The organism is Limnohabitans sp., from assembly GCF_031539175.1.
In the GTDB taxonomy this organism is placed as follows: domain Bacteria; phylum Pseudomonadota; class Gammaproteobacteria; order Burkholderiales; family Burkholderiaceae_C; genus Limnohabitans.
The window spans coordinates 1-56,200 of record NZ_JAVKLQ010000074.1; the positions used below are offsets into that span (position 1 = coordinate 1).

The window sequence follows — 56,200 nt, forward strand, 5'->3', positions numbered from 1 at the left end:
CAAACGTGGCACAAATTCTTTGCCGTTCCACACGGGTTCCATGGTGCTCTTGCACACACCGAGGATGGCCACTTCGGGCGCGTTGATGATGGGCGTGAAGTACTTGCCACCAATGCCGCCGAGGCTAGAGATGGTGAAAGTAGCGCCTGTCATTTCTGCGGGGCCGAGTTTGCCGTCGCGGGCTTTCTTGGCCAGCTCGCCCATTTCTTGGCTGATTTGCAACACGCCTTTTTTGTCGCAATCGCGGATGACCGGAACCATCAAGCCATTGGGCGTGTCAGCGGCAAAGCCGATGTGCCAGTAGTTTTTGTAGACCAGCGCGTCGCCACCATTCGAACTATCTAGCGAGCTGTTGAACTCGGGGTATTTCTTGAGCGCAGCCACGCAAGCCTTGATCAAGAACGCCAGCATCGTGACTTTGACGCCCGACTTTTCGTTCTCTTTGTTGGTCGAGACGCGGAAGGCTTCGAGGTCGGTGATGTCAGCATCGTCGTGGTTAGTGACGGCTGGAATCATGATGGCGTTGCGCAACAAATTCGCACCGCTGATCTTCTTGATGCGGCCCATTTCTTTGCGCTCGATGGGGCCGAACTTGGCGAAGTCGACCTTTGGCCAAGGGATGAGGCCCAAGGCTGCACCATCACCACCCGAAGCCGCAGGGGCTTTGGCCGCTTGCGCTTTGGTTTGGGCAGCACCCGACATGACGGCCTTGGTGAAGGTTTGCACGTCGTCTTGGGTAATGCGCCCCTTGGGGCCATTGCCTTTGACTTCGTCCAAAGGCACACCGAGTTCGCGGGCGAACTTGCGCACCGAAGGCGATGCGTGGGGCAACCCCAGCGTCGACGCACCTGGCGCATGGGCAGGTGCGGCCACAGCAGCCACTGCGGCAGCAACCGCCGTAGGTGCAGCCACAGCAGCCGGTGCCGAAGCAACAGCGGCAACCGCAGCGGCGGCAGGTGCAGCCACGGCAGCAGCGCCAGCAGACACCGCGCCTTCCAAAATGGCCAACAAATCGCCAATGTTGACGGTGTCGCCCACTTTGACTTTGAGATCTTTGAGCACGCCGGCATGTGACGACGGAATTTCCATCGACGCTTTGTCGGACTCCACCGTGATCAACGATTGCTCGACCTTGATGGTGTCGCCAGGCTTGACCATCACCTCAATGACAGCCACGTCTTTGAAATCACCAATGTCTGGCACGCGAATTTCAATGGGGCCCGATGCGGCGGCAGCTGGGGCCGCGGCCACAGGGGCAGGTGCAGCGGCCACAGGTGCGGCAACTGCAGGGGCAGACGCGCTGGCAGCCGCAGGGGCTGCGGCGACGCCCGCGGCTTCCACCACCAACACCACAGAGCCTTCTTTGACCTTGTCACCCAAGTTCACGCGCAGTTCTTTGACCACGCCGGCTGTGCTCGATGGAATTTCCATCGAGGCTTTGTCTGATTCGACGGTGATCAGGGACTGGTCCGCTTTCACGGTGTCGCCCACTTTGACCATCAACTCAATGACGGTCACTTCATCGAAATCCCCGATGTCCGGGACTTTTACTTCTAGCAATGCCATGTTGTGTCTCCCAGATTAAGCGTACAGCGGGTTGATCTTGTCGACTTTGATGCCGTACTTTTTGATGGCTTCAGCCACTTGTGCCACGGGCACGGTGCCTTCTTCGCTGAGGGCTTTGAGTGCCGCAATCACGATGTAGTGGCGGTTGATTTCAAAGTGCTCACGCAGCTTGCTGCGGAAGTCTGAACGACCGAAACCGTCGGTGCCCAACACTTTGTAAGTACGGCCTTTGGGGATGAACGGACGAATCTGTTCAGCATAGGCTTTCATGTAGTCAGTCGAGGCGACCACGGGGCCGACGTAAGGGTCCAACTGGGCAGTCACAAACGGCACTTTGGGTGCGTCGGTGGGGTGCAACAGGTTGTAACGCTCAGCGTCTTGGCCGTCGCGGGTCAGCTCGTTAAAGCTTGGGCAGCTCCACACGTTGGCAGCGATGCCCCAGTCTTTGGCGAGCAAGTCGCGTGCGGCGATGGACTCGCGCAAGATGGTGCCCGAGCCCAACAAGTTCACGCGAGGTGACTTCTTGTCACCCTCACCTTGTTGCAGCAAGTACATGCCTTTGATGATTTGCTCTTCGGTGCCGGCTTTGAGGCCAGGCATGGCGTAGTTTTCATTCAACAAAGTCAGGTAGTAGAAGACGTTGTCTTGCTTCTCGACCATGCGCTTCAAACCGTGGTGCAAGATGACGCCGACTTCGTGTGCGAAGGTGGGGTCATAAGACACGCAGTTCGGGATGGTGTTGGCCATGATGTGGCTGTGACCGTCTTCGTGCTGCAAGCCTTCGCCGTTCAAAGTGGTACGGCCTGAGGTGCCGCCCAACAAGAAGCCGCGTGCTTGCATATCGCCCGCCGCCCAAGCCAAGTCGCCAATGCGCTGGAAGCCGAACATCGAGTAGTACACGTAGAACGGCACCATGATGCGGTTGCTGGTGGAGTAGCTGGTGGCTGCCGCAATCCAGCTCGACATGCCGCCGGCTTCGTTGATGCCTTCTTGCAAGATTTGACCGGCTTTGTCTTCGCGGTAGTACATCACTTGGTCTTTGTCGACCGGTGTGTAGTTTTGACCCGCGGGGTTGTAAATACCGATTTGACGGAACAAACCTTCCATACCAAAGGTACGGGCCTCGTCCACCAAAATGGGCACCACGCGTGGGCCCAAGGCTTGGTCGCGCAAGAGTTGCGTGAGGAAGCGCACGTAGGCTTGGGTGGTCGAAATTTCACGGCCTTCGGCCGTAGGCTCCATCACCGATTTGAAGATGTCCAACGCAGGCACGGTGAAGTGCTCTTCCGCTTTCGTGCGACGGTGTGGCAAGTAGCCGCCCAAGGCCTTGCGGCGCTCGTGCAGGTATTGCATTTCTGGGGTGTCATCCGCAGGCTTGTAGAACGGCACGTTGGCCAATTCGCTGTCAGGCACAGGAATGTTGAAGCGGTCACGCATGTACTTGATGTCTTCATCCGTGAGCTTCTTGGTTTGGTGAACGTTGTTCTTGCCTTCACCGGCCTTGCCCATGCCAAAACCTTTGACGGTTTTGATCAACAACACCGTGGGTTGGTCTTTGTGCTTCACCGCAGCGTCGTAAGCGGCGTAGACCTTTTGTGGGTCGTGGCCGCCGCGCTTCAAGTTCCAAATTTCGTCGTCGCTCATGTGCGAGACCATTTCGAGCGTGCGTGGATCGCGACCGAAGAAATGCTTGCGCACATAGGCGCCGTCGTTGGCTTTGAACGCTTGGAAGTCGCCGTCCAAGGTTTCCATCATGATCTTGCGCAAGGCGCCGTCTTTGTCGCGGGCCAAGAGCTTGTCCCACTCGCTGCCCCACAAGAGCTTGATGACGTTCCAGCCTGAGCCACGGAATTCGCCCTCTAACTCTTGCACGATCTTGCCGTTGCCACGCACGGGGCCGTCCAAACGTTGCAAGTTGCAGTTGACCACGAAGATCAAGTTGTCGAGTTTTTCGCGAGCCGCCAAACCGATAGCGCCCAAGGATTCAACCTCGTCCATCTCGCCGTCGCCGCAGAACACCCAGACCTTGCGGTTTTCGGTGTTGGCAATGCCGCGTGCGTGCAAGTACTTCAAGAAGCGCGCTTGGTAAATGGCCATCAAGGGGCCCAAGCCCATTGACACGGTGGGGAACTGCCAGAACTCAGGCATGAGTTTGGGGTGTGGGTAACTGGACAGGCCTTTGCCATCGACTTCTTGACGGAAGTTGAGCAACTGCTCTTCGGTCAAGCGGCCTTCCAGGTAGGCACGGGCATAAACGCCGGGCGACACGTGACCTTGGATGTACAAGCAGTCGCCGCCGTGGTTTTCGCTCTCGGCATGCCAGAAATGGTTAAAGCCCGCACCAAACATGTGGGCCAAAGATGCGAACGAGCCAATGTGGCCGCCCAAGTCGCCACCGTCTTCTGGGTTGTGGCGGTTGGCTTTGACCACCATCGCCATCGCGTTCCAACGCATGTAGGCGCGCAGGCGTTCTTCAATTTCGATGTTGCCAGGGCAATGGGCTTCTTGATCGGGTTCGATCGTGTTCACATAGCCAGTGTTGGCAGAGAACGGCATGTCGATGCTGCTCTCGCGCGCGTGTTCGAGCAGTTGCTCCAACAAAAAGTGGGCGCGCTCAGGGCCCTCGGCATTGATGACGGCCGACAAAGCGTCCATCCATTCACGGGTTTCTTGGGTGTCTGCATCGTTTGTGACGAATGTGCGCAGATCTGTCGGTTGTGCTGACATGCTTGTCTCCTATATGTGGCACGTGTATTGGCTTTTGACTCCAGGCAGAAGTTTCTCACATTTTTTGCAAATTTCAAATAGCGCCACTCCATTTCTTATTATGAAATTCATTTAGGGTTTTTACCAAATTGGCAAAAAAGCCGCCTCTAAACTAGACACCATGCGAAAGCCACACCCCTTCACATTTGTCAAACCTTTGGCCATCCGCTGGAACACTTGGTGGCGCCAACAAACACCGAGCCGCCAAGACCGTTACGCCTTCATGGCGCCGCTGGCAGCGGTGGTGTTGTTTTTGGCCGCCATCACGACTGCGTTTTGGTATTTGAAATTTGAAGAAATCGACCGCGAGCAAGAAACTGTACGCCGTGACGTGGAATATGCACAACAGCGTTTGCGCTTACGTTTGCTCGACAAGCAAGAGCAGCTTTTGCGCATGGCCCGCGAGGTGGCCAACCGTGAAACCAGCGTGGCAGAGTTCCCCACAGAAGCGCAAGCGCTGTTGACCCAAAGCCCTGAAATCACGGGTCTCTCATGGCTAGACGGACGAAGCCGCGTACGCGCCACCTACGCCAGCGTGGGGGCAGCGGTGGTGCATTGGCAAGGCGAAAACCTCAACCACAGCGCCACCAAAGCCACCTTAGAGCTGAGCCGTGACTTGCTGCAACCGGTGTACTCGCAGCCCATCACTTACAGACATGCCAATGCCGAAACGATGACTCAACTTGAACTCCAAGTGCCCATCGTCAACCACGGCAAATTTGAAGGCGTGATCTTGGCTGAATACAGCCTAGACGGCTTGCTGCGTTTTGCGGTGCCGACCGAAATCAGCAACAAATACGCGGTGTCTTTGCGCGATGCCGACAACAACGTGCTGGCGGGTCAGGCCAACAAGTCCCGCCCCCGCGTTACCGAGGTATTGCCGTGGTTGCTCAAAACCAACGACTACGAAGTGCCCATCACGCCCGTCGGCTACGCCTTGTCCTTGCACGCACAGGCTTACCGCACCTCCCAAGGTCTGATTGGCAACGGGGTGTTTTGGCTGGTCGCCGTGCTCAGCGCCATGACGGCGTGGATGTTGATTGGCACGTGGCGCCACACCCGCCGACGCGTGCAAGCCCAACAAGCCCTCGTCGCAGAAACCAACTTCCGCCGCGCGATGGAAAACTCCATCCTGACCGGCATGCGGGCCATGGACATGAAAGGCCGCATCACGTACGTGAACACGGCGTTTTGCCAAATGACGGGCTGGCGTGAAGACGAGTTGGTGGGCTGCGAAGCGCCCTTCCCCTATTGGCCCGATGACGACATTGCTGGCCTTCAACTCAAGCTCAACCAAGAGTTGCAAGGCGACACCACGTCCAGCGGCTTTCAGGTGCGCGTCAAGCGCAAAGACGGCTTGGTGTTTGACGCCCGCCTCTACGTGTCACCTTTGGTGGATGCCCGTGGCCAACAAACCGGCTGGATGACCTCGATGACCGATATCACCGAGCCCAACCGCATTCGAGAACAGCTTTCCGCCGCACACGACCGCTTCACCACCGTGTTGGAAGGCTTGGACGCTTCGGTGTCTGTGGCGCCCTTGGGCAGCAAAGAACTGCTGTTTGCCAACAAGCTCTACCGCCAATGGTTTGCGCCCAACACCGTGGGGCACTTGAATTTGGTGGCAGAGGCTGGCTTGCTGCGCCAAATGCAAATGGACACATCGTCAGAAGCCTCCAACGACGATGCCTTGGATGAAGACGATGGCATGGCCGGCTTCCCCACCGACGGGCTGACCGAAGTGCGCAGTGAAAACGCTGAAATCTTTGTGCCCGAATTGGGCAAATGGCTGGAGGTGCGCTCGCGCTATCTGAACTGGGTGGACGGTCGCTTGGCGCAAATGGTGATTGCCACCGACATCACCCCACGCCGTAACGCCGAAGAACAGTCGCAAGTGCAGGCCGAGCGGGCCCAAGCCGCCAGCCGTCTAATCACGATGGGTGAAATGGCCTCCAGCGTGGCGCATGAGTTGAACCAACCACTAACCGCCATCAACAACTATTGCAGCGGCATGGTTTCGCGCATCAAAGCCAACAACCTGAGCGAAGAAGAGTTGCTCAAAGCCTTAGAGAAAACCGCGCATCAAGCGCAGCGGGCAGGCCAAATCATTCAACGCATCCGCAGTTTTGTGAAGCGCAGCGAGCCCAACCGAGCCCCCTCAGACATCGCGACCATGGTGGGTGAAGCCGTCGAATTGGCAGGCATTGAGATGCGCAGGCGACAAGTGCGCCTGACCCAAGTGATGGCCGATCGCATGCCGCCCGTCAATGTGGACCCGATTTTGATCGAGCAAGTACTTGTCAACTTGATGAAGAACGCCGCTGAATCCATCGACTTTGCAGAGCGCCCGATGCAACAACGCGCCGTCGAACTGAAGGTGTTGCCACGCCGCGAAGAAGGTCAACCCGTGATTGAATTCACCGTGACAGACACAGGGCGCGGTGTCGCGCCTGAAGTGATCGAACGGGTGTTTGAAGCGTTCTACTCCACCAAGCCTGAAGGCATGGGGATTGGCTTGAATTTATGCCGCAGCATCGTCGAATCGCACCAAGGCAGACTCAAAGCTGAGAACCTTTACAATGACAAAGAGATAACGGGCTGCCGCTTTTCCTTTTGGATACCCGCCCGATAAGGTTGGAGTTTTTTTTGATGAGTTTGATTCCCAAAAAAGGTACGGTCTATGTTGTCGACGACGACGAGGCTGTACGCGATTCCTTGCAGTGGTTGCTTGAAGGTAAAGATTACCGCGTGCGCTGCTTTGACTCCGCTGAAAGCTTCCTCAGCCGTTACGACGCCCGTGAAGTCGCCTGCTTGATCGTGGACATCCGCATGGGTGGCATGACGGGCTTGGCACTGCAAGACAAGCTGGTCGAACGCAAATCCCCCCTGCCCATCGTGTTCATCACCGGTCACGGCGACGTGCCCATGGCCGTGGACACCATGAAAAAAGGCGCGATGGACTTCATCCAAAAGCCTTTTGACGAAGCTGCTCTGGTGAGTTTGGTCGAGCGCATGCTGACCCAAGCCAACGAGTCGTTTGCCGAATCGCAACAAGCGGCCAGCCGCGACGCTTTGATGGCCAAGCTCACAGGCCGCGAAGCTCAAGTGCTGGAACGCATCGTGGCGGGTCGCTTAAACAAGCAAATCGCCGACGATTTGGGCATCAGCATCAAAACCGTGGAAGCGCACCGCGCCAACATCATGGAAAAGCTCAACGCCAACACCGTGGCCGACCTGCTCAAAACGGCCCTCGGACAAAACGCCCCCAAGGCGTAAACCGCACACAGTTCGCGCTGAGCACCTCACCGCGACAAGCGCCAAAGCCAACGCCCGTTCATCACGGGCGTTTTCAATTTCAAGCCCCATTTGTATACACCATGACTGCACAACTCATCGACGGCAACGCCCTCTCCAAACAACTCCGCGCCCAAGTCGCTGCCGACACGGCGGCCCTCAAAGCCAAAGGCCTGACCCCGGGTTTGGCCGTGGTGTTGGTGGGCGAAAACCCAGCCAGCCAGGTGTATGTGCGCAACAAAGTGAAAGCGTGCGAAGACGCAGGCTTGCATTCGGTGCTCGAAAAGTACGACGCCAACATGACCGAAGCTGACTTGCTGGCCCGCGTGGAAGCCCTCAACAACGACCCCGCCATTCACGGCATCTTGGTGCAACTGCCCTTGCCTGCGCACATCGATGCACAAAAGGTGATCGAAGCCATCAGCCCCGCCAAAGACGTGGACGGTTTCCACATTGCCAGCGCGGGTGCGCTCATGACCGGCATGCCAGGTTTCTGGCCTTGCACGCCCTACGGTTGCATGAAGATGTTGGAGAGCATTGGCTACGACCTCAAAGGCAAACACGCGGTGGTGATTGGCCGCAGCAACATTGTGGGCAAACCCATGGCCTTGATGCTTTTGCAAAAAGATGCCACCGTGACGGTGGCGCATTCGCGCACCCAAAACCTCAAAACCCTCACCCTGCAGGCCGACGTGATCGTGGCTGCCGTCGGCAAGCGCAATGTACTGACGGCAGACATGGTCAAACCCGGCGCCGTGGTGTTGGACGTGGGCATGAACCGCAACGATGAAGGCAAGCTCTGCGGCGATGTGGACTTTGACGGCGTGAAAGAAGTCGCCGGCTACATCACCCCCGTGCCAGGCGGCGTGGGACCGATGACCATCACCATGTTGTTGGTCAACACCTTGGAATCGGCGCAACGTGCCTTATCTGAGAAGCAACCCGCTTAACGAGTCCAGACGATGACATCCAACACCACACACGCCAACCCCCTTCTCGACTTCAGCGATCACCCGCTGTTCGATGTCATCCAACCCACACACATCGCGCCAGCGCTTGACCAACTCTTGCCTGCAGCCGATGCGGCCTTAGAGCAAGTCACCGCCGCCGACTTCCCTGCCGAGTGGCGTGCGATTGCCGCGGTGCTGGACGTGGCCACCGAAAAGTTGAGCCGTGCTTGGGGCGCGATCAGCCATTTGCATTCGGTGGCCGACACCCCAGAACTTCGCGCCGCCTACACCGAGGCACTGCCGCGCGTGACCGAGTTTTACACGCGCTTAGGCGCCGATGAGCGCTTGTATGCCAAGTACAAAGCCATTGCGTTGGCCAGCTTGAACGCCGAGCAGCGCCAAGCCCATGACAATGCCATGCGCAACTTCGTGCTCTCTGGCGCCGAACTGGTCGGCGCCGCCAAAGAACGCTTTGCAGCCATTCAAGAGCGCATGGCCGACGTGAGCCAAAAATTCAGCGAAAACGTGCTGGACGCCACCGACCAGTGGTCGGCCATCGTCACGGCTGACGAATTGGCCGGCGTGCCTGAAGACGTGCTGCACGCCACACGCGCCGCAGCCGAAAAAGACGGCGTGGCAGGCCACAAACTCAACCTCAAAATGCCGTGCTACTTGCCCATCATGCAGTTCGCCCACAGCTCGGCCTTGCGAGAAAAACTCTACCGCGCCTACGCCACACGCGCCTCCGACCAATCAGAAGCGGTGCAAGCGGGCAAAACTGAGCAAGACAACACGCCTTGGGTGAAAGAAATCTTGGCGCTGCGTCAAGAAGAAGCGCAGTTGTTGGGCTACGCCAACTACGCCGAGGTCTCGCTCGCCACCAAGATGGCCCAGTCGCCGGCCGAGGTGATGGCCTTTTTGCGTGACTTGGGCCAGCGCGCCCGCCCCTACGCTGAAAAAGACGTGGCCGAAATGCGCGCCTTCGCGGCCGAACACTTGAACGTGCAAGACCCACAGCCTTGGGATTGGCCGTACATCGGCGAGAAGCTCAAAGAAGCGCGCTACGCCTTCAGCGAACAAGAAGTCAAACCCTACTTCACGGCGCCCAAAGTCTTGGCTGGTTTGTTCAAGATTGTGGAAACCTTGTTCGAGGTGAGCATTCGCCGCGATCAAGCGCCCGTGTGGCATCCCGCCGTGGAGTTCTACCGGATTGAGCGCCACACCGAAGAAACCCGCGGACGTGGCCTGCCACCGGTGCTGGTCGGCCAGTTCTACCTCGACCCCGGTGCGCGCTCGGGCAAACGCGGCGGCGCTTGGATGGACGATGTACGCGCCCGTTGGCTGCGCCCCGACACAGGTGCATTGCAAACCCCCGTGGCGCACCTTGTGTGCAACTTCGCGGAAAGCGTGGGCAACAAGCCACCGCTGCTGACGCACGACGACGTCATCACCCTCTTCCACGAGTGCGGCCATGGCTTGCACCACATGCTCACGCAAGTGAACGAGCGCGACGTGTCGGGCATCAGCGGCGTGGAATGGGACGCCGTTGAGCTACCCAGCCAATTCATGGAAAACTTCTGCTGGGAGTGGTCCGCGCTGCGCCACATGACCGCGCACGTCGACACCGGCGAGCCGCTGCCACGCGCGTTGTTCGACAAAATGCTGGCCGCCAAAAACTTCCAAAGCGGCTTGCAAACGCTGCGCCAAATTGAGTTCTCGCTCGTCGATATGCGCTTGCACACCGAAGGCGACAAGGCACAAGACTTCATGCAAGTGCTGCGCGATGTGCGCGCCGAAGTGGCCGTGTTGCAAAGCCCTGCATGGGGCCGCACGCTGCACACCTTCAGCCACATCTTTGCAGGCGGCTATGCCGCGGGCTACTACAGCTACAAGTGGGCCGAGGTGCTGAGCGCTGACGCCTACGCTGCGTTTGAAGAAACCGCAGGTGCCGATGGCGAACCCAGCATTGAAACGGGCCGCCGCTACCGCGAAGCGATTTTGGAAGTCGGTGGCAGCCGCCCTGCGATGGCATCGTTCAAAGCCTTCCGTGGCCGCGAACCCAAACTCGACGCGCTGCTGCGCCACCAAGGCATGGCCTAAGCACCATGTCTGCTGCCGAGCTGTCAGCCCTGCTGATGTTGCTGACGGCCACCAGCTTCACGCCGGGCCCCAACACCACGCTCTCCACCGCTTTGGCGGCCAACCGAGGGCTGCGACATGCTTTGCCGTTTGTGGTGTCAGTCCCCGTGGGCTGGGGCTTGATGCTCAGCCTGTGTGCCGCAGGCGTGGGCGCGTTGATCCAAGCGCAACCGGCATTACGTATCGGCATCCAAGTGGTGGGCGTCGCTTATTTGCTGTGGCTGGCGTTCAAATTGGCGCGTGCAGGCGCGCTAGCCAACGCCCACATGGAACGGCTAGACGTGACGTTCATGCAAGGCGTGATGCTGCAGTTCGTCAACATCAAAGCGTGGATGCTGGCCTTGACCCTCGTTTCTGGCTGGCTCGCCGGTCGCGAACACCTGTGGCAGCGCTTGAGTTGGCTCTTGCCCGCCATGGTCGCTTTTGGTTTTGCCAGCAACTTGACCTACGCCCTCATCGGCTCACTGTTGCGGGCTTGGCTCAACGGCCCCAACCACACCGGTCTGCGGCGACGCTGGTTCAACCGTGGCATGGCGGCGATCTTGGTCATGACCGCCGCTTGGATGGCCACGTTTTAACGGGCCCGTCGCGCACAAAATGTGGCGACAGCGCGTGCTAAAGTCCTTGCGTTATTGGCTATAGGCGCTTACTTTTTCTATGTCTCACCTCCACGAACCGACGCACTTGCCCGTTGAGATCCATGATCCAGCCGCGCAAGACGAAGTCACCGTTGTTCCCCTCAAGATTGAAGACTGGCTCACAGTCATCGTGATGGGCTTGCTCTCGCTCATCACGTTTGCCAACGTGTTGGTGCGCTACTTCACCGACCAGTCGTTTGCATGGACCGAAGAGTTTTCGGTGTTCTTGATGATTGTGTTGTCGCTGGTGGCGGGCTCTGCGTCTGTGGCGCGCAACCGCCAAATTCGCATCGAGTACTTTGCCGACAGTGGCTCGCCTGAGCGACAACGTGCCCTCGCCCGTTTTGGCGCCATCATGGTGTTTGTGTTGTTTGCGCTCATCGCCGTGCTGAGTTCGCGCGTGGTGTGGGACGACATTCGCTTTGAAGAAACCTCGCCCGGCATTGGCGTTCCGCAGTGGTGGTATACCATTTGGCTGCCCATCATGTCGGTGGCCATTGCAGGCCGCGCCTTGGGGCTCTTCATCCGTCGGGGGCGTCGCGCATGATCCCCACGCTCCTCTTTGTTGCTTTCCTCGCCATGATGTTGGCTGGCGTGCCCATCGGCGCGTCCCTCGGTTTGGCGGGTGCTGCTTGCATTGCCTTGGCCAACTCCGATGCGCAGTGGTTTGGTTTGCTGGCTGTGCCGCAAAACTTCTATGCGGGCTTGGGCAAGTACCCCTTGCTGGCCATTCCCATGTTTGTGTTGGTCGGGTCTATCTTTGACCGTTCCGGCGTGGCTTTGCGTTTGGTGAACTTTGCCGTGGCCATCGTCGGCCGTGGCCCTGGCATGTTGCCCTTGGTCGCCATCATGGTGGCGATGTTCTTGGGCGGTATTTCGGGCTCTGGCCCAGCCAACGCGGCCGCAGTGGGCGCGGTGATGATTTCGGCCATGTCACGCGCCGGCTATCCACCCGCGTTCTCGGCCAGCGTGGTGGGCGCGGCCGCAGCGACTGATATTTTGATTCCCCCGTCTGTGGCCTTCATCGTGTATTCGGTGTTGGTCCCCGGTGCGTCGGTGCCTGCGCTGTTTGCGGCAGGCATGATTCCTGGCGTGTTGGCAGGCGTCGCCCTCATCGTGCCTGCGGTGTGGATGGCGCGCAAACACAAAATGGGCGCGCTCGAAGCCAGCTTGCCACGCCCAGCGTTTTGGCAAAGCTTGCGCGAAGCCACTTGGGGCTTGGCTGCACCGATTTTGATTTTAGGCGGCATGCGTGCCGGTTGGTTCACACCCACCGAAGCGGCTGTGGTGGCGGTGTTCTATGGTTTGTTCGTGGGCATGGTGATTCACCGCACGATCAAGGTGAAAGACTTGTTCACCATCCTGCAAGAGTCAGGCGAGCTGTCGGCCATCATTTTGTTGGTGGTGTCGCTCGCGGGCATCTTCGCGTTCTCGCTGTCCACCCTCGGTGTGATTGACCCCATCACCAACGCCATCGTCAACTCAGGGTTGGGTGAGTACGGCGTGTTGGCGCTGCTGATTTTGATGCTCATCACCGTGGGCATGTTTCTCGACGGCGTGTCGATCTTCTTGATTTTTGTGCCACTGCTGTGGCCCATCGTACAGTTCTACAAATGGGACCCTGTGTGGTTTGGCGTCATCCTGACGCTGAAGGTTGCGCTGGGTCAGTTCACGCCACCGCTGGCCGTGAACTTGATGGTGTCTAGCCGCATCGCCGGTGTGCGCATGGAAGAAACCGTGCCGTGGGTGGGCTGGATGTTGTTTGGCATGTTTTTGGTGATGGTGGCGGTCATCGCTTGGCCTGAGTTGGCTTTGTGGCTGCCGCGTTACATGGGCTATTGACAAATAGGCCCAAGATTTCGAGTTCGTTTTAATAAGGAGATAGAGACCATGAAACTTCGCAGAACCCTTTTGAGCTTGGTGGCCGCTGCCGCCGTGATGGGCACCTTCGCAGGCACCGCCTCGGCACAACAGGCCTACAAAGCGGAATACCGCATGTCGTTGGTGCTCAACGTGCCCACCCCTTGGGGCCAAGCTGGCAAGCTGTGGGCCGACATGGTGAAAGAGCGCACGCAAGGCCGCATCAACATCAAGATGTACCCAGGCGTGTCGCTGATTCAAGGTGACCAAACCCGTGAATTCAGTGCCTTGCGCCAAGGTGTGATTGACATGGCCGTGGGCTCGACCATCAACTGGTCACCCCAAGTGAAAGAACTCAACTTGTTCTCGCTGCCCTTCTTGATGCCCGACTACGCCGCCGTAGACGCGCTCACCCAAGGCCAAGTGGGCCAACACATTTTCAAAACGCTCGAGAAATCTGGCGTGGTGCCATTGGCATGGGGCGAGAACGGCTACCGTGAACTCACCAACTCCAAGCGCGCCGTCAAGTCGCCTGAAGACTTGAAGGGCATGAAGATTCGCATCGTCGGCTCACCCATCTTCTCGGACATGTTCAGCACTTTGGGCGCCAACCCCACACAAATGAGCTGGGCTGACGCACAACCGGCCCTCACCAGCGGCGCGGTGGACGGCCAAGAGAACCCCTTGTTCTTGTTCAACTTGCTCAAAATGCACACCGTGGGCCAAAAGTACATCACCACCTGGGGTTACATGGCTGACCCGCTCGTGTTCGTGGTGAACAAAGAAATTTGGAACTCATGGACACCGGCTGACCAAGCCATCGTGCGTCAAGCAGCTTTGGACGCTGGTCAGCAAGAAATTGCGATTGCCCGCAAAGGTTTGATCGAAGCCGACAAGCCCGTCATCAAAGGCATCGAAGCGTTGGGCGTGACCGTGACCCAACTCACCCCCGCACAACGCGACGAGTTTGTGAAAGCCACACGCCCCGTGTACAACAAGTGGAAAGCCACCATCGGTGCTGACTTGGTGAACACCGCTGAAGCGGCGATTGCCGCGCGTAAGAAGTAACGTCTGCTGCGCCCAAACAAAAACCCGCTTCGGCGGGTTTTTGTTTGCTCAAAATGCGCGTGATTTCTGAACGCGTTAGCCCTTCATCACCAAGCAATCGCTTCAGCTTTGTAATCGACGAAATGTGCAGCGGCTTGCGCAGGTAAGGCATCCAAAGCGCTGAGCAAACCTGCCGCCGATTGCGCGGGCGTGAGGCAGTCTTTCGCAGGCACAAACGGGGCTGACAAGCGCGATGCCACCGTGCCCGGCTGCATGGCAGCCACCACCAACTGCGGGCGTTTACGCGCAGCTTCGATGGCGGCCGTTTGCAACACCATGTTCAACGCCGCCTTCGCGGCACGGTAGGCATACCAACCGCCCTTGCGGTTATCGCTGATGCTGCCCACACGGGCTGAGAGCTTGGCGTAAATGCTGCGCTGCTCGGTGGCCAACAAAGGCACAAAGTGTTTGAGCAGCAACGCAGGACCGATGGTGTTGACCTCAAATGCGCGAGCCAGCTGCAAGGCATTGAGCGCGCCCATGTGTTTTTCTGGCCCCTGCCCATCGATGGTCAGCGCACCCGTGGCGTCGATGATGAGGTGAAAAGGCCCTTGAGCTTCAGCAACGAGCGCAGCCGCTGCAGCGGCCATGCTGGCTTCGTCTTCCAAACGAAAGGCAGGCTGTGAGCTGCGCGACAAGCCCGCCACTTGGGCGCAAGCCGTGTCGGCCTGCAAGGCCTGAACAAAGGCACTGCCTAACGCGCCCGATGCACCCAGCACCAAAGCACGATACGACGTGCCTAGGCTTTTCAAAACTTCAGCGTTTTCACGCCGGTGGATGTGCCCAGCAAACAGACCTGCGCTTTTTGATGCGCAAACACACCCACCGTCACCACGCCCGGCCATTGGCTGACCTCGGTTTCAAACTGCAGGGGGTCGCTGATTTTCAAGCCCGTCACGTCCACAATGTGTTGGCCGTTGTCGGTGACCAATGGCTGGCCATCTTTCAAACGCACTTTGGCGCTACCACCCATCGCGGCGAACTGGCGCATCACGCGTGCAGTGGCCATGGGGATGACTTCAACGGGCAAGGGGAACGCGCCCAGCGCATCGACCAATTTGCTCTCATCCGCAATGCACACAAACCTTTTGGACTGTGCGGCCACAATTTTTTCGCGGGTCAACGCAGCACCGCCGCCTTTGACCATGTGGCCTTGGTGGTCGATCTCGTCTGCACCGTCGATGTAGACCGACAGGCTTTCCACCTCAGCAGCTTCAAACACGCGGATGCCCAAGGCTTGCAAGCGTTCGGTGGAAGCCACCGAGCTCGACACCGCACCTTTGATTTGGTCTTTCATGGTGGCCAGCGCATCGATGAACTTGTTCACCGTGGAGCCCGTGCCCACGCCCACCACCTCGCCGGGCACCACGTATTGCAAGGCGGCTTGACCCACCAAAGTTTTCAATTCATCTTGTGTCAGGGAGGCTGCGTTTTGTGGGGTGCTCATGGGCGAAAATCCGAGGTTGATTGACCAAAGCTTGAGATTATCCATGTCGTTGTTGCCTTATTCACTTGCCCGCCCTTTTCTGTTTGCCATGGATGCCGAAACTGCCCATGAGCACACGCTGGCCATGCTGGCCCGCACGCAAAACACGCCGCTGGCTTGGGCTTACTGCCAAACCCGCGTGCAAGACCCCGTGCAACTGGCTGGCTTGACCTTCCCTAACCGTGTGGGCTTGGCCGCTGGTTTGGACAAAAACGCGCACTGCATCGACGGCTTGGCCGCGATGGGCTTTGGCTTTGTCGAAGTGGGCACCGTCACACCCAAAGGCCAACCCGGCAACCCCAAGCCGCGCATGTTCCGATTGCCGCAAGCCAATGCCCTGATCAACCGCCTTGGCTTTAACAACGAAGGCTTGGATGCTTTCTTGGCGAACGTGAAGCTGGCGAAGTTCCGCAGCAACGCAACCCAGCAAGGCGGCACGCCCATGCTGCTGGGCCTGAACATCGGCAAGAACGCTGCCACCCCCATTGAAAACGCGGCAGACGACTACCTGATTTGCCTCGACGGTGTGTACCCGCACGCCGACTACGTGACGGTGAACATCTCCAGCCCCAACACCAAAAACCTGCGCGAGCTGCAAAGCGACGAAGCGCTGGACGCACTGATCGGCACACTCGCCAAGCGCCGTGCTGAGTTGGCCCAAAAGCACAACAAACAAGTGCCGGTGTTCATCAAAATTGCGCCAGATTTGGACAGCGATCAAATTGCGGTGATTGCAGCCACCTTGAAGCGTCACTGCGTGCACGAGGGCACGCCATCGTGGGGCGTGATTGCCACCAACACCACCATCGCACGCGATGCGGTCAAAGGCATGGCGCACGCCGAAGAAACCGGCGGTCTCTCAGGCGCCCCCGTGTTCGAAAAAAGCAATGAAGTGATTCGCCAGCTGCGTGCGGCGATGGGCCCCAACTTCCCCATCATCGGCGTAGGCGGCATTTTGAGTGGCGACGATGCCGTGGCCAAAATCAAAGCGGGTGCGGACGTGGTGCAGATCTACACCGGTCTGATTTACAAAGGCCCCGCGTTGGTGAAAGAGGCCGCTCTGGCCATTCGCGATCAAGCAAAAACGGTGCGATAACCTTCGAACCGCTTGGACCAATACACATGGTTCAAGCGCTCTGTTTTCACACCTGTTCGCTCATTGGCCGCATGCACAAATTTGCCAGAGCCGATGTAGATGCCCACATGCGAGAAAGCGCTACCCAGCGTGTTGAAAAATACCAAATCGCCGGGGTGGGCCTGCGCCGGCTCAATGGGTTTCGCCACCTCGGCCATTTGTGCCGCGCTGCCTTTGAGCGGGATGCCTGCTGACTCTTTGTAAACAAAACTCACCAAGCCCGAACAGTCGAACCCCGTGTGCAGTTTTTTACCGCCATAGGTGTAGCCACGGTCCAACATGGCCATGGCTTGCATGACGATGTCTTGGCGCTTGGCGGGGTTATTGGGATAACTGGATGACGTTGCTGTCGACGCCCCTTTGCTTGGCGCCGTCGAACACCCAAACAACCCAGGTGTGAGGCAAGCGGCCAGAAAGAGACGTTTGTTCATCGCCGACATCGCCCTTATTGCAGCGCCTGTCGCACAGCCTCGCCAATGGCGAGGGAACTGGTCAAGCCCGGCGACTCAATGCCGAACAAATTCACCAACCCCTTCACGCCATGCACGGCGGGGCCTTGGATGCAAAAGTCAGCCGACGCCTCTTGGGGGCCAGAGATTTTGGGGCGAATGCCGGCATAGCCCGCTTGCAGTGCGCCATCAGCCAAGGCTGGCCAATATTTGCGCACCTCGGTGTAGAACAGTTGCTCGTGCGCGGGCGACACCACCAAGTCGTCGGGACGGTCGACCCACTGCACATCGGGGCCAAATTTGGCTTGACCGCCCAAGTCGAGGGTCAAATGCACGCCCAAACCTGCGGCTTCAGGCACGGGGTAAATCAAGCGTGAAAACGGCGATTTGCCCGAGAGCGTGAAGTAATTGCCCTTGGCAAAGTAAGCCTGCGGCACATGCTGCGCGGCCAAGCCCTGAAAATTGCGCGCCAGCCAAGGCGCGGTCAAACCCGCCGCATTGACCACCGTTTGCGCCATCAACTCCGAGCCATCGGCCATGCGTAAAACGATGCCTTCTGGTGTGCAAAGACCATGGGTTACCGCCGAATTGAACGCGACGATGCCACCTGCATTTTCAAAATCGCCTTGCAACGTGAGCATCAAACCGTGGCTGTCCACGATGCCTGTGCTGGGCGAATGCACAGCAGCGACACACGACAAGGCGGGCTCCATCGCTTGGGCCGCTGCGGCGTCGAGCAACACCAAATCGGTCACGCCATTGGCATGGGCTTTTTGAACGATGGCCTCCAAGGCCGGCACTTGACTGGCGTGCGTCGCCACGATCAACTTGCCGCAGCGCTGGTGGCCAATGCCACGTTCGGCCGCATAGGCATACAACATCTCCCGACCTTGCACACACAGCTGCGCTTTGAGTGAACCTTGTGGGTAATAAATACCGGCATGGATCACTTCGCTGTTGCGCGAACTGGTTCCTGTGCCAATTGCATCGGCGGCTTCGAGCACCAACCAATCGCGTGCGTTGTCTGACGCTGCCTGCGTCAACGCACGTGCAACGGCCAAGCCCACGACCCCCGCGCCTATGACGACGCCATCTACTTTGTCCAAAGCGACACTCCTTGTTCGACAGGCTCTTATTAGAACCAAAAAAAACGGCACCCGAAGGTGCCGTTTCAAGGTCTTGGAAAACCTGAAAGAGTCAACGTTGGATCAACGCTTTTTAGCCGCTGTTTTGCCAGCGTTCAAAGCGGTGGCGGTGATGGATTTCATGTTGGCTTCGGCCACTTCAGTCGCTTGTTTCACCGCTTTTTGAACGGTCTCCAAAGCATTGTTGCCAGCGGAAACAGCCGTTTTGAAAGCAGCCACAGCGGCTTCAGAACCGGCGGGTGCATTTTTGGTGGCGTTGTCGATCATGGCGTGGAAAGCTTTTTGAGCTTCAGCCACTTTGCCTTCGACATGGCCTTGGAATTCAGAGCCAGAACCGGTTGCGATTTCGTACAAGTGGCGGTTGTAAGCCACGGCTTTTTCAGCCAAAGGCTGAAACAGGCTGGCTTGCAAAGCCAACAACTCTTGGGCGTCTTTCACGCTCAAAGCAGCTTGGCTTTGTTGTTGCGAATCAGCCAAAGCAGATTTCGCAGCCGCCAAATTCAACTCGATGAGTTGTTCCACGCCGGAGAAAGCTTTGCTGGTCAAACCCATCAGAGTTTCCAAATTGGCTTTGTTGGCAGCGATGATTTGTTCAGGTGTCAGGTTCATGTGGAATCTCCAAAATTAATAAAAGATGAGAACTGCTCAGAACTTGCCCACCTGGGCTGCTTTTTGTTGCAGTGCAGCATGGGTTGAATTCTAAAGAAAATGTCAGCATTGACAAGTGATTAGCCTTGCTCAACAAGGTCTTTAGAGCTGGCAGACTAAATCTGGTCGAGAAGCGTCAGTCTCGCCCATGTGCCCAATGTTGTGCCCATTGGACCTTGTAAGTGTGCGCCAAAGGCAGGGATTTAAGAATCAACACATTCTCGGCATTTCGCGTTTCTGCCGAATTGGTAAAATTGAAGCTACCGGTAATCACCACGGCCTCGTCAATCACCATCACTTTGTTGTGTGCAATGGCATGCTGACCGTCTTCACGCACAGGCACATGAGCGGCTTGCAGCAGATGGGCCACATCGCGGTTGGATGGGCTTGTTTTCAAATCCAACAAGACTTGCACCGTCACCCCGCGCTGTTGCGCCCTCACCAAGGCTTGGGCGATGGCGTGGTGTGTGAACCCGTAAGCCTGCACCAGCACCTCGTGCTCACTGGCATCGATGGCTTTGACAATGGCAGCCGCCGCGCCAGCAGGGGGTGTGAAATAAACGCCCAGCACCTCGGCCATAGGCCCGCTGGGCGCGGGTGCCACGAGCGGTGCGTCGACGGACGAGCAACCCACCGCAGTAAGCCCGAGCAGGCACGCGCCCAACATTCCACAAAAAACACGCCTGTATAACATCGGCAAATGTTAGCAATGCAATGACAAAAATACAGAATTAATTAATTTAATAATAAATTCATCAAATAGACAGTTGCATCAATTCGTGCACCCGTGCGACGCGTGCCTAGCGCTGCACGTAGTAAAGTGGCGGCGCTTTGAAATCTCACCCACATCCCCCCTCCCACGACCTGTCGCCCACCACCCGTCGGGCGATTTTTCTGTTGTCCTTGGCCACGTTTTCGAGCATGGCGGTGCAGCGCATTTGCGACCCCATGCTGCCGGAACTGTCGCGCGAATTCAGCGCACCGATCAGCGAAGTGGCTCAAGTTATTTCTGTGTTTGCCATCGTTTATGGCTTGATGCAGTTGTTTTACGGCCCCGTGGGCGACCGTTTGGGCAAGTACCGCGTGGTGATGCTGGCCACCTTGGTCTGCACCGTGGGATGCGTGTTGTCGGCATTGAGCGGTGATTTGCAATTTCTCGTTGCGGCGCGGGTGGTCACAGCGCTGGCAGCCGCGGCCATCATTCCACTGACCATGGCGTGGGTGGGCGACATGGTGCACTACGAAATGCGCCAAGAAACATTGGCCCGCGTGGGGCTGGGCACCATGCTGGGTATCACCGCTGGCCAGCTGTTTGGCGGTTTGCTGACAGACACATTGGGCTGGCGTTGGGCGTTTGCATTAATGGCTGCATTTTTTTGCACCGTCACGTGGTTGCTGTGGCGCCATAGCGCTCGCCTCGACCACACGCCCCCTGCCGACCACGCGCCAGCCGGTTTTTTCAAACAACTCGCCCAAGTCGCGCACAACCCGTGGGCGCGAACGTTATTGGGCACGGCGCTACTGGAAGGTGCCACGGTGTTTGGCTTGTTGGCTGTGACGGCTTCTCACTTGCACCACACACATGGCATTTCTTTGACCTTGGCTGGTGCCACCACCGCGCTTTTTGGATTGGGTGGCATGGCCTACATGGCCTCCGCCAAAGTGACGATTCGGCGCTTTGGCGAAGTGGGCTTGGCCCGCTACGGCGGCTGGGCTTTGGGCTCGGCCTTTGGCGTGATCGCCCTCACCCCTTGGTGGCCCTTGGCCATTCCGGCGTGTTTTGTGGCGGGCTTTGGATTTGCCATGTTTCACAACACCATGCAGGCCAAAGCCACGCAAATGGTGCCCACTGCCCGCGCCACGGGCGTGACCTTGTTTGCGGGCTTTTTGTTTCTGGGCCAATCCTTGGGGGTGCTGGCGTTGGCCGCGTTGATGGGCCACTTTTCATCCAGCGCGGTGATGGCTTGTGATGCGGTGGTGGTGGTGGCCTTGGGCTTGTTCTTTTCGCGTGCCACAGCGCAGCGCAACGCCACCGAGGCGGATCGCACTTAAACTTTTTTCATTTCACCGTATTCTTTTTGTATGACCGACTCGCTCTCTTCTCACGCCCTCGAACAGCTCGCCCAACAGCTGGAGCAACACCCTGACTACCGCGTGCTGCGCCGCTTGGTGCCGCGCCACACGATGAACGAGGCACTGCCCGGTCAACGTCTGTGCAAAGGCGTGGTGCTCGACACCGAAACCACAGGGCTTGATGCCACCAACGACCGCGTGATCGAGCTGGGCATGCTGGTGTTTGAGTTCGATCCGCAAACCGGTGTGGTCTACAAAGTGCTGAATGTGTTTGACGAGCTGGAAGACCCAGGCTTTGCCATCCCCCCAGCCACCACCGCGGTGCACCACATCACCGACGAGATGGTGCAAGGCAAACGCATCGATGACGCCCAAGTGGCCGCACTCATGAAAGACGTGCAAGTGGTGATTGCCCACAATGCCAAATTTGACCGTCCGTTTGTAGAGGCGCGCTGGCCCCTGTTTCAACACTTGAACTGGGCCTGCAGCATCAACGACATCAACTGGCGTGATGAAGGGTTTGGCTCGGCGAAGCTGGAGTATTTGGTCGGCACACAAGGCTATTTTTACGAGGCCCACCGTGCCGAAGCCGATTGCTGGGCTTTGCTGGAGTTGCTCAATCAGGTGCTGCCGCAAAGCCAACAAACCGCCATGCTGGCCTTGCTAGAGACGCTGAACAAGCCGCAAGAAAAAATCTATGCCATCAACTCGCCGTTTGAAACCAAGGACATGCTCAAAGCGCGTGGCTACCGTTGGTCAGCCGAGTTGCGCTGCTGGAGCCGTGTGGTGGCTGGCCCGCAAGAGAGACAGCAAGAGTTGGACTGGCTCAAGAGCCGTGTTTACGGCCAACGCAGCGCACGGGTTGAAATCGAGACCATGGGCGGCCAAGTGCGCTACTCCAGCCGCGAAGGTCACAAAGAAATGGTGACGCTTTAATAGTTCACCACTTGCCAAGGCACTTGGCAGGTGGGCACTTGGGGGTAATAAGCCTGCGCTGTGCTGCAAAAGTACGCCACACGAGGTCCCACGGCATAGGGCTGAGGAGCCACCACGATTTGCGGTTGCACGGCATAGCTGGGCGTACTGGCGGCGTAAATGGCGCCGCCCAACAGGGCTGCGCCCACCACGGGCCCCACCCAATTGTTGCCCCAGCCACCTCGGTAGCCATAGCCGCCACCGCCGTGATGCCCCCCGTTGTAGTGGCCCACATAGCCACCGCCGCCGTGCCAGCCACCGTGACCACGGCCATCGGCCATCGCGGGAACAGCACTCACACATGCCAACAAACACAGCAAGAGTTGGGGAAGACGTTTCATGGGGAACTCACTTTGCAAAAGTTGCGATCAAAGACCTTGCGGTCTCGCTCACAACGCGCCTTACCTGCTCGCGGATGACAGCCGAGCAACCCTGACTCAAAAAAGCCTGGATGCCCAGATCAACGCGGAGTCACCACCAACCAAGGACTGACGCAGGTGGGCACCTGAGGGTAGTACTGACGCGTTTCTTGGCAGTAATAGGCTTCCGCGGGTGCGGGCATGCCGCCAGCTTGCATGCCATAGGCAGGCTGAGGCGTGGTCACTACCACGGCCGGTGGATGGGTGATGATGACGGTCGAAGGCTGTACATCAGGATAGGGCCGCGACAAATACACAGCCGTTCCCACCATGGCGCCACCGACCAGCGCAGGGGCCCACCAGCCGCCGTAACCCCAACCACCGCCGTGACGGTAGCCGCCCCCGCGGTAGGGACCATGCGCTTGGGCTGCACTGAAACACAGCATCAAAACCAAACCAAGGCCAATGGTGCGTCGATTGAACTTCATGTGGGCGTTCTCCTCTATAGACCGTTATTGTCTACCGCCAATTCACCGCTGTGTCGACCCGCTGTGTAAAGGCAAAGCAAACGCACGTTAAGCGGCCGCCAGCAAAGGCTCCAAGGCCAAAGCAATGGCCGCCAAGCGGGCGTCATGACCGCGCAGCGACGACACCATCAAGCCCACGGGTAATTCCCCGTCGGCTTGGCAAGGCAGACTGAAAGCACAGCCATCCAGATAGTTGATCGCCGACGGATTGCGCAGCAACAGGCGGTTGGCCTTGAAAAATGCGGTGTCATCTGCCACCAATGGCGCCAGCTCTGGCGCGACCAGTGCCACCGTCGGGCTGAGCATGGCATCAAAGCCTTGCAGCTCGGCCTCGATGTGGCTGATCCATTCGTGGCGACGGTTGTGCAGGCTCAAATAATCCACCGCGCTGACCCCTTCGCCCAACGCCATGCGCGCCGCCACACGCGGGTCAATACGCTCAGGGGCTCGCGCCAAACGCGCATGGTGCGCGGCAAATCCTTCAACGGGCGAAAAACCACCCGGCTGGCTGCGCGCTGCAATGTCGCTCAACGCCGACAAAGGCAGCTCCACCACCTGCGCACCCGCCGCCGAGATGCGGGTCAGTGCCCGCGCAAACGCTTGGGCCACCGCAGGGTCGAGTTCATCCAAGAACAAGGTTTGTGGCACCGCAAAACGCACACCGCGCAAATCAGCCGCCTCTGCCAACAACGGCTGCTGCGACAAAACACCCTCCACCACCAAGCTGTCACGCACCGTGCGGGTGATGGCACCCACCGTATCAAGCGTGCGCGACAACTCCATCACCCCTTGCAAAGGAATGCGCGACTGCGTGCTCTTGAACCCGACCAAGCCACACAACGCAGCCGGGATGCGGATGGACCCTCCCGTGTCTGAGCCCAAACCTGCCACCGCCAACCCCAAAGCCACCGACACCGCAGCACCCGATGACGAGCCCCCCGGCACGCGCGCAACCACAGCATCACACGGGTTGCGTGGCGTGCCGTAGTGCGGGTTGATGCCCACGCCTGAGAACGCGAACTCGCTCATATTGGTTTTACCCACAATCACGGCACCGGCTTGGCGCAAGCGCGTCACGGCCACCGCGTCGCGTGCCGCGGGGGGCTCACCCTCGCACACCACGGTGCCCGCCATCGTGGTGTGCCCTGCCAAGTCGTAGTTGTCTTTGAGCGTGATGGGCAGGCCATGCAAAGCCCCCAAAGGGCCGCCCGCTTGACGTGCGGCATCGGCCGCACGGGCTTGCGCCAAGGCTTGCTCCGTGAACAGATGGGTGAACACATGCTGCGCCGCCTCGCTGTGGGCCAGTTGCAAGCTGCGCGTGACCCAAGCTTCGGACGTGGTGTGAGAAAACGTGTCAGACATCGGGAATTCCTCGTGTGATAGCCTCATTGACTTCAATTATTGATGCTTTTACCAAACGCCCCTGTCATGCCCAGCGCACCCGAACTCACGCTCTATTACGACGGCCAATGCCCTTTGTGCGTGGCTGAGATTGAGTTTTTGCAAACCCGTAACGCCGAGGAAAAGTTGGGGTTTGTGGATGTGGCGCACAGCAGCTTTGACGCCAATGCCCACGCCATCTCCTGCGAACTGGCCATGGCCCAAATTCACGGCCGGACCGCCCGAGGCGAGGTGTTGGTCGGCGTACCTGTGTTTGCCATGGCCTACCAACTGGCGCAACTCCCGCTTTTGGCCTGGATTTTGTCGCGTCCTTGGCTACAACCCCTGCTGCAGCCCGCCTACGTGTGGTTTGCCAAGCACCGACAAGCCATCTCAAGGCGCATTGGACCCAGCGTTTTGAAGCTGTCAAAACGTTTTTTAAGGTGATTTTTGAGCTTTTTGAGCATTGGTCGTCTGATCGGTTGAAAATTTGCGAAAATACGTTCTTTGCCCCGAGAAGTCCATCGAATGTCACGCCCAGAAAAAACAGAAATCTCCAACGACGGTTTGCGCTACAAGTCAAAAAAGGGCGGTTCCCCATTTGAAGGCCTCGGCCGCACTGGCGACACCATGAGCTGCATCAAATGCGGCGTTCACAAACCCCGCAACAACGGCTCGTTCAAACGCATCTTGGGCTCTTCCATGTTTGTGTGCTTCGACTGCAGCCCACCCAAGAAAGAAGCGGAACCTGCGCCCGCAGCCAAAGAAGAAACCAAAGCTTAAAGGCCTGTGGTTCGGCACAAAAAAGCGACTCGATGAGTCGCTTTTTTTATGATTTTTGGCATCTCAACCCTCACCCCATCAGCGTTTGAGTTCCTCGTGCTCGGTCTTGGCGTGCTGAATAAACCGTTCCACCAAGCGGTTGCTCGATTGACGCACCGTGGCCAAAGCAATGCCAATGTTGAGTTTTTCAGGGTTGTCCGACAAGCTTAAGAAGCGTACGCCGTTGTTGCTGTAACGCCGAGCCACGCCTGGCACCAACGCCACGCCCAAACCACTTTCGACCAAACTGACGATGGTTTGCACCTGCACCGCATCTTGGGCAATGCGAGGGGTGAAGCCCGATTGTTGGCAGCGCAACATGGCCACCGCAAACAAGTTGGGCACCGAGGCCTCGGTGTACATCACGAATGGCTCGTGTGCGAACTCCGACAAAGCCACACGTTCTTGATTCTGCCAAGGGCTGTCAGCCGCCACAGCGAGCACAAACTCATCGTTCTCGACTGGGGTGAGCTCAAAGTCACCGGGGTGCAGCACCGGAAAACGCACCAGCCCCAAGTCCAGCGTGTTGGCTTCGAGCCGCGTCAAGATATTGGCCGTGGTTGACTCGTCCAGTGCCAACTCCACTTTTGGAAAACGCTGCCTGAAGCTCGGAATCAATCGCGGCAGCAACGAGTACGTGGCCGAACCAATGAAGCCCACCCGCAGCACGCCGCCCTCCCCCTGCAGCGCGGTACTCACCGCTTGCTGGCATTGCTGGGCGTGAAATATGGCCTGCCGTGCATCGGCCAGCATGGCTTGGCCAGCGAGGGTCAATTGCACCCCCGTGGGCAATCGCAGAAACAGCGGGCCGCCCAGCTCCTCTTCGAGTTTTTTGATCGACACCGACAGTGGCGGCTGTGCCATGTGCATGCGCTCAGCGGCTTTGTGAAAGTTACCGGTCTCGGCCAGCGCGACGAATTGTTGAAGTTGCCGTAGGTTCACACTGATACCGTTTGAGTATTGGTTTGCAAATTATTAATATTGGACTCAATTATGACGGCACACTAAATTCAGGCTCACCACAGATTCCAACAAGGAGACCCACCCATGAGCCAGTTGCCGCTTCAAGGCATTCGCATCGTCGACGCCAGCGTCGTGGTGATGGGGCCCTACGCCAGCCAGTGGTTGGCAGATTTAGGGGCCGAAGTCATCAAGGTGGAATCGCCCGAGGGCGACTCCACGCGCTACACCGGACCCGGCCACGAAAACGGCATGTCCGCTTTGTTTTTGGGCGTGAACCGCAACAAAAAAAGTGTGGTGATTGACCTGAAAAAACCCGAAGGTCCAACGGCCTTGCGCCAGCTCATTGCCACCGCTGATGTGTTCATGCACAGCATGCGGCCGCAAAAACTGGGCGCGGTCGGCTTGGAGCCCGATGCGTTGATGGCGGCCTTTCCGCGTCTGGTCTTTGCCGGCCTGCACGGTTTCACAGCGTCGGGCCCCTACGGCGGCAAGCCGGCGTATGACGACATCATCCAAGGCCTGTCTGGCAGCGCTGCACTGATGGAACAACAAAGCGGCGTGGCGCGCTACTTCCCCTGCATCGCGGCCGACAAAACCAGCGGCTTGGTCGCCGCCATGGCCATCATGGCCGCCTTGATGAAACGCCAAGCCACAGGCGTGGGCGGCATGGTGGAAGTGCCTATGTTTGAAACCATGGTGGCCTTCAACTTGGTCGAGAACTTTTATGGCGAACACTTTGAGCCACCCTTGTCGGCCCCCGGCTATCCACGCGTGCTGGCCGATTGGCGCAGGCCCTACCGCACGAGTGACGGCTACGTCTGCATGATGCCGTACACCAACGCGCACTGGCAGAAGTTCTTTCAAGGCGTCGACCAACCCGAATTGGCGAGCGATGTGCGCTTCACCAGCATGGCCGCACGCACGCAGCACATCGAAGCCTTGTATGAAATCACCGGTCAGATCGTGGCGCAACATGACACCGCGCATTGGTTGGCTTTGTGTGAGCGCTTGGAAATTCCAGCCGCGCGCATGAACACCTTGGCCGACCTCAAAACCGATCCGCATTTGCAAGCCACCCAGTTCTTTGCCGAGCTCGATGACCCCACCATGGGCGCTTTGCGCTTTCCGGGCGTGCCCGTGTTGTTTGACGGCGAACGTCCCCCCGTGAATTCGGTACCGCGCTTGGGTGAGCACACCCATGATGTGTTTGCGCAAGCGGGCGTGTCTGCCGACACCGTCTCGACTTGGTTGGCCAGCGGTGCGGTGCAGACCCATGAAGCGCATGGAACACAGAAAGCGCCCGCCCCTTGATTCAGTCCTTCAACCCACACGCCTGTAAACGCACATTTTGGAATCGCACATGACAGCCCCCTCACCCAAACGCCTAGGCCAAGGCTTTTATTGGCAAGACATTTCGGTTGGCCAGCAGTTCGACACGTTCAAACGCACGATCACTGAAACCGACTTGGTCAACTTCATTTCGTGCACAGGCATGCTGGAAGCCATCTTCATTGAAGAAGGCTACGAAGGCGGCGCCATCCAAGGCCGCCCCGTGCCCGGCGCGCTGACCTACACCTTGATTGAAGGTTTCATTTTGCAAACCATGATCCAAGGCACGGGCTTGGCCATGTTGGAGTTGACGCAAAAAATCTTAGCGCCCGTGGTGGTGGGCGACACCATCCACGCCGACATCGAAGTCACGGGGGTTCGCCCCACATCGACCAAGAACCGCGCCGTCGTCAGCTCGGACATCCGCGTGTTCAACCAACGTGGTGTGTTGGTGATGACCTACACCGCCACGCGATTGCTCGCCGGTCGCCCCATGTGATGCGCCCCATTCAGCCAAGCCCACACACACATTAAAAACAGGAGACACCCATGACGCACATCACACGCCGAACCGTTTTAGCCACCACAGTGGCCTTGGCCACCCTCACCGCTGGCGGCGCGATGGCGCAAGCCAACTACCCTGACAAGCCGATTCGCCTGGTGATTGCCTTCCCACCGGGCGGCCCCACCGATTTGGTGGCGCGTGTGTTGGCGCAAAAGCTCACCGAGCAAATGGGTCAGCCCGTGGTGGTCGACAACAAACCCGGCGCCAACGGCAACATCGCGGCTGAGCTGGTGACCAAAGCCCCGTCAGACGGCTACACCTTGTTCTACAACACCTCAGCCGTGGCCTTGAGTCCAGCGCTTTATAAAAAAATGAGCTACGACGTGCGGGCCGACTTTGCGCCGGTGGCGTTGACGGCGGTCATTCCGTTGGTACTAGCGGTGCATCCCTCGCTGCCCGTGAACACCGTGCAAGAGTTTGTGCAATACGCCAAAAACAACCCCGACAAATTGAGCTATGGCTCGGCGGGTAACGGCAACATCACCCACCTCGGTGCGTATTTGATCCTGCAAGACAAAGGCCTCACCGCCGTGCACGCCCCCTACAAAGGCAGTGCCCCTGCCTTGACCGATTTGGTGGCAGGACAAACCCAGTTCACCACCGACACCATCAACTCGGCGCTGCCCTTCATCAAAGAAAAGCGCCTCAAGGCCTTGGCGGTGACCAGCCTCAAACGCACCAGCGTGTTGCCCGATGTGCCTACCCTGAGCGAAACCATCATGCCGGGCTTTGAAGTAGGCGCTTGGCAAGGCGTGTTGGTGCCGGCCAAAACATCGCCCGAGATCATCAAACGCTTGAACGCCGAAGTCATCAAAGCACTGGCCTCGCCCGACGTGCGTGCCAAGTTGGCGGTGCAAGGTGCGGAGCCCTTGGGCTCAACGCCCGTCGAATACGGCAACTACATCAAATCAGAGTTGGACCGTTGGAGCCGTGTGGTCAAACAGACCGGCGCATCTTTAGATTGACCCCACAGACAGGAGACTTCGCATGAACCGTTCTTTCTTTTTCAAAACCGTCGTGGCGGCCTGTGTGTCGTTGGTGGGCGCCTTGCACGCCACCTCAGCCTTGGCGCAAGCGAGCGACTTTCCTTCCAAGCCCGTCAAGTTTGTGGTGCCGTTTCCACCGGGCAGTGGCACCGACACCTCGGCCCGTTATTTCGCCAAAAAGTTCACCGAGCTCACGGGGCAAACCGTGGTGGTGGACAACAAACCGGGGGCCAATGGGTTCATCGCCGTGCGCAACGTCTTGGGCGCACCGGCCGATGGCTACACCGTGTTTGTGGGCAGCAACTCGACCTTGGCGGTCAACGTGGCTTTGTTCAAAAGTTTGCCTTATGACCCTGTCACCGATTTCGCGCCGCTGTCGATGATGATGCGTGCGCCTGCGTTGTTGGTCGTGCCTTCGCAATCGAGCTACCAAACCGTCTCAGACGTGGTGACGGCCGCCAAAGCACAACCCGGCAAGCTGGACTACGGCTCGGGTTCCGCCGGCTACCAGTTGATGGCGGAGTTGTTCAACGACGTGGCGGGTGTGCAGCTCTTCCATGTGCCCTTCAAGGGCGCATCCGAAGCCATGACCGCCGTCGCCTCGGGCACGGTACAGATGGCATTTGCCGACATCACAGGCGCGTCCGAGCTGGTCAAAGGTGGCAAGCTGCGGGCCTTGGCGGTGGCCAGCGATCGCCGCGTGCCTGCGGTACCCAACGTGCCCACCGCCATCGAAGCGGGCTTGCCTGGGTTCACCGCCTACACCTGGGTGGGGGCGATGGTGTCAGCCAAAACACCGAAAGCCGAAACTGACAAATTGGCAACCATCATGGGCAAGATCGAAGCCATGCCTGAGACCCGTGAGTTCTATGAAAAGTTAGGCGCGGAAACCATGCGCGGTGGTGCTGAAGAAATGCGGGCTTTTCAAAACGCTGAAATTCAGTTGTGGAAACGCATCGTCACCAAAGCCAAGGTGGAGCAGCAATGAACGTCAACAGCGCATCACCACTTGACGCATCGCAAGCTCAGCAAGTTCCTGATGCCACCACCACGCCGCGAGGCGCGTTGTCGCATGTGCGTGTGCTCGACCTCTCGCGCGTGTTGGCCGGTCCGTGGGCTGGGCAAACCTTGGGGGACCTCGGCGCGCATGTGATCAAGGTGGAGCGCCCTGGCACGGGTGACGACACGCGGCTGTGGGGCCCGCCGTTTCTGAAAGATGAAGACGGCCAGGCCACACGCGACTCGGCCTATTACCTGTGCACCAACCGCAACAAACAATCCATCGCGGTGGACTTCACCCAAGCCGCCGGACAAAAGCTGTTGCAGGAGTTGGTCAAAAGCTGCGACATCGTGATTGAAAACTTCAAGGTCGGCAGCTTGGCGCATTACGGCTTGGACTACGCCTCGCTGCAAGCCATCAACCCCCGTTTGATTTATTGCTCGATCACCGGCTTTGGACAAACTGGCCCGTATGCGCACCGTGCGGGCTATGACTTTTTGATCCAAGGCATGGGTGGCTTGATGAGCATCACCGGTCGTCCGGACGGCCAACCCGGCGAAGGCCCCATGAAAGTCGGCGTGGCGTTGACCGACATCTTGACCGGCCTCTATGCCAGCACCGCCATCTTGGCCGCCTTGGCCGCACGCGAACAAACAGGACGCGGGCAACACATCGATTTGGCCTTGCTGGACGTGGGCGTGGCCTGCTTGGCCAACCAAGGCATGAACTACCTCTACAGCGGCAAATCGCCCACGCGCATGGGCAATGCTCATCCCAACACCGTGCCGTACCAAGACTTTCCCACCGCCGATGGCTACATGATTTTGGCCATTGGCAACGACGGCCAATTCGCCAAGTTTTGCCATGCCGTGGGCAAGTCGGAATGGGCCACGGACGAACGTTTTGTGTCCAACCAAGCACGTGTCATTCACCGAGATGTGCTGATTCCGTTGATGCGACAAACCACCGTCATGCGCACCACACGTGAATGGATTGCCTTGTTCGAACAAGTGGGTGTGCCCTGTGGCCCGATCAACACCTTGGCCGATGTGTTTGCCGATCCGCAGGTGCAATCGCGTGGCTTGCAGTTCACCATGCCGCACCCCGCGGCGGGCGACATTCCCTTGGTGGCCAGCCCCATTCGCATGTCGGACACCCCCGTGCAATACCGCACCACGCCGCCGCAGTTGGGCCAGCACACGCGTGCGGTGCTGAGCGAGATGCTGGGGTTGTCTGAACAGACGATGAACGAATTACAACAACAAGGTGTTTTGGGAGACCTACCGGCATGAGCACTCTGGATTCACTGAACCTCACCCGCATTCCTGCGGACGATGAGGCCTTGCGCGCCGAGGTGCGTGCCTTTTTGAGCGAGGCCATGCGCGACGTGCCTGCGCACATCCGCGCCAAGTCGTGGTCGGGCTACGACCCTGCGTTCAGCCGCGAGCTGGGCCGACGCGGTTGGTTGGGCATCACCCTGCCCGAGGCGTATGGCGGTGGTGGGCGCAATGCGTTCACACGCTTTGTGCTGGTGGAAGAGTTTTTGAACTTTGGCGCGCCCGTGGGCTCGCACTGGATTGCCGACCGGCAAAGCGGGCCGCTGATTTTGAAATACGGCACCGAAGCCCAAAAGCAGTTTTACCTGCCGCCGATTTGTCGAGGCGAGTCGTTCTTTTGCATTGGCATGAGCGAGCCCAACTCCGGTTCTGACTTGGCCAGCGTGAAGACACGCGCCACCAAAACCGACACGGGCTGGTCGCTCAGTGGCCAAAAAATTTGGACCACCAACGCCCACCATTGCCATTACATGATCGCCTTGGTGCGCACCTCGGGTGACGCACAAGACCGTCACAAAGGCTTGTCGCAAGTGATCGTGGATTTGTCGTTACCCGGCGTGACCATACGGCCCATCACCGACTTGTCGGGCGACAGCCATTTTTGCGAAGTGTTCTTCGACAACGTGCCACTCAAAGACGATGCCTTGATTGGCGCCGAGGGCCAAGGCTGGGAACAAGTGACCGCTGAACTCGCCTTTGAGCGCAGCGGGCCCGAGCGTTTGTACTCGAGCATTGTGTTGTTTGACCAATGGCTGGCGTTCATCCGAACCCCACAAGGTCGCACGCCCGAGGCCGTGCGCTTGGCCGGAAAAATTGCCAGCCAACTCACGCCCTTGCGTGCCATGTCGGTGGCCATCACCGAAAAGCTGACACGCGGCGAAAGCCCCGTGGTGGAAGCCGCCTTGGTGAAAGACTTGGGCACCGGCGTGGAGCAACTCATTCCGGCAGCGATTGCCGACGACTTGTTCTCCCGCGAATCGCAAGACATCCCCTTAGAGCTGCTGCAAACCCTCAACTACGTGACGCAAGTGGCGCCCTCGTATTCACTGCGCGGTGGCACGCGTGACATCTTGCGCGGCATGATCGCGCGCGGCTTAGGCCTCCGTTGAAAGACATGTGATGGACGATCTTTTTTCAGACGCCTTGCGTCAACTCCTCGATGACCAATGCACCCCTGCCGTAGTGCGCCAAATCGAAGCATCGGGCGATGGTGCTGCGCTATGGGCACACCTCGACAGCTCGGGGTTTGCCGACGCTTTGGTGGCAGAGGCCCAAGGTGGCGCAGGCCTGTCCTTGCGTGAAGCACAAGGTGTGATGGCCATGTGTGGCCGCTACACCGTGCCCGTGCCTTTGGCCGAAACCATGATGGCGCGCAGTGTGTTGGCGCAAGCGGGTTTGTCAGAGACGGAGCTGGTTGATTCAGCATGGGCGAATGCCGCCAAGGGCAGCATCACGCTCGCGCAAGGCCAATTGGCAGAGGACGGCAGCTTGGTCTGTGCCAACGTGCAACTGGGCCGTGTGGCCGATGCCGTTCTGGTCAGCGATGCACAACACACGTGGTTGCTGTCTACCCAACACGCGCAAAGCTCCCCCGCCAGTTTTGTGCTCGATACCGACTTGCGTTGGTCAGCCCCACAGGTCGCAGCCGCTTTACGCGTGCCCAAGTACCAAGATGTGCGCTTGCTGCTGGGCTGCATCAATGCCGCGCAGTTGTCTGGCGCGCTGCTGGCCGTGTTCAACAACACCTTGCAGTACGCCAACGACCGCGTGCAGTTTGGCAAAGCCATTGGCAAGTTCCAAGCCATTCAGCACCAACTCAGCGTCATGGCCGAGCACAGTTTTGCCGCCCACATGGCGGCCCAGTTAGGCTGTGCCAGCGACACCGCGAGCCCTGACCGTGTGCGTGTGGCTGTGGCCAAAGCACGCACCAGCGAAGCCGCGCTCGAAGTGGCGGGCTTGAGCCATTCCATCCATGGCGCGATCGGCTTTACCCACGAGTTTGATTTGCAACTGTTTACCCGCCGCTTGCATGCATGGCGTCAATCGGGTGGCGCTGAGTCTTATTGGCACACCGTGTTGGGCACTGAATTGGTCGATCACCGCAACGGCTTGGCGCTCGACTTGATCCGCAGCGCCACCGATGTGACCGTTTGAAAACCCAAAGGAAATTCACGATGACTTCATTTTTAAAAACCGAGCGCGAAGGCGCTGTCTTGATCTTGACCATGAACCAGCCCGAGACGCGCAATGCGCTCACAGGCAACACGGCCGTACAAGAGTTTGTCGACGCGTGCGATGCGATTCGCTTGGACACCACCATCCGTTGTGTGATCTTGACGGGCACAGGTCCCGTGTTCAGCTCGGGCGGCAACGTCAAAGACATGCAGCGCTATTTCAAAGAAAGCCTGACGCCCGACACCATCCGCGAGGAATACCGCAACGGCATTCAGCGCTTGCCCAAAGCGCTTTACAACTTGGACGTGCCCGTGATCGCCGCCATCAACGGGCCAGCCATTGGCGCGGGCTTGGACCTGACTTGCATGTGCGACATGCGCATTGCCTCCGACAAAGCCACCTTTGCCGAGAGTTTTGTCAAAGTAGGCATCGTGCCCGGCGACGGCGGCGCTTGGTTGCTGCCACGCGTGGTGGGCATTTCCAAAGCCAGCGAAATGGCGTTCACGGGCGAGGCCTTGACCGCACAAGAAGCCTTGTCTTGTGGCTTGGTATCCCGCGTGATCGCCCACGAGACCTTGCTGGACGAAGCCCGCAAACTGGCCGCCAAAATTGTGGCCAACCCCGGCGGCGTGCTGCGCATGACCAAACGCTTGCTGCGCGAGGGGGAGCGCAGCTCCTTGGAGTCGTTGCTGGAGCTGTCTGCGGGCTACCAAGCCATTGCGCACATGACGACGGATCACCATGAGGCTGTGCGGGCGTTTGTGGAAAAGAGAGCGCCGCAGTTTGGCAACTGAGGAACGCATCAATTCAAAGAGGTGACCCAGTTCTCCAACATCAAGCCCGGCACCCTAGCAAACTCTGACACATTGTTGGTCACCACCACCAAGCCCTCGCTGCGTGCGTGGGCAGCAATGTGCAAATCGTTCACCCCAATGGGCTGACCCGCTTTCTCTAAAGAGCTACGAATGGAGCCGTAATGCGCCGATGCCTTGCCCGTGTAGGGCAACACCTCTAACAAGCTGCTGAACTCTTCAATCGCCTCAAGGTTTTGCGACACCTTGGCGCTCTTCTCGGCCCCGTGATACAGCTCAGACAATGTAATGGCCGACATGGCCATGCGCCCCGCGTGTTCGTTGAACAAGCCCAACACCTCAATGGGGCGGCGCTTGATGACATAGATGACGATGTTGGTATCCAGCAGATACTTCAACATCACAGCCCCTCGCGCTCGGGCTGCACTTGGCTGGCACGCTCGGCCATGAAGTCGTCAGATGCTTGTGGCCCCTGTTGAAAAAACTCATCCCAACGCTGGCCCACGGGCGAAATGACGCGCTCGACCCCACGCGCACGCACCTCGACCTTCTTCACGCCATCGGGTAAACGCACATCGGCTGGCAAGCGCACGGCTTGGGTTCGGTTGTTCGTGAAAACGGTGGTGATGCTCACGGGGCACTCCTGTATATAGCAAAAGTATATAGCGCAAGTCAAAAGAAATCAAATGGCCCGCATTAATATCAATGAGCACAAATTAGTTAACAGAAGTAAGGTACATGGACAGCAACAATTCTCCTGAAGTCATCCAAGCCCTCTGGGCAGACACACAAGCCGCGGGCTTCACCATGCCCTCAGAGCCGCAAACCTGCTCGCTGCTGCGCACATTAGCAGCCAACAAAACAGGTGGACGTTTTTTAGAACTGGGTTCAGGCACTGGCCTTTCAACCGCATGGCTGTTAGACGGCATGGATGCCACATCAACCCTCACCACGGTCGACAACGATGCCTCACTGCTGAACATCCTGCAACACCACCTCGGCCATGACTCGCGCCTGCATGTGGTGTGTGCTGATGGCGATGAATTTTTACGCCAACAGATCGGCCAAGCCTACGACTTTGTATTTGCAGACACATGGTCTGGCAAATACCGCTTGTTAGATGAAGCTCTGGCCTTGGTCAAACCTGGAGGCATGTATGTAATTGACGACATGCTGCCGCAACCGAACTGGCCCAAAGGCCACGCCGAAAAAGTTGAGGCATTGATACAAACTTTGCATGCCAAGCCTGATTGGCATGTCACTCAATTAGATTGGGCGAGCGGTGTTGTGATTGCAGTCAAGAAATAACTGGGTAGGCTAAACATTTTTTGAAATAGAAACGGCCCTTGCATGCAAGGGCCGTTTCGGTTTGGCGCAGCAAGTGCGTTACTCCACCCGCACCACCGCATTCGGCTTAAAGCCCAAGTCAGCCACTTTGCCCTTTTTGGCGCGTGCGGCTTTGGCGTTGTTCAAGCTGCGAATCTCAAGTGTTTCTTCGCGCACTTTGCCGCCTCGGCCAATGCCTTCGATGCGCACGCTGCGTGTGTACGCAGCCGCACCGGCCAGGGTGTCTTTGGCTTCGAGGTCAATCAACATCAAGCCACGACCGCCCTTTTCCATGGCTTTGAGTTCAGACAATTCGAAGGTCAAGAAGCGGCCACCCGTTGAGGCGCAAGCGACATGCGTGGCAGGTGCCACAGGTTGTGCGCCCGAACCACCGCTGGCAGGGGATGGGCGGCACACGGTTTCGCCCTCGCCCACGGTGATGAAGGCTTTGCCGCTTTTATTGCGCGAGATCATGTGCTCGATGTTGGCCATAAAACCATAGCCGCCCGAGCTGCTGAGCAAGTACGTGGCACCTGCAGGGCCAGCCACGTAATGCAACAACTGAGTACCTGCTTCTAAGTCAATCAACGTGGTTACGGGTTGGCCGTCGCCCCGTGCGCCTGGCAAGGCCGACACGGGCACCGAGTAGATGCGACCGTTCGAGCCAAACGCGATGAAGGTGTCCACCGTGCGGCACTCGAACGTGCCGTACAAGCCGTCGCCCGACTTGAAGGCAAAGGCGCTGGCTTCGTGGCCGTGGCCGGTGCGTGCGCGCACCCAGCCTTTTTCAGAGACCACCACCGTCACAGGCTCGTCAATGACCTTGACTTCAGCCACGGCTTTTTTCTCTTCTTGAATGAGCGTGCGGCGTGGGTCGGCAAAGGTCTTGGCGTCGGCTTCAATTTCTTTGACCATCAAGCGGCGCAGCGCCGAGGGGTTACCCACGATGTCTTCGAGCTTGGTTTGTTCGTCGCGCAGCTCTTTGAGCTCTTGCTCAATCTTGATGGCTTCCAAACGCGCCAGCTGACGCAGGCGAATTTCTAAGATGTCTTCAGCTTGTCGCTCGCTGAGTTTGAAGCGCTCCATCAGCGCCTGCTTGGGCTCGTCGCTCTGACGGATGATGGCAATCACCTCGTCAATGTTGAGCAACACCAACTGGCGGCCTTCCAAGATATGAATGCGGTCCAGCACTTTGTTCAGGCGGTGCTGCGAGCGTCTTAGAACAGTGGCCGAGCGGAATTCAATCCACTCGGTCAACATGTCACGCAAGGACTTAGGCACGGGTCGACCATCAATACCCACCATGGTGAGGTTGATGGACGACGAAGTTTCTAAGCTGGTGTGCGCCAGCAAAGTGGTGATGAGTTCTTGTTGCTCAATGGTGCGGGTCTTGGGCTCGAACACCAAACGTACAGGGGCGTCTTTGCTTGACTCATCGCGCACCACGTCCAACACGGCCAGCACAGTGGCTTTGAGTTGGGTTTGATCGGCGCTGAGCGCCTTCTTGCCTGTTTTGACCTTGGGGTTGGTGAGCTCTTCAATCTCTTCCAACACGCGTTGGCTGCTCACACCGGGTGGCAGTTCGTTGACCACCAATTGCCATTGGCCACGGGCCAAGTCTTCAATCACCCAACGTGCGCGCACTTTGAGCGAGCCACGGCCCGTGCGGTATGCATCGGCAATGTCAGATGCGCTGCTGATGATTTGGCCGCCACCGGGGTAATCGGGGCCGGGCAAGATTTGCAACAGCTCTTCATCGCTGAGTTTGGGCGACTTGATGAGTGCCACGCACGCATCAGCCACTTCGCGCAGGTTGTGGCTTGGAATTTCGGTGGCCATACCCACCGCAATGCCGCTTGCGCCGTTGAGCAAGGCAAACGGCAAACGGGCTGGCAATTGCTTGGGCTCTTCGGTGGAGCCGTCGTAGTTGGGTTGAAAGTCAACCGTGCCTTCGTCGATTTCATCCAAAAGCAGCGTGGTGATTTTGGCCAAGCGGGCTTCGGTGTAGCGCATGGCCGCTGCGCCGTCGCCGTCGCGTGAACCAAAGTTGCCTTGGCCGTCGATCAGCGGGTAGCGTTGCGCAAAGTCTTGTGCCATGCGCACGAGGGCTTCGTAGGCAGCGCTGTCGCCGTGGGGGTGGTAGCGGCCCAGCACGTCACCGACCACGCGGGCGCACTTGACGGGCTTGGCGCCCGTGTTGTTGTTGGGGCCGCTGAAGCCAAGGCCCATGCGAGACATGGAATACAAGATGCGGCGCTGCACCGGCTTTTGGCCATCGCACACGTCAGGCAAGGCGCGGCCTTTGACCACGCTGAGTGCGTATTCAAGGTAGGCGCGTTGGGCGTAGCGGCCCAAGCTTTGGTCGTCGTCGGCCTCGGGGGCAGCGGTCAACTCGGGGGTGAACAAATCGGTCATACGTCAATCTCAATCGAATCGCCATGCAGTTCCATCAACTCGCGGCGTGCGGCGGCTTCGCCTTTGCCCATGAGTTGCGTGATCAAACCTTCGGTGGTTGCAAAGTCCAGCAAGCCCAGTTGCACGGGCATGAGGCGACGGGTGTCGGGGTTGAGAGTGGTGTCCCACAGCTGCTCGGCGCTCATTTCGCCCAAGCCTTTGAAGCGGCTGATGCTCCACGAGCCTTCACGCACGCCGTCTTTGCGCAACTTGTCGAGGATGGATGTGAGTTCACCTTCGTCCAAGGCATACACCTTCGAGGCTGGCTTTTTGCCACGCGCAGGCGCGTCCACACGGAACAGCGGTGGGCGCGCCACAAACACATGGCCAGCTTCGATGAGCTTGGGGAAGTGACGGAAAAACAGCGTGAGCAGCAGCACTTGGATGTGCGAACCGTCCACGTCCGCATCCGACAAGATGCACACCTTGCCGTAGCGCAGGCCGCTCATGTCGGGGCTGTCGTTCGGGCCGTGTGGGTCAACGCCCACGGCCACCGAAATGTCGTGAATTTCGTTGTTGGCAAACAAGCGGTCGCGCTCGACTTCCCATGTGTTCAACACCTTGCCCCGCAAGGGCAGGATGGCTTGGTTTTCTCTGTTGCGGCCCATCTTGGCGCTACCGCCCGCAGAGTCGCCCTCGACCAAAAACACTTCGTTGTGCGCAATGTCTTTGCTTTCGCAGTCGGTCAGCTTGCCTGGCAACACCGCCACGCCCGAGCCTTTGCGCTTCTCGACTTTTTGGCCCGCTTTTTGGCGGGTTTGTGCCGCTTTGATGGCGAGTTCGGCCAGTTTTTTACCGTACTCCACATGCTCGTTGAGCCACAACTCCAGCGTAGGGCGCACATAGCTCGACACCAAACGCACGGCGTCACGTGAGTTCAAGCGCTCTTTAATTTGGCCTTGGAATTGTGGGTCGAGCACCTTGGCGCTCAACACATAGCTGGCACGCGCAAACACGTCTTCGGGCATGAGCTTGACGCCCTTGGGCAACAAGGCATGCAACTCGATGAAGCTTTTCACCGCGGTGAACAAGCCATCACGCAAGCCGCTGTCGTGGGTGCCACCTGCGCTGGTCGGAATCAGGTTGACATAGCTCTCGCGCACGGGGGCGCCGTCTTCGGTGAAGGCCACGGCCCATGCTGCGCCCTCGCCTTCGGCGAAGCTGTCGTGGTTGCTGTCGGCGTAACCATCGCCCTCAAACAAAGGAATGACGGGCTCGCCGTGCAAGGTCTGCATCAAGTAATCGCGCAGGCCGCCTTTGTAGAGCCAGTTTTGTGTTTCTTTGGTTTTCTCGTTGATGAGCGTCACGCTCACGCCGGGCATGAGCACGGCTTTGCTGCGCAGCAAATGCACCAGCTCGTTCATCGGCAAGGCCGACGACTCAAAGTATTTGGCATCCGGCCACACGCGCACCGACGTGCCCTGTTTGCGGTCGCCAGTGGCTTGCGGGCGCGTCACCAAGGGCTCAATCACATCGCCCCCTGAGAACACCAAACGGGCCACTTGACCTTCGCGGTGTGAGGTGGCTTCCATGCGTTTGGCCAAGGCGTTGGTCACGCTCACGCCCACGCCGTGCAAACCGCCCGAGAAGCTGTACGCGCCGCCCTTGCCCTTGTCGAACTTGCCGCCCGCATGCAAGCGGGTGAACACCAGCTCAATCACAGGCGCTTTTTCTTCGGGGTGCATGCCAAAGGGAATGCCGCGTCCGTCGTCATCGATGCTGATCGACGCGTCGGCGTGCAAGGTCACGCTGATTTTTTTACCGTAGCCCGCCAACGCTTCGTCTGCCGCGTTGTCGAGCACTTCTTGAATGATGTGCAACGGGTTGTCGGTGCGGGTGTACATGCCCGGACGCTGCTTGACGGGTTCGAGTCCTTTGAGGACGCGAATCGAGCCTTCGGAGTATTCGGGAGGGGTATTGGTTTGCTTGGTCGCCATGGGCGCGAATTGTAGACAGAACAAAACGCGCAACTGGATAAAACAACAGCCAAGTCACTTTGACTACTTTTCACCGACAGCGTGAGCCAGAGCGACACCTAGGGACTTGCAGGCTTGGTTAAAGTCGAGGGATGACTCAACACAACAAAACTTTACCCATGTGGCAAGTGCTGCTCTGCGGCGCCGCCATCGTGACTTTGTCGATGGGCGTGCGCCACGGCTTTGGCCTGTGGCTGCAACCCATCACGCAAGCGCAAAACTGGACGCGTGAAAACTTTGCCATGGCGATTGCCATTCAAAACTTGACGTGGGGCTTTGCAGGCATCTTCTCGGGCATGTTGGCCGACCGTTTTGGCGCATTTCGCGTGATCGTGACCTGCGCGGTGATGTACGCACTGGGCTTGACGGGCATGGCCTATTCAGACACCCCCGCCCTGTTCACCGCCACCGCAGGCGTGGTGATTGGCATTGCCCAAGCGGGCACCACTTACGCGGTCATTTATGGCGTGATTGGCCGCAACGTGAGCGCCGAAAAGCGTTCGTGGGCCATGGGCGTGGCCGCAGCAGCAGGCTCGTTTGGTCAGTTTTTGATGGTGCCCACCGAAGGCTTTTTGATCAGTACCTTGGGTTGGCAACAGGCCTTGGTCTGGCTGGGCTTGGCCACATTGATGATCATTCCCTTGGCTTATGGCTTGCGCGAGCCTGGGTTTGCGGGGGGCGCAACACCTCACCGTGACCAATCGATCTTGCATGCGCTGCGTGAGGCCTTTGCCTACCGCAGCTTTCAGTTGCTGATGGCGGGCTACTTTGTGTGCGGCTTTCAGGTGGTGTTCATCGGCGTGCACATGCCCAGCTATTTGAAAGACCACGGCTTGTCGCCTGAAGTGGCCAGCATTGCTTTGGCGTTGATTGGTTTGTTCAATGTGTTTGGCACGTACATCGCGGGCAGTTTGGGCCAACGCTTGGCTAAGCGCAAAATTTTGGCGTTCATTTACTTTTCGCGATCGGTGGCGATCACTGTGTTTTTGCTGGTGCCACTCACGCCTTGGAGCGTGTACATCTTCTCCGCCGTGATGGGCTTGCTGTGGCTCTCCACCGTGCCCCCGACCAATGCGGTGGTGGCACAAATTTTTGGCGTGGCGCATTTGTCAATGCTGGGCGGCTTTGTGTTCTTCAGCCACCAAATTGGCAGCTTCATGGGGGTGTGGTTGGGTGGGTACTTGTATGACAAAACAGGCAGCTACGACGTGGTTTGGTACATCTCGATTGCGCTGGGCGTCTTTGCAGCACTCGTCAATCTGCCCGTGCGTGAAAACGCCATTGCACGCGGCCACGCAGCGGTTGCAGCATGAGCTTCATGGCGCAGCACCCCATTTGGCGGCACGTGTTGGCGGGCTTGGCCTGCACACTGGTGCTGCTGGGGGTGCTGTCGCTGTATTTACAGCCTGATTTTTTGCTGACCTTGGCCAACCAAATGTGGGGGTGTTTCTGACATGACAACCATCATCATCACCGGGGCTTCTGACGGAATTGGCGCCGAAATCGCGCAGCAGTTGGCCCAACAATGGGGCCCTGCCGTGAATCTGGTGCTGGCCGCACGTCGGATCGAAAAGCTGCGCGAAATCGAGGCGTTCTGCCAAGCCCATGGCGCACACACCTTGCTGGTACCCACCGATGTGTCCAACAAAGTGCAGTGCAAGCAGCTCATTGATGAAACCGTGCGCTGCTTTGGTGGCATCGACACCTTGATCAACAACGCAGGTATCTCGGCCCATGCCGTGCTCGACGAGGTGCGCTTTGATGACCTCGCTTGGTACGAGAACGTGATGCGCATCAACCTGTGGGGCAGTGTGTGGTGCACGCACGCGGCCTTGCCTTTCCTCAAGCAAAGCCGCGGTCGTGTGGTGGCGGTGTCGTCGCTGGCTGGATTGGTGGGGGTGCCTGGGCGCACAGCCTACAGCGCCAGCAAATTTGCCATGACAGGTTTTTTTGAAGCCCTGCGCACCGAGGTTCAAGCAGCGGGCGTCAGCGTGACGACCGCCTACCCCGGCGTGGTGGACACCCAAATTCGCCACAACGGGTTCAACGCCCAAGGCCAAAAAGCGGGCGTGAGCGGACTCAAAGAAGACAAGGCCATGCCCGTGGCCACGTGTGCGGCGCTGATCATTGAGGGCATGCAAAAACGCCAACGCGACGTGGTGATGACGGCACAAGGCAAACTCAGCCGTTGGCTCAAGCTGATCACCCCCAAATTGCTGGACCGCATGGTGTGGTCCGCACTCAACCGATAAGCCACATGACCATTCCCGCTCTTCTTCATGGCAACGAAGCGCCCTCTGCGTGGGTACAGCGCTGGTCGCACCTTGTACCAGCGCACGCCACCGTGTTGGACATCGCGTGTGGCCATGGTCGCCACATGCGGCATTTCGCTAAATTGGGCCATGACGTGGTCGGCGTGGACCGCAACGCAGAAGCCATCACGGCGGTGGCTGGATTGGGCGAAACTTGGTGTGCCGACATTGAAAACGGGCCTTGGCCGTTGTCAGGTCGCACGTTTGGTGCAGTCGTGGTGACCCACTATTTGTGGCGCCCCTTGTGGCCCGACATCCTCGCCAGCTTGGACGCAGGCGGTGTGTTGTTGTACGAAACCTTTGCGGCGGGCAACGAAACCGTGGGCAAGCCCTCTCGGCCTGACTTTTTGCTGCAGCCCGGCGAGCTGTTGAACGTGTGCAAAGACCTGCGCGTGGTGGCCTTTGAAGAAGGTTTTCTGACTGCGCCAGATCGTTTTGTCCAACGCATCGTGGCTGTGAAGCCTGTCAACGAGACGACCCGACCTGCGCGTTACTCCTTATGAACGGGCAAGCTCTCGGCAAAACCCGTTGAAGCACTGGCTAGAATGACCCTTTTACCCCGACCGAACTTGCGGACATGACACCTATCACCGGCAGCATCGTGGCACTGGCCACCCCCATGCACACAGACGGCAGCGTTGACTACCCCACTCTGCGCAAACTCATCGACTGGCACATTGCAGAAGGCACCGATTGCATCGGCGTCGTGGGCACGACCGGCGAGTCGCCCACCGTGAATGTGGAAGAACACTGCGAAATCATCCGCGTGTCGGTCGAACAAGCCGCCAAACACACCGAACGTCATGTCCCCATCATGGCGGGCTGCGGCGCCAACTCAACAGCCGAAGCGATTGAGCTGGCTAAGTTTGCTAAAAAAGTAGGCGCACATTGCCAATTGCAAGTGGTGCCCTACTACAACAAGCCCACCCAAGAAGGTCAGTACCAACACTTCAAAGCCATTGCAGAAGCCGTGGATTTGCCCGTCATTTTGTACAACGTCCCCGGTCGCAGCGTGGCCGATATGGCGCACGACACGGTGTTGCGTTTGGCCCAAGTGCCAGGCATCGTTGGCATGAAAGAAGCCACCGGCAACATCGAACGTGCTCAGTGGCTGATTCGCGATGTGCCCAAAGGCTTTGCGGTTTATTCGGGTGACGATCCCACGGCTGTGGCGTTGATGCTCTGTGGCGGCCAAGGCAATATCAGCGTCACCGCCAACGTGGCGCCGCGCTTGATGCACGAGTTGTGCGTGGCCGCAATGGCTGGCGACGTCAAACGTGCCATGGAGATTCAGTTCAAGCTGATGCCTGTGCACAAGCACCTGTTTGTGGAAGCCAACCCAATTCCCGTGAAATGGGCGATGACACGCATGGGCCTGTGCGGCCCCACCTTGCGTTTGCCCATGACCGAACTCACCCCATCTAACGAACCCGTGGTTGAAGGCGCTCTGCGCGCTGCTGGTTTGATTTGACACACACAAAGGCTTTCGCTGTGACGCTTATCTCTTCTTTGACGCGTACTGGCGTCATCTGGTTGGCCTTGGGTTTGTTGAGCGCATGCAGCTCACTGATGGACACCGACAAGGTGAACTACAAATCCGACGGCACGGCCAAAATCGTGCCGCTGGACATCCCACCGGACTTGACACAACTGGCCCGCGACACGCGTTATACCGTCCCCGGCGGCTCGGTCCTGGCCAGCAACATGTCCGCACCTCAAGCTGCGGCATTGCCGACCACCGCGGTCAAACAAATCAACGATGTGAGTTTGGAGCGTGATGGCCGCCAGCGCTGGCTCGTGGTCAACCGCCCAGCAGAAGCGGTGTGGCCGATTGCACAAGCATTTTGGAAAGAAAACGGTTTCACCTACACCGTCGAGCAAGAACAACTGGGCTTGCTGGAAACTGAGTGGGCTGAAAACCGCGCCAAGATTCCACAAGACTTCATCCGACGCACCTTGGGCAAAGTTTTCAACGGGCTGTACTCGTCGGGTACGCGCGACAAATTTCGCACACGCTTAGAGCGCAACAACGCGGGTGGCGTTGAAATTTATGTGACCCACCGCGGCATGAGCGAAGAGTACACCGACGCCTCGAAAACACGCACCATGTGGCAAGCCACCCCCAGCGATCCCGAACTGGAAGCTGAGTTTTTGAGCCGCTTGATGGTCAAGCTGGGTGTTTCTGCAGAGCAAACCAAATCGATCTTGGCCAGCAAAACAACCACAACGGCCTCCATGGCGATCGTCAACAGCGGTGGCACCAGCACATTGACCTTGCCCGATTCGTTTGACGTGGCATGGCGTCGTGTGGGCTTGGCACTGGACCGCACAGGCTTCACCGTAGAAGACCGCGACCGCGCCAAAGGCATTTACTTTGTGCGTTACGTGGATACGGCGGAAAAAGAGGAAAAAGGCTTCCTCACCAAGTTGTTCAGTGCCTCGACGCCTGAAGCGGGTCCGGTGAAATATCAGATTCGCGTCGCATCCAATCAGGCACAAACTCAGGTGACCGTTCACACCGCCACAGGTGAAACCACGGGCAATGCGCCCATTGCGGCACGCATCCTGAAATTGTTGTCTGACGATCTGCGCTGAGCACCTAGCTCAGATGACCCCGCGTCATGCTGCGCTTTAAAAGCCTGGGCAGCGGCAGCTCAGGCAATGCCACCTTGGTCGAGGCCAAGAGTGGCGCTCAGACCACCCGCTTATTGATTGACTGCGGCCTGCGCCTGCGTGATCTAGAGACGCGCCTTGAAGAGGCAGGCACGCGGATTGAAGCCTTAGATGCCATCTTCATCACCCACGAGCACGGCGATCACATTGGCTGTGCGCGCAGCTTGGTCAAACGTCACAACACCCCCATCTGGATGAGCCGAGGCACTTGGCTGGCAATTCAAGACCCACACTGGCTGCCCTTGCAGACGTGGGTCAAAGAAGTACGTGATGGACAAACCTTGGTATGCGGGGAATTGCAAATTTCGCCCTTCACCGTGCCCCACGATGCCCGCGAGCCTTTGCAGTTGCGGTGCACCAATGGTGATCGTCAATTGGGCGTGGTCACCGATTTGGGGCACGTGACACCGCATGTGGTCGCGGCCTTACAAGGCTGTCATGCGTTATTGCTCGAAAGCAACCACGACCCCGACATGCTCCAGCGATCAAGCTACCCCAACTTTCTCAAACAGCGCGTGGGCGGCGCGTGGGGGCATTTGGCCAACCATGCAGCCGCAGACTTGCTCCAACAAATCAAACACAGCGCCCTCAACCACGTACTCGCCGCCCACCTGAGTGAGCGCAACAACACACCAGAACTGGCCCGTGCCTGTTTGTCTGAGGTCATGGGTTGTATGCCACTAGACATTGATGTGGCAAATCCCATTGGTGGCAGCGGATGGATTGACGTTTGATTTTCAATCGCCCATGAAAAAAGCCACCCGAGGGTGGCTTTTGCATTCATCCGAAGACGAATTACTTGCTGGCGGCTTCAGCAGCAGGAGCGGCAGCAGATGCGTCAGCAGCAGGAGCCGAAGCTTCAGCAGCAGGAGCAGCAACTGGAGCAGCAGGAGCGGCTTCAACAGCAGGGGCTTCTTTTTTACCGCAAGCAACGAGAGCAGCAGCAGCCAGGAGGGTCGCCAACAGGAGCGATTTTTTCATGTCAATTTTCCTTAAAGGGAGGGGGATAAAACAATTTTCGAAAATTGCCATGGCTTTCACCATGACCGAGCTGATGGACTCGAGCCCTTCTAACTCAGCCTTCAATTATAGGGGTAAATCCTGAGCTGGTGCAGAAAGCGCGTCAGCTCTGCGTCATCTTGGGGCATCCTGCGCATTCGCGTGCAGCCAGCCATCGTCGCACCAGTCATTGAGCAAAGACAAAGCATCGGCACTGGCGGTCGCGAGCGATGCTTCGTTCAAACAACGTTCGTCCGCTAATTTACGCATCAATGTGGCATCTTTGCCTGCAGCGCGCCAACTTTCACCATTGAGAAAAATATGATGACTGTCGTACATCATGCGGCTTCGTCTGTCTAAATGCACAGTTTTGAGCTTTTTTGGCGGCAAACCTGCCTCGAACCACACATTGGCTTTGGGCTCGGTCAGGAACTCGCCCAAGGCACGGGGCAACGCCAGCGGATCGTTGACCGCGCGTTGCAGCGCTGATTTGGCAAAGTCGACCAAACCTTCTGGAATGGCCGCAGGCTTGGTCACCCCGGCTTGATCGGCGTCTTTGTAAAGTTCACAACCGACGGCATCTTCAGCCTCTTCGCTCACTCGGATCAGCAGCTCACGCGCTAAGCCACCCATTTGTGGCGTTCTGAAACCGACCGAATAGGTCATGCATTCCCCGACTGCCACGCCATCGTGGGCGTAGCGCGGTGGCAAATACAACATGTCGCCAGGGTTGAGCACCCATTCTTGTTCTGGCTTGAAATTGGCCAAAATCTTCAGGGGCATGTCGGGCACCAAAGACAAGTCTTTTTGGCGACCAATGCGCCAACGACGCTGACCATGCGCTTGCAACAAAAAGACGTCGTAGCTGTCAAAGTGTGGCCCCACGCCGCCGCCGTCGGTGGCGTAACTGATCATCACGTCATCCAAACGGGCATCAGGCACAAACCGAAATTGCTGCATCAACGCGGCCACACGGTCATCGTGCAGATCCACGCCTTGCACCAACAAAGTCCAATCGCGCTCGGTGAGCTTGGGAATGGCTCGGCGCTTGAACGGACCGCGCTGCATGTCCCATGCGCGTTGCCCATCGTTGTCACCGATCACCAAGCGTGATTCAACCTCCGCGTGTTCTGCCAAGTCAAACAACTCGGGACGGCTCAACAAAGCCTTGAATTCGGGAAAAGCTTGGCGCACCAGCAACGGCTTGCGTTGCCAATAGGTGTTCATGAACTCGGTTGGGCTGATGCCACCAAGAAGAGTTAGGGGTTTGTTCACATTCATCGTGCGACAATTTTGCCCTATGGAAATTACCCAACACTGCGTGGTCGGCTTAACTTGGACCTTGAAAGACACCTTAGGCGAGGTGCTCGACGAATTAGACGAACCGATTGAGTTCTTGCTCGGCGGGGATGACTTGCTGCAAAAAATCGAAGAAGCCCTGCACGGTCATGACGTGGGCGCACAAATCGACCTGCATCTCGAACCCGAAGAAGCGTTTGGCGATTACGACGAAAACTTGGTTTTCTTGGAAGCGCGTTCGCGCTTTCCTAAAGAATTAGAAGAAGGCCACACGGTCGAAGGGCATGCCTTGCCTGAAGGCTGCAACCCCGACGCACCGCAAGACTTGCTCTACACGGTGACCGACCTCTATCCCGAGCATGTGGTGTTAGATGGCAACCACCCGCTAGCCGGCATCGCGATTCGCATTCACCTTCAGGTGGCCTCGTTACGCGAAGCCACGCAAGAAGAGCAAGAACGCGGCAGCATGGGCACATGGGTTTTTCAAAATCGAACCCCAAGCGCCAGGTGGCGGCTTGCTGCACTGAGTTACTTTTTACCCGTGGAGCCGTAACCGCCCTCACCGCGCTCACTGGCGGCGGCAAACTCATTCACCACATTGAATTGCGCTTGCACCACAGGCACGATGACGAGTTGCGCCAAACGCTCCATAGGTTCTAGCGTGAACGCCACGGTGCTGCGGTTCCAAGCGCTGACCATCAATTGGCCTTGGTAATCGCTGTCGATCAAGCCCACCAAGTTGCCCAACACGATGCCGTGTTTGTGGCCCAAACCAGAACGCGGCAAGATGAGTGCGGCATAAGCGGGATCAGCCAAATGAATGGCAATGCCCGTGGGCACCAGCTGCCATGCATTGGGTTCCAGCGTGATGGGCGCGTCTAAGCACGCACGCAAATCCAAGCCAGCGCTACCGGGCGTGGCGTACTGCGGCAGATGCTCTGCCATGCGGGGGTCGAGAATTTTGACGTCGAGTTTCATGATGACTTGAGTGAACAGAATGTTGAGAATTTAAAAAGCGACCAGTCGCCAATATGCCGCAGGGATTCGCCAGCGTTACGCAGATGTCAAACGATGCGCGATCTCAGCCACCAACTGACGCGCGAGCGTGAGCTTGTTGGCATGCGGTAACTCTTTTGCGCCTTGCGCGTCTACCAAGAGCAAGGCGTTGTCGTCTAAACCAAAAGTGGCGGGGCCAATATTGCCCACTAGCAGCGGCACACCTTTGCGTTCACGTTTGGCGGTGGCGTGTTGGAGCAAATCATGGCTCTCAGCCGCAAAACCTACGCAATACAAATCACCATTTTTGGCACGGGCAGATTGCGCCACGCCCGCCAGGATGTCTGGGTTTTCCACAAAATTCAGTTGTGGCAACTGCCCTGAGCCGTCTTTTTTAATCTTCTGCCCCGCCACATCAGCAACGCGCCAATCCGCCACAGCGGCGGTCGCCACGAACACAGAAGCGGCATCGACATGCGTCGCCACTGCGGCTTGCATATCCAAGGCAGAGCGCACATCCACACGCCATACGCCACGCGGCGTAGGCAAATGCACGGGACCAGCCACCAACGTCACCTCCGCGCCCGCTTCACGCGCAGCACGGGCGATGGAAAAGCCCATCTTGCCGCTGGACAAATTGGTGATGCCACGCACGGGGTCCATCGCCTCATACGTCGGGCCTGCCGTGACGAGCAGATGCTGGCCAGCCAAAACTTTGGGCTGGAAGAACGCAATCAGGTCTTCCACAATTTCTTCTGGCTCCAGCATGCGACCGTCGCCCGTTTCGCCACACGCTTGTTCGCCCTGCCCCACGTCCAGCACATGTGCGCCATCCGCGACGAGCTGGGACATATTGCGCTGGGTCGCGGGGTGCTGCCACATCTCGCGGTTCATTGCGGGCGCCAAAATCAAAGGCACCCGTTCGATCGGGCGGGCCAAACACATGAGACTGAGCAAATCGTCCGCACGACCATGCAGCAGTTTGGCCATGAAGTCGGCACTGGCTGGGGCGACCAGAATGGCATCGGCCTCACGGCTTAAATTGATGTGCGCCATGTTGTTGGGCTCGCGTGCATCCCACTGCGAAACATACACAGCGCGGTTCGACAAGGCTTGCAGCGTGACAGGGGTGATGAACTGGGCGGCGGCCTCGGTCATGACCACTTGAACCGTGGCCCCGGCTTTGACCAAAGCACGGCACAGCTCGGCCGCTTTATAGCAGGCGATGCCCCCGCTCAAACCCAAAACAATGTGCTTATTTGACAGATCAGACATGGCTCGCAATGTAGCAGAGCGCCTATAATTTCGATTTCCACCTACCGGGAGATCAGACTCCCGATCTGGCATGACCCAATTTGTATTCGTCACTGGCGGTGTTGTCTCTTCCCTTGGTAAGGGAATTGCAGCCGCCTCACTCGCCGCCATCCTCGAATCGCGCGGCCTCAAAGTCACCCTCATCAAGCTGGACCCCTACATCAACGTAGACCCAGGCACCATGTCGCCGTTCCAGCACGGCGAGGTGTTCGTCACCGAAGACGGCGCAGAAACCGACCTCGATTTGGGCCACTACGAGCGCTTCATCACGACGCGCATGAAAAAGGCCAACAACTTCACCACAGGCCAGATTTACCAAAGCGTGCTCGACAAAGAGCGTCGCGGTGACTACTTAGGCAAAACGGTGCAAGTCATCCCACACATCACCAACGAAATTCAAGAGTTCGTGAAACGTGGTGCAGCCTATGGCACCCCTGAAGCGGTGGATGTGGCCATCGTTGAAATCGGTGGCACCGTGGGCGACATCGAGTCCCTGCCCTTCCTCGAAGCAGCTCGCCAAATGAGCTTGAAACTCGGCCCACACAACACCGCGTTTGTGCACCTGAGCTATGTGCCTTGGATTGCCGCCGCTGGCGAACTCAAAACCAAGCCCACCCAACACACCGCCCAAAAGCTGCGCGAAATCGGCATCCAAGCCGACGCCCTGCTGTGCCGTGCTGACCGTCCAATTCCTGAAGAAGAGCGCCAAAAAATCAGCCTCTTCTCCAACGTGCCTGAGTGGGGCGTCATCTCCATGTGGGACGTGGACACCATCTACAAAGTGCCACGCATGTTGCACGAGCAAGGTCTGGACCGCTTGGTGTGCGAGAAGTTGCGCATCAACGCGCAACCGGCCAACTTGCAACGCTGGGACGATTTGGTCCACGAAGTGGCCAACCCGAAAGAAGAAGTCACCATCGCCATGGTGGGCAAGTACGTCGACCTGTCGGACAGCTACAAGTCACTCAACGAAGCACTGCGCCACGCCGGCATGAAGAACCATGCACGCGTGAAGATTGAGTACATCGACTCTGAATTCATCACGCCTGAGAACGTCAACCAGCTCGACAAATTTGATGCGGTCTTGGTGCCTGGCGGCTTTGGCATTCGCGGCGTGGAAGGCAAGATTTCGTCTGCCCAATTCGCCCGTGAAAACAAAGTGCCTTACCTCGGCATCTGTCTCGGTATGCAAGTGGCCACCATCGAATACGCCCGCCACATGGCGGGCCTCACAGACGCCAACAGCACCGAGTTTGTGCCCGATGGCCCTAACCCCGTGATCGCCCTCATCAACGAGTGGAAAGATGCGGATGGCAGCATCCAAACACGCACGGCCAGCTCCAACCTCGGCGGCACCATGCGCTTGGGAGCGCAAAGCTCAGACGTGGCGCCCGGCACCTTGGCTCACAAGATTTACGGCGATGTAGTGACCGAGCGTCACCGCCACCGCTACGAAGCCAACGTGAACTACCTCGACACGCTGCGCAAAGCAGGCTTGGTGATTTCGGCTTTGACCCAGCGCGAGCAATTGACCGAGATCGTTGAATTGCCACAAACTGTCCACCCTTGGTACATGGGCGTTCAATTCCACCCCGAGTTCAAATCCACCCCATGGGATGGCCATCCGTTGTTTAACGCCTTCGTCAAAGCGGCGTTGGATCACAAAGCCTCGGCCAAAGCCTAACTTTCACAACACAGGACACCCCATGAAACTTTGCGGATTTGACGTTGGCCTGAACCAACCTTTCTTTTTGATCGCAGGCACTTGCTCGATCGAAGGCTTGGAAATGTCCATTGACGTGGCCGGCCAGCTCAAAGAAATCTGCACGAGCTTGGGCATCCCGTTGATCTACAAAGGTTCATTCGACAAAGCCAACCGCTCGTCTGGTAACACCAAACGCGGTGTGGGCATGGATGCAGGTTTGAAGATCCTCGACGAAGTGCGCCGCCAATTGCATTTACCCATCCTCACCGATGTGCATGACGATTCGCAAGTCAAAACTGTGGCCAGCGTGGTCGATGTGTTGCAAACCCCCGCCTTCTTGTGCCGCCAAACCGACTTCATCCGTGCCGTGGCGCAATCGGGTAAGCCGGTGAACATCAAGAAGGGCCAATTCTTGGCCCCTTGGGACATGAAGAACGTCATCGACAAAGCCCGCGACGCTGCACGCGAAGCCGGCCTGCCCGAAAACAACTTCTTGGCCTGCGAACGCGGCGTGAGCTTTGGCTACAACAACCTCGTGGCCGACATGACCAGCTTGGCTGAAATGCGCAAGTCCGGCGCGCCCGTGGTGTTTGATGTGACCCATTCGGTACAAAAACCTGGCGGTCAAGGCACCAGCAGTGGTGGCGCCCGCGAAATGGTGCCCGTGTTGGCCCGCGCCGGTGTGGCGGCAGGTGTTGCTGGCTTGTTCATGGAAACACACCCTTGCCCCTCAGAGGCTTGGTCTGATGGCCCGAACGCGGTGCCCTTGGGCAAGATGAAGGCTTTGCTAGAAACCTTGGTGCAGCTCGACGCCGTGACCAAGAAGAACCCCTTTCTCGAAAACGACTTCGGCGCTTAACGCGCATCCACAAGGAAGCACCATGCCATCGGGTTACATCATCGCCAACGTTCGCGTCACCAACCCCGAGCAGTACGAGGAGTACCGCAAGTGGTCGACCGCTGCGTTCAAAGCGCATGACGCAGAACCCTGCGTGCGCGGCGGACAGGTGGAAGTACTCGAAGGCGATTGGGTTCCTGAGCGTGTGGTGGTTTTGAAGTTCAAGAGCTTTGAAGCTGCCAAGGCCTTTTACCACTCCCCCGAATACGGCAAAGCACGTGCTGCCCGCGAAGGCGCGGCCATCATGCGCTTGATTGCCGTTGAAGGTGTTTGATTTTTAAACTTGAAACTAGGAAGAAAAATGAGCGCAATCGTTGATATCGTCGCCCGCGAAATTTTGGACAGCCGCGGCAACCCCACCGTCGAATGTGATGTGTTGCTGGAATCCGGCACCATGGGCCGTGCCGCTGTGCCATCTGGCGCCTCCACGGGCAGCCGCGAAGCCATTGAGCTGCGCGACGGTGACAAGAGCCGCTACCTCGGCAAAGGCGTGTTGAAAGCGGTTGAGCACATCAACACCGAAATTTCCGAAGCCGTGTTGGGCTTGGACGCTTCTGAGCAAGCCTTCCTCGACAAAACCTTGATCGACCTCGACGGCACCGACAACAAGAGCCGCCTGGGCGCCAACGCTTTGTTGGCCGTGTCGATGGCTGTAGCACGTGCTGCGGCTGAAGAGTCTGGCTTGCCTTTGTACCGTTACTTCGGTGGCATGAATGGCAACCAATTGCCTGTGCCCATGATGAACGTCATCAACGGCGGCGCACACGCCAACAACAACTTGGACCTGCAAGAGTTCATGATCATCCCCGTGGGCGCCCCCTCGTTCCGCGAAGCTGTGCGTTACGGTGCTGAAGTGTTCCACGCCTTGAAGAAAATCATCCACGACAAAGGCATGAGCATTGCTGTGGGCGACGAAGGTGGCTTTGCCCCTAACGTCACCAGCCACGAAGCCGCGATCCAAATGATCTTGGACGCGATTGCCGCTGCGGGCTACACCGCCGGTGAGCAAATCGCTATCGGTTTGGACTGCGCGGCCAGCGAGTTCTACAAAGACGGCAAGTACCACTTGTCTGGCGAAGGCTTGCAATTGACAGCCCAACAGTGGACCGACATGCTCGCCACCTGGTGCGACAAGTACCCCATCATCAGCATCGAAGACGGCATGGCCGAAAACGACTGGGACGGCTGGAAAGTGTTGACCGACCGCTTGGCCAAGAAAGTGCAAATCGTGGGTGACGACTTGTTCGTGACCAACACCAAGATTTTCAAAGAAGGCATTGACAAAGGCATCGCCAATTCGATCCTCATCAAGATCAACCAAATCGGCACCTTGACCGAAACGTTCGAAGCCATCGAGATGGCCAAGCGTGCAGGCTACACCGCCGTGATCAGCCACCGTTCGGGCGAAACCGAAGACAGCACCATTGCCGACATCGCTGTGGGCTTGAACGCGGGTCAAATCAAAACCGGTTCGATGAGCCGTTCTGACCGCATGGCCAAGTACAACCAACTCTTGCGCATCGAAGAAGACTTGGGCGACGTGGCGGTGTACCCAGGCCGCGCTGCGTTTTACAACCTGCGTTAAGTCCCACCTGTGCTGCGACCTCTCCACTTGATTTTGTTGGCCTTGCTGCTCGTGCTGCAAGGCCAGCTGTGGCTGGGTCGCGGCAGTGTGCCCGACGTGATGCGCTTGCGCCAAGTTCTCAAAGACCAAAAGCAACAAAATGCGGCATCGCGTTTGGCCAACGACCGCCTGAGCGCCGAACTCCATGATTTGAAAGACGGGCTGGAAATGGTCGAAGAGCGTGCGCGCTCTGAAATTGGCATGGTCAAGCCGAACGAAATTTTCGTGCAAATCGCACGCTAACCCCATGCGTATCGCCATCCTTGGCGCGCCCCAGACGGGCAAATCGCAGCTCACACACGCCTTCAGTGCCTATTTCACAGCACGGCAGATTGACTTGCCCGTGATCGACGCCCCATCCCCCGAACAGCTCGCCCCCGACGACATTGTGTTGCTCTGTGGGCTTGACCTGACGCCAGCGGCGTCTGTGGCACAAGACCGAACTGATCAAGCGCTGCGACAAATCCTCGCGCATCAACACACCGCATTTCAAGTGGTCTATGGCCAAGGGGCTGAACGCTTCACGCATGCGCTGTATGCCGCAGCGCTACGCGCACAGGCCATGGGTTTAGACGCCTTGGCTGCACATATGCGGCAACCTGAACCGATACGTTGGACGGGCGTTTGCGAAAACTGCGCGGACGCAGACTGCGAACACCGGCTGTTCAGCCAGCTGCTCGCAAAAAAATAACTTATTGCAGCGACGTCGGCGCAGGCGGTTGCTGCACGGGGGGTGCAAAGATGTGTGCCGCGTCGACCGGGTCGTAACGGTATTGCTGGCCACAGAAATCGCAGCCCACTTCAATCTCGCCCCGCTCAGCCAAGATGCTTTCCGCCTCATCGGCGCCCAAGCTGCGAATCATGTTGCTCACGCGTTCACGGCTGCAAGAGCAGGCAAAACTTGGCGTCAAGGGTTCGAAGCGCACCAAGGTCTCTTCCCAAAACAGGCGACGCAAGATGGTGTCGGCATCCAAGGTCAGCAACTCTTCGGGCGTCAAGGTGCCGGCCAAGATGGCGATGCGGTTGTAGTCTTCGTTGCGACCGATTTCGTCTTCGTCTTCCATGCTGGCCTTGGCCGCCAAATTGCCTTCCCCTTTGATGGGCAAGCGCTGAATCAGCAAACCAGCCGCGGTGGTGTCGTTGGCGGCCAGCACCAAGGTGGTGTCGAGTTGCTCGCTTTGCAGCATGTAGTGCTGCAGCACGTCGCTGAACTTGCTCAGCTTGTTGCGTTGGTCGTCAAACAAAGGCACCACGCCTTGGTAAGGCTGCTGGCCCGGCATTTTGGTTTGCGGGTCCAGCGTGATGGCGCAACGACCTTCGTTGTTCACGTTGACCATCTCAGGCAAAGTGCTCGCCTCACCCAAAGTGCCCACCACCTTGGCGGTTGCACGCAGGCTCAAGTTAGGTTGCACCTCGACCACGGCCAACTTGAGTGGTCCATCGCCAAAAATCTGCATGACCAAGGCGCCGTTGAACTTGATGTTGGACTGCATCAGCACGGCCGCAGCCGTCATCTCACCCAGCAGATGACGCACAGGTTCGGGGTAAGCGCCCGTCTCCCCATTCGCCTCACGGCGCTTCAACACCTCTTGCCACACGTCGGTCAGCTGCACCAACATGCCGCGCACGGGCAAACCATCAAACAGAAATTTATGCAATTCAGACATCAAGCAATCTTCTTCAAACCCGCTTTAAAGCGGTGAGCGTTTTCAACATAGTGCTGCGCGCTGCGGCGCAGACCTTCAATTTGTTCGGGGGTGAGTTGGCGCACCACCTTGGCAGGGCTGCCCAAAATCATGGAGCCATCGGGGAATTCTTTGCCCTCGGTCACCAAAGAGCCCGCACCCACCAAACAGTTTTTACCAATTTTCGCCCCATTCAGCACGATGGCGCCAATGCCAATGAGGGATTCATCACCCACGGTACACCCGTGCAACTGCACCATGTGCCCCACGGTCACGTGTTTGCCCAGCGTCAAGGGCATGCCCACATCGGCATGCAACACGCTGCCATCTTGGACATTGGTGCCTTCACCAATGGTGATCTTGGCCGAGTCGCCGCGCAAGACGCTGCAAAACCACACGCTGCTGTCAGCCGCCATCTCCACTTCGCCCATCACTTGGGCGCTGTCGGCCACC

At 58.1% G+C, this 56,200-nt stretch carries 57 protein-coding genes and 1 pseudogene (1 of these 58 cut by a window edge); 36 read left to right on the forward strand and 22 right to left on the reverse strand.

The features are described 5' to 3' along the window. The coding region (locus RMS95_RS13605; RefSeq protein WP_310646737.1) for a dihydrolipoyllysine-residue acetyltransferase at positions 1 to 1,566 on the reverse strand (1,566 nt) is incomplete at its 3' end. Positions 1,567 to 1,581: 15 nt separating this feature from the next. After that, entirely contained in the window at positions 1,582 to 4,293 is a 2,712-nt protein-coding gene (aceE, locus tag RMS95_RS13610) for a pyruvate dehydrogenase (acetyl-transferring), homodimeric type (protein WP_310646738.1), read from the reverse strand. Positions 4,294 to 4,453: 160 nt separating this feature from the next. On the opposite strand from aceE, the gene RMS95_RS13615 reads away from it, so the two are divergent. From RMS95_RS13615 to RMS95_RS13650, 8 genes are all read left to right on the forward strand, one after another. Continuing rightward, entirely contained in the window at positions 4,454 to 6,964 is a 2,511-nt protein-coding gene (locus tag RMS95_RS13615) for a PAS domain S-box protein (RefSeq protein WP_310646739.1), read from the forward strand. A gap of 17 nt (positions 6,965 to 6,981) precedes the next feature. Continuing rightward, positions 6,982 to 7,608, forward strand: coding sequence for a response regulator (locus tag RMS95_RS13620; protein ID WP_310646740.1), 627 nt, complete (start codon positions 6,982 to 6,984; stop codon positions 7,606 to 7,608). A 101-nt stretch (positions 7,609 to 7,709) separates the two neighbouring features. After that, entirely contained in the window at positions 7,710 to 8,576 is an 867-nt protein-coding gene (folD, locus tag RMS95_RS13625) for a bifunctional methylenetetrahydrofolate dehydrogenase/methenyltetrahydrofolate cyclohydrolase FolD (RefSeq protein WP_310646741.1), read from the forward strand. Positions 8,577 to 8,588: 12 nt separating this feature from the next. After that, a complete protein-coding gene (locus RMS95_RS13630; protein WP_310646742.1) occupies positions 8,589 to 10,676 on the forward strand; it encodes a M3 family metallopeptidase in 2,088 nt (695 codons plus the stop codon). Positions 10,677 to 10,681: 5 nt separating this feature from the next. After that, positions 10,682 to 11,293 (forward strand): LysE family translocator, encoded by a 612-nt coding sequence (locus RMS95_RS13635; protein WP_310646743.1) that lies wholly within the window; start codon positions 10,682 to 10,684, stop codon positions 11,291 to 11,293. A 79-nt stretch (positions 11,294 to 11,372) separates the two neighbouring features. Next, positions 11,373 to 11,900 carry a TRAP transporter small permease gene (locus tag RMS95_RS13640; RefSeq protein WP_310646744.1) on the forward strand — a complete coding sequence of 176 codons (528 nt, stop codon included), beginning with the start codon at positions 11,373 to 11,375 and terminating at the stop codon, positions 11,898 to 11,900. Next, complete coding sequence (locus RMS95_RS13645) at positions 11,897 to 13,195, forward strand: TRAP transporter large permease (protein WP_310646745.1); 1,299 nt, start codon at positions 11,897 to 11,899, stop codon at positions 13,193 to 13,195. Before RMS95_RS13640 ends, RMS95_RS13645 begins: the two co-directional genes overlap by 4 nt. A gap of 48 nt (positions 13,196 to 13,243) precedes the next feature. Next, a complete protein-coding gene (locus RMS95_RS13650; RefSeq protein WP_310646746.1) occupies positions 13,244 to 14,281 on the forward strand; it encodes a DctP family TRAP transporter solute-binding subunit in 1,038 nt (345 codons plus the stop codon). An 86-nt stretch (positions 14,282 to 14,367) separates the two neighbouring features. On the opposite strand, the gene RMS95_RS13655 is transcribed toward RMS95_RS13650, so the two are convergent. Then, a complete protein-coding gene (locus tag RMS95_RS13655) occupies positions 14,368 to 15,072 on the reverse strand; it encodes an SDR family NAD(P)-dependent oxidoreductase (RefSeq protein ID WP_310646747.1) in 705 nt (234 codons plus the stop codon). Then, complete coding sequence (gene rpiA, locus RMS95_RS13660; RefSeq protein ID WP_310646748.1) at positions 15,069 to 15,767, reverse strand: ribose-5-phosphate isomerase RpiA; 699 nt, start codon at positions 15,765 to 15,767, stop codon at positions 15,069 to 15,071. Before rpiA ends, RMS95_RS13655 begins: the two co-directional genes overlap by 4 nt. A 43-nt stretch (positions 15,768 to 15,810) precedes the next feature. Here rpiA and RMS95_RS13665 point away from each other — a divergent pair, with 43 nt between their 5' ends. Further along, the gene (locus RMS95_RS13665) at positions 15,811 to 16,902 is read left to right on the forward strand and encodes a quinone-dependent dihydroorotate dehydrogenase (protein WP_310646749.1); all 1,092 of its coding nucleotides are present in this window, start codon (positions 15,811 to 15,813) and stop codon (positions 16,900 to 16,902) included. Here the strand turns inward: RMS95_RS13665 and RMS95_RS13670 are convergent. The 4 genes from RMS95_RS13670 to RMS95_RS13685 all read right to left on the reverse strand — a co-directional run bounded on the left by RMS95_RS13670 (position 16,881) and on the right by RMS95_RS13685 (position 19,787). Continuing rightward, entirely contained in the window at positions 16,881 to 17,372 is a 492-nt protein-coding gene (locus RMS95_RS13670; protein WP_310646750.1) for a C40 family peptidase, read from the reverse strand. The genes RMS95_RS13665 and RMS95_RS13670 overlap by 22 nt on opposite strands. 14 nt (positions 17,373 to 17,386) lie before the next feature. Further along, positions 17,387 to 18,496 (reverse strand): NAD(P)/FAD-dependent oxidoreductase, encoded by a 1,110-nt coding sequence (locus tag RMS95_RS13675; RefSeq protein ID WP_310646751.1) that lies wholly within the window; start codon positions 18,494 to 18,496, stop codon positions 17,387 to 17,389. 102 nt (positions 18,497 to 18,598) lie between these two features. Beyond that, positions 18,599 to 19,144: a TIGR01841 family phasin gene (phaP, locus tag RMS95_RS13680; protein ID WP_310646752.1), complete on the reverse strand. Its 546-nt coding sequence runs from the start codon at positions 19,142 to 19,144 to the stop codon at positions 18,599 to 18,601. 175 nt (positions 19,145 to 19,319) lie between these two features. Next, positions 19,320 to 19,787, reverse strand: coding sequence for a phospholipase D family protein (locus RMS95_RS13685; protein ID WP_310646753.1), 468 nt, complete (start codon positions 19,785 to 19,787; stop codon positions 19,320 to 19,322). Positions 19,788 to 20,014: 227 nt separating this feature from the next. On the opposite strand from RMS95_RS13685, the gene RMS95_RS13690 reads away from it, so the two are divergent. Beyond that, positions 20,015 to 21,235 carry an MFS transporter gene (locus RMS95_RS13690; protein ID WP_310646754.1) on the forward strand — a complete coding sequence of 407 codons (1,221 nt, stop codon included), beginning with the start codon at positions 20,015 to 20,017 and terminating at the stop codon, positions 21,233 to 21,235. A 30-nt stretch (positions 21,236 to 21,265) separates the two neighbouring features. Beyond that, on the forward strand, positions 21,266 to 22,192 hold the full coding sequence (locus RMS95_RS13695; protein WP_310646755.1) for a 3'-5' exonuclease: 927 nt from the start codon (positions 21,266 to 21,268) through the stop codon (positions 22,190 to 22,192). Here RMS95_RS13695 and RMS95_RS13700 read toward each other — a convergent pair. From RMS95_RS13700 to RMS95_RS13710, 3 genes are all read right to left on the reverse strand, one after another. Next, positions 22,189 to 22,572, reverse strand: coding sequence for a hypothetical protein (locus tag RMS95_RS13700; RefSeq protein ID WP_310646756.1), 384 nt, complete (start codon positions 22,570 to 22,572; stop codon positions 22,189 to 22,191). The two genes, RMS95_RS13695 and RMS95_RS13700, sit on opposite strands and share 4 nt — an antisense overlap. 119 nt (positions 22,573 to 22,691) lie before the next feature. Beyond that, the gene (locus RMS95_RS13705) at positions 22,692 to 23,078 is read right to left on the reverse strand and encodes a hypothetical protein (protein WP_310646757.1); all 387 of its coding nucleotides are present in this window, start codon (positions 23,076 to 23,078) and stop codon (positions 22,692 to 22,694) included. A gap of 87 nt (positions 23,079 to 23,165) precedes the next feature. After that, entirely contained in the window at positions 23,166 to 24,479 is a 1,314-nt protein-coding gene (locus RMS95_RS13710; RefSeq protein WP_310646758.1) for an amidase, read from the reverse strand. Between the two features lie 66 nt (positions 24,480 to 24,545). Here RMS95_RS13710 and RMS95_RS13715 point away from each other — a divergent pair, with 66 nt between their 5' ends. Both RMS95_RS13715 and RMS95_RS13720 read left to right on the forward strand, forming a co-directional pair. Further along, positions 24,546 to 24,944 carry a DUF393 domain-containing protein gene (locus tag RMS95_RS13715; RefSeq protein WP_310646759.1) on the forward strand — a complete coding sequence of 133 codons (399 nt, stop codon included), beginning with the start codon at positions 24,546 to 24,548 and terminating at the stop codon, positions 24,942 to 24,944. 81 nt (positions 24,945 to 25,025) lie between these two features. Beyond that, the gene (locus RMS95_RS13720; protein ID WP_310646760.1) at positions 25,026 to 25,280 is read left to right on the forward strand and encodes a hypothetical protein; all 255 of its coding nucleotides are present in this window, start codon (positions 25,026 to 25,028) and stop codon (positions 25,278 to 25,280) included. Between the two features lie 78 nt (positions 25,281 to 25,358). On the opposite strand, the gene RMS95_RS13725 is transcribed toward RMS95_RS13720, so the two are convergent. After that, positions 25,359 to 26,261: a LysR family transcriptional regulator gene (locus RMS95_RS13725; RefSeq protein ID WP_310646761.1), complete on the reverse strand. Its 903-nt coding sequence runs from the start codon at positions 26,259 to 26,261 to the stop codon at positions 25,359 to 25,361. A 105-nt stretch (positions 26,262 to 26,366) separates the two neighbouring features. Here RMS95_RS13725 and RMS95_RS13730 point away from each other — a divergent pair, with 105 nt between their 5' ends. The 8 genes from RMS95_RS13730 to RMS95_RS13765 are packed head-to-tail and all read left to right on the forward strand — an operon-like array spanning position 26,367 to position 34,468. Next, positions 26,367 to 27,593: a CoA transferase gene (locus tag RMS95_RS13730; RefSeq protein WP_310646762.1), complete on the forward strand. Its 1,227-nt coding sequence runs from the start codon at positions 26,367 to 26,369 to the stop codon at positions 27,591 to 27,593. Between the two features lie 49 nt (positions 27,594 to 27,642). Next, a complete protein-coding gene (locus RMS95_RS13735; RefSeq protein WP_310646763.1) occupies positions 27,643 to 28,110 on the forward strand; it encodes a MaoC family dehydratase in 468 nt (155 codons plus the stop codon). Positions 28,111 to 28,160: 50 nt separating this feature from the next. Continuing rightward, entirely contained in the window at positions 28,161 to 29,141 is a 981-nt protein-coding gene (locus RMS95_RS13740) for a Bug family tripartite tricarboxylate transporter substrate binding protein (RefSeq protein WP_405023398.1), read from the forward strand. 22 nt (positions 29,142 to 29,163) lie between these two features. Beyond that, positions 29,164 to 30,150 (forward strand): tripartite tricarboxylate transporter substrate binding protein, encoded by a 987-nt coding sequence (locus RMS95_RS13745; RefSeq protein WP_310646764.1) that lies wholly within the window; start codon positions 29,164 to 29,166, stop codon positions 30,148 to 30,150. Further along, positions 30,147 to 31,454 carry a CaiB/BaiF CoA-transferase family protein gene (locus RMS95_RS13750; protein WP_310646765.1) on the forward strand — a complete coding sequence of 436 codons (1,308 nt, stop codon included), beginning with the start codon at positions 30,147 to 30,149 and terminating at the stop codon, positions 31,452 to 31,454. The genes RMS95_RS13745 and RMS95_RS13750 overlap by 4 nt, the downstream gene beginning before the upstream one ends. After that, positions 31,451 to 32,608 (forward strand): acyl-CoA dehydrogenase family protein, encoded by a 1,158-nt coding sequence (locus RMS95_RS13755; protein WP_310646766.1) that lies wholly within the window; start codon positions 31,451 to 31,453, stop codon positions 32,606 to 32,608. The genes RMS95_RS13750 and RMS95_RS13755 overlap by 4 nt, the downstream gene beginning before the upstream one ends. 10 nt (positions 32,609 to 32,618) lie before the next feature. Further along, positions 32,619 to 33,653, forward strand: coding sequence for an acyl-CoA dehydrogenase family protein (locus RMS95_RS13760; protein WP_310646767.1), 1,035 nt, complete (start codon positions 32,619 to 32,621; stop codon positions 33,651 to 33,653). A gap of 20 nt (positions 33,654 to 33,673) precedes the next feature. Then, positions 33,674 to 34,468: a crotonase/enoyl-CoA hydratase family protein gene (locus tag RMS95_RS13765; protein ID WP_310646768.1), complete on the forward strand. Its 795-nt coding sequence runs from the start codon at positions 33,674 to 33,676 to the stop codon at positions 34,466 to 34,468. A gap of 8 nt (positions 34,469 to 34,476) precedes the next feature. Here the strand turns inward: RMS95_RS13765 and RMS95_RS13770 are convergent, their stop codons facing one another. Together RMS95_RS13770 and vapB are read right to left on the reverse strand one after the other, a co-directional pair. Next, positions 34,477 to 34,887, reverse strand: a complete 411-nt coding sequence (locus RMS95_RS13770; protein WP_310646769.1) for a type II toxin-antitoxin system VapC family toxin — start codon at positions 34,885 to 34,887, stop codon at positions 34,477 to 34,479. Then, a complete protein-coding gene (gene vapB, locus RMS95_RS13775; protein ID WP_310646770.1) occupies positions 34,887 to 35,120 on the reverse strand; it encodes a type II toxin-antitoxin system VapB family antitoxin in 234 nt (77 codons plus the stop codon). Before vapB ends, RMS95_RS13770 begins: the two co-directional genes overlap by 1 nt. Positions 35,121 to 35,224: 104 nt before the next feature. On the opposite strand from vapB, the gene RMS95_RS13780 reads away from it, so the two are divergent. After that, positions 35,225 to 35,794, forward strand: a complete 570-nt coding sequence (locus RMS95_RS13780; protein ID WP_310646771.1) for a class I SAM-dependent methyltransferase — start codon at positions 35,225 to 35,227, stop codon at positions 35,792 to 35,794. A 78-nt stretch (positions 35,795 to 35,872) separates the two neighbouring features. On the opposite strand, the gene parC is transcribed toward RMS95_RS13780, so the two are convergent. Both parC and RMS95_RS13790 read right to left on the reverse strand, forming a co-directional pair. Next, positions 35,873 to 38,227: a DNA topoisomerase IV subunit A gene (gene parC, locus RMS95_RS13785; protein ID WP_310646772.1), complete on the reverse strand. Its 2,355-nt coding sequence runs from the start codon at positions 38,225 to 38,227 to the stop codon at positions 35,873 to 35,875. Next, positions 38,224 to 40,203, reverse strand: a complete 1,980-nt coding sequence (locus RMS95_RS13790) for a DNA topoisomerase IV subunit B (protein WP_310646773.1) — start codon at positions 40,201 to 40,203, stop codon at positions 38,224 to 38,226. The genes parC and RMS95_RS13790 overlap by 4 nt, the downstream gene beginning before the upstream one ends. Positions 40,204 to 40,334: 131 nt before the next feature. Between RMS95_RS13790 and RMS95_RS13795 the strand changes: the two genes are divergently transcribed. From RMS95_RS13795 to RMS95_RS13825, 7 genes are all read left to right on the forward strand, one after another. Continuing rightward, complete coding sequence (locus RMS95_RS13795) at positions 40,335 to 41,555, forward strand: MFS transporter (RefSeq protein WP_310646774.1); 1,221 nt, start codon at positions 40,335 to 40,337, stop codon at positions 41,553 to 41,555. A 5-nt stretch (positions 41,556 to 41,560) separates the two neighbouring features. After that, positions 41,561 to 41,695, forward strand: coding sequence for a hypothetical protein (locus RMS95_RS13800; RefSeq protein WP_310646775.1), 135 nt, complete (start codon positions 41,561 to 41,563; stop codon positions 41,693 to 41,695). A 1-nt stretch (position 41,696) separates the two neighbouring features. Continuing rightward, the gene (locus RMS95_RS13805) at positions 41,697 to 42,494 is read left to right on the forward strand and encodes an SDR family oxidoreductase (RefSeq protein WP_310646776.1); all 798 of its coding nucleotides are present in this window, start codon (positions 41,697 to 41,699) and stop codon (positions 42,492 to 42,494) included. Positions 42,495 to 42,499: 5 nt separating this feature from the next. Next, positions 42,500 to 43,057: a class I SAM-dependent methyltransferase gene (locus RMS95_RS13810; RefSeq protein WP_310646777.1), complete on the forward strand. Its 558-nt coding sequence runs from the start codon at positions 42,500 to 42,502 to the stop codon at positions 43,055 to 43,057. 74 nt (positions 43,058 to 43,131) lie between these two features. Further along, entirely contained in the window at positions 43,132 to 44,025 is an 894-nt protein-coding gene (gene dapA, locus RMS95_RS13815; protein WP_310646778.1) for a 4-hydroxy-tetrahydrodipicolinate synthase, read from the forward strand. A 29-nt stretch (positions 44,026 to 44,054) separates the two neighbouring features. Further along, a complete protein-coding gene (gene bamC / locus RMS95_RS13820; RefSeq protein WP_310646847.1) occupies positions 44,055 to 45,149 on the forward strand; it encodes an outer membrane protein assembly factor BamC in 1,095 nt (364 codons plus the stop codon). A 26-nt stretch (positions 45,150 to 45,175) separates the two neighbouring features. Continuing rightward, positions 45,176 to 45,961 carry an MBL fold metallo-hydrolase gene (locus tag RMS95_RS13825; RefSeq protein WP_310646779.1) on the forward strand — a complete coding sequence of 262 codons (786 nt, stop codon included), beginning with the start codon at positions 45,176 to 45,178 and terminating at the stop codon, positions 45,959 to 45,961. Positions 45,962 to 46,022: 61 nt separating this feature from the next. On the opposite strand, the gene RMS95_RS13830 is transcribed toward RMS95_RS13825, so the two are convergent. Then, on the reverse strand, positions 46,023 to 46,208 hold the full coding sequence (locus tag RMS95_RS13830; RefSeq protein WP_310646780.1) for a hypothetical protein: 186 nt from the start codon (positions 46,206 to 46,208) through the stop codon (positions 46,023 to 46,025). Between the two features lie 153 nt (positions 46,209 to 46,361). After that, positions 46,362 to 47,507 carry a cupin domain-containing protein gene (locus RMS95_RS13835; protein ID WP_310646781.1) on the reverse strand — a complete coding sequence of 382 codons (1,146 nt, stop codon included), beginning with the start codon at positions 47,505 to 47,507 and terminating at the stop codon, positions 46,362 to 46,364. 19 nt (positions 47,508 to 47,526) lie between these two features. Between RMS95_RS13835 and RMS95_RS13840 the strand changes: the two are divergent. Next, positions 47,527 to 48,052, forward strand: a pseudogene (locus tag RMS95_RS13840) (peptidylprolyl isomerase). A gap of 1 nt (position 48,053) precedes the next feature. Here RMS95_RS13840 and dut read toward each other — a convergent pair. After that, complete coding sequence (gene dut, locus RMS95_RS13845) at positions 48,054 to 48,503, reverse strand: dUTP diphosphatase (protein WP_100132050.1); 450 nt, start codon at positions 48,501 to 48,503, stop codon at positions 48,054 to 48,056. A 75-nt stretch (positions 48,504 to 48,578) separates the two neighbouring features. Further along, the gene (coaBC, locus tag RMS95_RS13850) at positions 48,579 to 49,796 is read right to left on the reverse strand and encodes a bifunctional phosphopantothenoylcysteine decarboxylase/phosphopantothenate--cysteine ligase CoaBC (protein WP_310646782.1); all 1,218 of its coding nucleotides are present in this window, start codon (positions 49,794 to 49,796) and stop codon (positions 48,579 to 48,581) included. A 70-nt stretch (positions 49,797 to 49,866) separates the two neighbouring features. Between coaBC and RMS95_RS13855 the strand changes: the two genes are divergently transcribed. Genes RMS95_RS13855 through RMS95_RS13880 form a run of 6 tightly spaced genes read left to right on the forward strand, consistent with a single transcriptional unit; the run spans position 49,867 to position 54,753 of the window. Then, entirely contained in the window at positions 49,867 to 51,519 is a 1,653-nt protein-coding gene (locus RMS95_RS13855) for a CTP synthase (protein WP_310646783.1), read from the forward strand. A gap of 22 nt (positions 51,520 to 51,541) precedes the next feature. Next, a complete protein-coding gene (gene kdsA / locus RMS95_RS13860) occupies positions 51,542 to 52,399 on the forward strand; it encodes a 3-deoxy-8-phosphooctulonate synthase (RefSeq protein ID WP_310646784.1) in 858 nt (285 codons plus the stop codon). A gap of 22 nt (positions 52,400 to 52,421) precedes the next feature. After that, positions 52,422 to 52,712, forward strand: coding sequence for a DUF1330 domain-containing protein (locus RMS95_RS13865; protein ID WP_310646785.1), 291 nt, complete (start codon positions 52,422 to 52,424; stop codon positions 52,710 to 52,712). A 27-nt stretch (positions 52,713 to 52,739) separates the two neighbouring features. Beyond that, complete coding sequence (gene eno / locus RMS95_RS13870; RefSeq protein ID WP_310646786.1) at positions 52,740 to 54,023, forward strand: phosphopyruvate hydratase; 1,284 nt, start codon at positions 52,740 to 52,742, stop codon at positions 54,021 to 54,023. Positions 54,024 to 54,032: 9 nt separating this feature from the next. Beyond that, positions 54,033 to 54,305, forward strand: a complete 273-nt coding sequence (ftsB, locus tag RMS95_RS13875; protein ID WP_310646787.1) for a cell division protein FtsB — start codon at positions 54,033 to 54,035, stop codon at positions 54,303 to 54,305. 4 nt (positions 54,306 to 54,309) lie between these two features. After that, positions 54,310 to 54,753: a hypothetical protein gene (locus RMS95_RS13880; protein ID WP_310646788.1), complete on the forward strand. Its 444-nt coding sequence runs from the start codon at positions 54,310 to 54,312 to the stop codon at positions 54,751 to 54,753. A gap of 1 nt (position 54,754) precedes the next feature. On the opposite strand, the gene RMS95_RS13885 is transcribed toward RMS95_RS13880, so the two are convergent. Both RMS95_RS13885 and RMS95_RS13890 read right to left on the reverse strand, forming a co-directional pair. Next, on the reverse strand, positions 54,755 to 55,729 hold the full coding sequence (locus tag RMS95_RS13885) for an Hsp33 family molecular chaperone HslO (protein WP_310646789.1): 975 nt from the start codon (positions 55,727 to 55,729) through the stop codon (positions 54,755 to 54,757). Next, on the reverse strand, positions 55,729 to 56,200 hold the 3' portion of the coding sequence (locus RMS95_RS13890) for a gamma carbonic anhydrase family protein (protein ID WP_310646790.1). The gene runs 53 nt beyond the window's last position; the window shows 472 of its 525 coding nt (coding positions 54–525); its start codon lies off the right edge, out of view; it ends in the stop codon at positions 55,729 to 55,731. The genes RMS95_RS13885 and RMS95_RS13890 overlap by 1 nt, the downstream gene beginning before the upstream one ends.

Bases quoted from the DNA above. Each gene is read 5' to 3' on its own strand.
- folD (WP_310646741.1), top strand. From the start codon at position 7,710: ATGACTGCACAACTCATCGACGGCAACGCCCTCTCCAAACAACTCCGC.
- RMS95_RS13750 (WP_310646765.1), top strand. From the start codon at position 30,147: ATGAACGTCAACAGCGCATCACCACTTGACGCATCGCAAGCTCAGCAA.
- aceE (WP_310646738.1), bottom strand. From the start codon at position 4,293: ATGTCAGCACAACCGACAGATCTGCGCACATTCGTCACAAACGATGCA.
- rpiA (WP_310646748.1), bottom strand. From the start codon at position 15,767: ATGAGCACCCCACAAAACGCAGCCTCCCTGACACAAGATGAATTGAAA.
- RMS95_RS13800 (WP_310646775.1), top strand. From the start codon at position 41,561: ATGGCGCAGCACCCCATTTGGCGGCACGTGTTGGCGGGCTTGGCCTGC.
- RMS95_RS13635 (WP_310646743.1), top strand. From the start codon at position 10,682: ATGTCTGCTGCCGAGCTGTCAGCCCTGCTGATGTTGCTGACGGCCACC.
- RMS95_RS13665 (WP_310646749.1), top strand. From the start codon at position 15,811: ATGTCGTTGTTGCCTTATTCACTTGCCCGCCCTTTTCTGTTTGCCATG.
- RMS95_RS13740 (WP_405023398.1), top strand. From the start codon at position 28,161: ATGACGCACATCACACGCCGAACCGTTTTAGCCACCACAGTGGCCTTG.
- RMS95_RS13790 (WP_310646773.1), bottom strand. From the start codon at position 40,203: ATGGCGACCAAGCAAACCAATACCCCTCCCGAATACTCCGAAGGCTCG.
- RMS95_RS13830 (WP_310646780.1), bottom strand. From the start codon at position 46,208: ATGAAAAAATCGCTCCTGTTGGCGACCCTCCTGGCTGCTGCTGCTCTC.
- RMS95_RS13640 (WP_310646744.1), top strand. From the start codon at position 11,373: ATGTCTCACCTCCACGAACCGACGCACTTGCCCGTTGAGATCCATGAT.
- eno (WP_310646786.1), top strand. From the start codon at position 52,740: ATGAGCGCAATCGTTGATATCGTCGCCCGCGAAATTTTGGACAGCCGC.
- RMS95_RS13780 (WP_310646771.1), top strand. From the start codon at position 35,225: ATGGACAGCAACAATTCTCCTGAAGTCATCCAAGCCCTCTGGGCAGAC.
- RMS95_RS13880 (WP_310646788.1), top strand. From the start codon at position 54,310: ATGCGTATCGCCATCCTTGGCGCGCCCCAGACGGGCAAATCGCAGCTC.
- RMS95_RS13770 (WP_310646769.1), bottom strand. From the start codon at position 34,887: ATGTTGAAGTATCTGCTGGATACCAACATCGTCATCTATGTCATCAAG.
- RMS95_RS13795 (WP_310646774.1), top strand. From the start codon at position 40,335: ATGACTCAACACAACAAAACTTTACCCATGTGGCAAGTGCTGCTCTGC.
- RMS95_RS13695 (WP_310646755.1), top strand. From the start codon at position 21,266: ATGACCGACTCGCTCTCTTCTCACGCCCTCGAACAGCTCGCCCAACAG.
- RMS95_RS13810 (WP_310646777.1), top strand. From the start codon at position 42,500: ATGACCATTCCCGCTCTTCTTCATGGCAACGAAGCGCCCTCTGCGTGG.
- parC (WP_310646772.1), bottom strand. From the start codon at position 38,227: ATGACCGATTTGTTCACCCCCGAGTTGACCGCTGCCCCCGAGGCCGAC.
- RMS95_RS13835 (WP_310646781.1), bottom strand. From the start codon at position 47,507: ATGAATGTGAACAAACCCCTAACTCTTCTTGGTGGCATCAGCCCAACC.
- RMS95_RS13710 (WP_310646758.1), bottom strand. From the start codon at position 24,479: ATGTCTGACACGTTTTCTCACACCACGTCCGAAGCTTGGGTCACGCGC.
- RMS95_RS13700 (WP_310646756.1), bottom strand. From the start codon at position 22,572: ATGAAACGTCTTCCCCAACTCTTGCTGTGTTTGTTGGCATGTGTGAGT.
- RMS95_RS13730 (WP_310646762.1), top strand. From the start codon at position 26,367: ATGAGCCAGTTGCCGCTTCAAGGCATTCGCATCGTCGACGCCAGCGTC.
- RMS95_RS13705 (WP_310646757.1), bottom strand. From the start codon at position 23,078: ATGAAGTTCAATCGACGCACCATTGGCCTTGGTTTGGTTTTGATGCTG.
- dapA (WP_310646778.1), top strand. From the start codon at position 43,132: ATGACACCTATCACCGGCAGCATCGTGGCACTGGCCACCCCCATGCAC.
- RMS95_RS13825 (WP_310646779.1), top strand. From the start codon at position 45,176: ATGCTGCGCTTTAAAAGCCTGGGCAGCGGCAGCTCAGGCAATGCCACC.
- RMS95_RS13765 (WP_310646768.1), top strand. From the start codon at position 33,674: ATGACTTCATTTTTAAAAACCGAGCGCGAAGGCGCTGTCTTGATCTTG.
- RMS95_RS13865 (WP_310646785.1), top strand. From the start codon at position 52,422: ATGCCATCGGGTTACATCATCGCCAACGTTCGCGTCACCAACCCCGAG.
- dut (WP_100132050.1), bottom strand. From the start codon at position 48,503: ATGAAACTCGACGTCAAAATTCTCGACCCCCGCATGGCAGAGCATCTG.
- RMS95_RS13805 (WP_310646776.1), top strand. From the start codon at position 41,697: ATGACAACCATCATCATCACCGGGGCTTCTGACGGAATTGGCGCCGAA.
- phaP (WP_310646752.1), bottom strand. From the start codon at position 19,144: ATGAACCTGACACCTGAACAAATCATCGCTGCCAACAAAGCCAATTTG.
- coaBC (WP_310646782.1), bottom strand. From the start codon at position 49,796: ATGTCTGATCTGTCAAATAAGCACATTGTTTTGGGTTTGAGCGGGGGC.
- kdsA (WP_310646784.1), top strand. From the start codon at position 51,542: ATGAAACTTTGCGGATTTGACGTTGGCCTGAACCAACCTTTCTTTTTG.
- RMS95_RS13715 (WP_310646759.1), top strand. From the start codon at position 24,546: ATGCCCAGCGCACCCGAACTCACGCTCTATTACGACGGCCAATGCCCT.
- RMS95_RS13760 (WP_310646767.1), top strand. From the start codon at position 32,619: ATGGACGATCTTTTTTCAGACGCCTTGCGTCAACTCCTCGATGACCAA.
- RMS95_RS13720 (WP_310646760.1), top strand. From the start codon at position 25,026: ATGTCACGCCCAGAAAAAACAGAAATCTCCAACGACGGTTTGCGCTAC.
- RMS95_RS13755 (WP_310646766.1), top strand. From the start codon at position 31,451: ATGAGCACTCTGGATTCACTGAACCTCACCCGCATTCCTGCGGACGAT.
- RMS95_RS13885 (WP_310646789.1), bottom strand. From the start codon at position 55,729: ATGTCTGAATTGCATAAATTTCTGTTTGATGGTTTGCCCGTGCGCGGC.
- RMS95_RS13855 (WP_310646783.1), top strand. From the start codon at position 49,867: ATGACCCAATTTGTATTCGTCACTGGCGGTGTTGTCTCTTCCCTTGGT.
- RMS95_RS13620 (WP_310646740.1), top strand. From the start codon at position 6,982: ATGAGTTTGATTCCCAAAAAAGGTACGGTCTATGTTGTCGACGACGAC.
- RMS95_RS13670 (WP_310646750.1), bottom strand. From the start codon at position 17,372: ATGAACAAACGTCTCTTTCTGGCCGCTTGCCTCACACCTGGGTTGTTT.
- RMS95_RS13615 (WP_310646739.1), top strand. From the start codon at position 4,454: ATGCGAAAGCCACACCCCTTCACATTTGTCAAACCTTTGGCCATCCGC.
- RMS95_RS13650 (WP_310646746.1), top strand. From the start codon at position 13,244: ATGAAACTTCGCAGAACCCTTTTGAGCTTGGTGGCCGCTGCCGCCGTG.
- RMS95_RS13630 (WP_310646742.1), top strand. From the start codon at position 8,589: ATGACATCCAACACCACACACGCCAACCCCCTTCTCGACTTCAGCGAT.
- RMS95_RS13745 (WP_310646764.1), top strand. From the start codon at position 29,164: ATGAACCGTTCTTTCTTTTTCAAAACCGTCGTGGCGGCCTGTGTGTCG.
- RMS95_RS13735 (WP_310646763.1), top strand. From the start codon at position 27,643: ATGACAGCCCCCTCACCCAAACGCCTAGGCCAAGGCTTTTATTGGCAA.
- RMS95_RS13645 (WP_310646745.1), top strand. From the start codon at position 11,897: ATGATCCCCACGCTCCTCTTTGTTGCTTTCCTCGCCATGATGTTGGCT.